The sequence below is a fragment of the Haloplanus ruber genome, assembly GCF_024494725.1.
GTDB lineage: Archaea > Halobacteriota > Halobacteria > Halobacteriales > Haloferacaceae > Haloplanus > Haloplanus ruber.
Genome location: NZ_JANHDK010000005.1, coordinates 168920 through 223660 on the forward strand (window position 1 = coordinate 168920; position 54741 = coordinate 223660).

Annotated in this window: 58 protein-coding genes and 3 tRNA genes (1 of these 61 running past the window's edge); 27 read left to right on the top strand and 34 right to left on the bottom strand. The window is 65.2% G+C overall.

The window, feature by feature from the left end:
• From NO878_RS15575 to NO878_RS15600, 6 genes are all read left to right on the top strand, one after another.
• On the top strand, positions 1–272 hold the final stretch of the coding sequence (locus NO878_RS15575; protein WP_256406886.1) for a TetR/AcrR family transcriptional regulator. The gene continues 319 nt to the left of window position 1, outside the view; only the last 272 of its 591 coding nucleotides appear in the window; its start codon lies off the left edge, out of view; the stop codon is at positions 270–272.
• Positions 269–1735, top strand: coding sequence for an MATE family efflux transporter (locus NO878_RS15580; protein ID WP_256406887.1), 1467 nt, complete (start codon positions 269–271; stop codon positions 1733–1735). Before NO878_RS15575 ends, NO878_RS15580 begins: the two co-directional genes overlap by 4 nt.
• Positions 1736–1959: 224 nt before the next feature.
• On the top strand, positions 1960–2364 hold the full coding sequence (locus tag NO878_RS15585) for a hypothetical protein (protein WP_256406888.1): 405 nt from the start codon (positions 1960–1962) through the stop codon (positions 2362–2364).
• A gap of 5 nt (positions 2365–2369) precedes the next feature.
• Entirely contained in the window at positions 2370–3239 is an 870-nt protein-coding gene (locus tag NO878_RS15590) for an FAD:protein FMN transferase (RefSeq protein WP_379823379.1), read from the top strand.
• On the top strand, positions 3223–3510 hold the full coding sequence (locus NO878_RS15595) for a hypothetical protein (protein WP_256406890.1): 288 nt from the start codon (positions 3223–3225) through the stop codon (positions 3508–3510). The genes NO878_RS15590 and NO878_RS15595 overlap by 17 nt, the downstream gene beginning before the upstream one ends.
• Positions 3510–4052 (top strand): ferric reductase-like transmembrane domain-containing protein, encoded by a 543-nt coding sequence (locus tag NO878_RS15600; RefSeq protein WP_256406891.1) that lies wholly within the window; start codon positions 3510–3512, stop codon positions 4050–4052. Before NO878_RS15595 ends, NO878_RS15600 begins: the two co-directional genes overlap by 1 nt.
• Here NO878_RS15600 and NO878_RS15605 read toward each other — a convergent pair.
• Positions 4049–4570: a winged helix-turn-helix transcriptional regulator gene (locus NO878_RS15605; protein ID WP_256406892.1), complete on the bottom strand. Its 522-nt coding sequence runs from the start codon at positions 4568–4570 to the stop codon at positions 4049–4051. The two genes, NO878_RS15600 and NO878_RS15605, sit on opposite strands and share 4 nt — an antisense overlap.
• A gap of 3 nt (positions 4571–4573) precedes the next feature.
• Positions 4574–4861: a hypothetical protein gene (locus tag NO878_RS15610; protein WP_256406893.1), complete on the bottom strand. Its 288-nt coding sequence runs from the start codon at positions 4859–4861 to the stop codon at positions 4574–4576.
• 755 nt (positions 4862–5616) lie between these two features.
• On the opposite strand from NO878_RS15610, the gene NO878_RS15615 reads away from it, so the two are divergent.
• The 4 genes from NO878_RS15615 (at position 5617) to NO878_RS15630 (ending at position 10317) form a co-directional block, all read left to right on the top strand.
• Complete coding sequence (locus NO878_RS15615; protein ID WP_256406894.1) at positions 5617–7053, top strand: sodium:solute symporter family transporter; 1437 nt, start codon at positions 5617–5619, stop codon at positions 7051–7053.
• A gap of 227 nt (positions 7054–7280) precedes the next feature.
• A complete protein-coding gene (locus NO878_RS15620) occupies positions 7281–8222 on the top strand; it encodes a nitrilase family protein (protein WP_256406895.1) in 942 nt (313 codons plus the stop codon).
• A 102-nt stretch (positions 8223–8324) separates the two neighbouring features.
• A complete protein-coding gene (locus tag NO878_RS15625; protein WP_256406896.1) occupies positions 8325–8999 on the top strand; it encodes a DUF1028 domain-containing protein in 675 nt (224 codons plus the stop codon).
• 70 nt (positions 9000–9069) lie between these two features.
• Positions 9070–10317: a Zn-dependent hydrolase gene (locus tag NO878_RS15630; RefSeq protein ID WP_256406897.1), complete on the top strand. Its 1248-nt coding sequence runs from the start codon at positions 9070–9072 to the stop codon at positions 10315–10317.
• Between the two features lie 362 nt (positions 10318–10679).
• Here the strand turns inward: NO878_RS15630 and NO878_RS15635 are convergent, their stop codons facing one another.
• Both NO878_RS15635 and NO878_RS15640 read right to left on the bottom strand, forming a co-directional pair.
• On the bottom strand, positions 10680–11237 hold the full coding sequence (locus NO878_RS15635; protein WP_256406898.1) for a diadenylate cyclase: 558 nt from the start codon (positions 11235–11237) through the stop codon (positions 10680–10682).
• A gap of 237 nt (positions 11238–11474) precedes the next feature.
• The gene (locus NO878_RS15640; RefSeq protein WP_256406899.1) at positions 11475–11675 is read right to left on the bottom strand and encodes a hypothetical protein; all 201 of its coding nucleotides are present in this window, start codon (positions 11673–11675) and stop codon (positions 11475–11477) included.
• 243 nt (positions 11676–11918) lie between these two features.
• On the opposite strand from NO878_RS15640, the gene NO878_RS15645 reads away from it, so the two are divergent.
• Positions 11919–11993: transfer RNA gene (locus tag NO878_RS15645), tRNA-Met, on the top strand.
• 292 nt (positions 11994–12285) lie between these two features.
• Here NO878_RS15645 and NO878_RS15650 read toward each other — a convergent pair.
• Both NO878_RS15650 and NO878_RS15655 read right to left on the bottom strand, forming a co-directional pair.
• Positions 12286–13032, bottom strand: a complete 747-nt coding sequence (locus NO878_RS15650; RefSeq protein WP_256406900.1) for a hypothetical protein — start codon at positions 13030–13032, stop codon at positions 12286–12288.
• 299 nt (positions 13033–13331) lie between these two features.
• Complete coding sequence (locus tag NO878_RS15655) at positions 13332–14483, bottom strand: cobalamin-independent methionine synthase II family protein (protein WP_256406901.1); 1152 nt, start codon at positions 14481–14483, stop codon at positions 13332–13334.
• A gap of 179 nt (positions 14484–14662) precedes the next feature.
• Here NO878_RS15655 and NO878_RS15660 point away from each other — a divergent pair, with 179 nt between their 5' ends.
• Together NO878_RS15660 and NO878_RS15665 are read left to right on the top strand one after the other, a co-directional pair.
• Positions 14663–15019, top strand: a complete 357-nt coding sequence (locus NO878_RS15660; protein WP_256406902.1) for a hypothetical protein — start codon at positions 14663–14665, stop codon at positions 15017–15019.
• A complete protein-coding gene (locus NO878_RS15665; RefSeq protein ID WP_256406903.1) occupies positions 15012–15707 on the top strand; it encodes a hypothetical protein in 696 nt (231 codons plus the stop codon). The genes NO878_RS15660 and NO878_RS15665 overlap by 8 nt, the downstream gene beginning before the upstream one ends.
• A gap of 155 nt (positions 15708–15862) precedes the next feature.
• Here the strand turns inward: NO878_RS15665 and NO878_RS15670 are convergent.
• Both NO878_RS15670 and NO878_RS15675 read right to left on the bottom strand, forming a co-directional pair.
• Positions 15863–15936: transfer RNA gene (locus NO878_RS15670), tRNA-Ile, on the bottom strand.
• Positions 15937–16004: 68 nt separating this feature from the next.
• Complete coding sequence (locus NO878_RS15675) at positions 16005–16481, bottom strand: FxsA family protein (RefSeq protein ID WP_256406904.1); 477 nt, start codon at positions 16479–16481, stop codon at positions 16005–16007.
• A 96-nt stretch (positions 16482–16577) separates the two neighbouring features.
• Between NO878_RS15675 and NO878_RS15680 the strand changes: the two genes are divergently transcribed.
• Both NO878_RS15680 and NO878_RS15685 read left to right on the top strand, forming a co-directional pair.
• Entirely contained in the window at positions 16578–18176 is a 1599-nt protein-coding gene (locus NO878_RS15680) for a DUF255 domain-containing protein (RefSeq protein WP_256406905.1), read from the top strand.
• Between the two features lie 41 nt (positions 18177–18217).
• On the top strand, positions 18218–19024 hold the full coding sequence (locus NO878_RS15685; protein ID WP_256406906.1) for a TrmB family transcriptional regulator: 807 nt from the start codon (positions 18218–18220) through the stop codon (positions 19022–19024).
• A gap of 6 nt (positions 19025–19030) precedes the next feature.
• Here NO878_RS15685 and mptA read toward each other — a convergent pair whose 3' ends face one another.
• The 7 genes from mptA to NO878_RS15720 form a co-directional block, all read right to left on the bottom strand.
• Positions 19031–19975 carry a GTP cyclohydrolase MptA gene (gene mptA, locus NO878_RS15690; RefSeq protein ID WP_256406908.1) on the bottom strand — a complete coding sequence of 315 codons (945 nt, stop codon included), beginning with the start codon at positions 19973–19975 and terminating at the stop codon, positions 19031–19033.
• A gap of 87 nt (positions 19976–20062) precedes the next feature.
• Positions 20063–20470, bottom strand: a complete 408-nt coding sequence (locus NO878_RS15695) for a DUF7124 domain-containing protein (protein ID WP_256406909.1) — start codon at positions 20468–20470, stop codon at positions 20063–20065.
• 42 nt (positions 20471–20512) lie between these two features.
• Positions 20513–20725, bottom strand: a complete 213-nt coding sequence (locus NO878_RS15700; RefSeq protein WP_256406910.1) for a DUF7979 domain-containing protein — start codon at positions 20723–20725, stop codon at positions 20513–20515.
• Positions 20726–20776: 51 nt separating this feature from the next.
• Positions 20777–22204 carry an NAD(P)(+) transhydrogenase (Re/Si-specific) subunit beta gene (locus NO878_RS15705; RefSeq protein WP_256406911.1) on the bottom strand — a complete coding sequence of 476 codons (1428 nt, stop codon included), beginning with the start codon at positions 22202–22204 and terminating at the stop codon, positions 20777–20779.
• Position 22205: 1 nt separating this feature from the next.
• Positions 22206–22487, bottom strand: coding sequence for an NAD(P) transhydrogenase subunit alpha part 2 (locus tag NO878_RS15710; RefSeq protein ID WP_256406912.1), 282 nt, complete (start codon positions 22485–22487; stop codon positions 22206–22208).
• Between the two features lie 3 nt (positions 22488–22490).
• Positions 22491–23663: a Re/Si-specific NAD(P)(+) transhydrogenase subunit alpha gene (locus NO878_RS15715; RefSeq protein WP_256406913.1), complete on the bottom strand. Its 1173-nt coding sequence runs from the start codon at positions 23661–23663 to the stop codon at positions 22491–22493.
• Between the two features lie 233 nt (positions 23664–23896).
• Positions 23897–25135, bottom strand: a complete 1239-nt coding sequence (locus NO878_RS15720) for an NAD(P)/FAD-dependent oxidoreductase (protein ID WP_256406914.1) — start codon at positions 25133–25135, stop codon at positions 23897–23899.
• Positions 25136–25247: 112 nt separating this feature from the next.
• Here NO878_RS15720 and NO878_RS15725 point away from each other — a divergent pair, with 112 nt between their 5' ends.
• Complete coding sequence (locus tag NO878_RS15725; protein ID WP_256406915.1) at positions 25248–25850, top strand: DUF6149 family protein; 603 nt, start codon at positions 25248–25250, stop codon at positions 25848–25850.
• On the opposite strand, the gene NO878_RS15730 is transcribed toward NO878_RS15725, so the two are convergent.
• A complete protein-coding gene (locus NO878_RS15730; protein ID WP_256406916.1) occupies positions 25847–27160 on the bottom strand; it encodes an NAD(P)/FAD-dependent oxidoreductase in 1314 nt (437 codons plus the stop codon). The two genes, NO878_RS15725 and NO878_RS15730, sit on opposite strands and share 4 nt — an antisense overlap.
• A 136-nt stretch (positions 27161–27296) precedes the next feature.
• Between NO878_RS15730 and NO878_RS15735 the strand changes: the two genes are divergently transcribed.
• Positions 27297–28619: a methyl-accepting chemotaxis protein gene (locus NO878_RS15735; RefSeq protein WP_256406917.1), complete on the top strand. Its 1323-nt coding sequence runs from the start codon at positions 27297–27299 to the stop codon at positions 28617–28619.
• Between the two features lie 81 nt (positions 28620–28700).
• Here NO878_RS15735 and gatD read toward each other — a convergent pair whose 3' ends face one another.
• Positions 28701–29945, bottom strand: coding sequence for a Glu-tRNA(Gln) amidotransferase subunit GatD (gene gatD / locus NO878_RS15740; RefSeq protein ID WP_256406918.1), 1245 nt, complete (start codon positions 29943–29945; stop codon positions 28701–28703).
• 79 nt (positions 29946–30024) lie between these two features.
• On the opposite strand from gatD, the gene NO878_RS15745 reads away from it, so the two are divergent.
• Positions 30025–30471 carry a hypothetical protein gene (locus tag NO878_RS15745; RefSeq protein ID WP_256406919.1) on the top strand — a complete coding sequence of 149 codons (447 nt, stop codon included), beginning with the start codon at positions 30025–30027 and terminating at the stop codon, positions 30469–30471.
• 83 nt (positions 30472–30554) lie between these two features.
• Here the strand turns inward: NO878_RS15745 and NO878_RS15750 are convergent, their stop codons facing one another.
• A complete protein-coding gene (locus NO878_RS15750; RefSeq protein WP_256406920.1) occupies positions 30555–31214 on the bottom strand; it encodes an ArsR/SmtB family transcription factor in 660 nt (219 codons plus the stop codon).
• Between the two features lie 234 nt (positions 31215–31448).
• Between NO878_RS15750 and NO878_RS15755 the strand changes: the two genes are divergently transcribed.
• The 3 genes from NO878_RS15755 to NO878_RS15765 all read left to right on the top strand — a co-directional run bounded on the left by NO878_RS15755 (position 31449) and on the right by NO878_RS15765 (position 34616).
• The gene (locus tag NO878_RS15755) at positions 31449–33386 is read left to right on the top strand and encodes a methyl-accepting chemotaxis protein (protein WP_256406921.1); all 1938 of its coding nucleotides are present in this window, start codon (positions 31449–31451) and stop codon (positions 33384–33386) included.
• A 68-nt stretch (positions 33387–33454) separates the two neighbouring features.
• Complete coding sequence (locus NO878_RS15760; RefSeq protein ID WP_256406922.1) at positions 33455–33868, top strand: universal stress protein; 414 nt, start codon at positions 33455–33457, stop codon at positions 33866–33868.
• A gap of 82 nt (positions 33869–33950) precedes the next feature.
• Positions 33951–34616: a nitroreductase family protein gene (locus tag NO878_RS15765; RefSeq protein WP_256406923.1), complete on the top strand. Its 666-nt coding sequence runs from the start codon at positions 33951–33953 to the stop codon at positions 34614–34616.
• Here the strand turns inward: NO878_RS15765 and NO878_RS15770 are convergent.
• The gene (locus tag NO878_RS15770) at positions 34613–35716 is read right to left on the bottom strand and encodes a KaiC domain-containing protein (protein ID WP_256406924.1); all 1104 of its coding nucleotides are present in this window, start codon (positions 35714–35716) and stop codon (positions 34613–34615) included. The genes NO878_RS15765 and NO878_RS15770 overlap by 4 nt on opposite strands.
• A gap of 177 nt (positions 35717–35893) precedes the next feature.
• Here NO878_RS15770 and NO878_RS15775 point away from each other — a divergent pair, with 177 nt between their 5' ends.
• Positions 35894–36715 (top strand): NAD(+)/NADH kinase, encoded by an 822-nt coding sequence (locus NO878_RS15775; protein ID WP_256406925.1) that lies wholly within the window; start codon positions 35894–35896, stop codon positions 36713–36715.
• A 12-nt stretch (positions 36716–36727) separates the two neighbouring features.
• Here the strand turns inward: NO878_RS15775 and carB are convergent, their stop codons facing one another.
• From carB to NO878_RS15830, 11 genes are all read right to left on the bottom strand, one after another.
• Positions 36728–39961: a carbamoyl-phosphate synthase large subunit gene (carB, locus tag NO878_RS15780; protein ID WP_256406926.1), complete on the bottom strand. Its 3234-nt coding sequence runs from the start codon at positions 39959–39961 to the stop codon at positions 36728–36730.
• Positions 39962–40168: 207 nt separating this feature from the next.
• Entirely contained in the window at positions 40169–40381 is a 213-nt protein-coding gene (locus tag NO878_RS15785) for a hypothetical protein (protein WP_256406927.1), read from the bottom strand.
• Positions 40382–40480: 99 nt separating this feature from the next.
• Complete coding sequence (locus NO878_RS15790; protein WP_256406928.1) at positions 40481–41011, bottom strand: DUF5815 family protein; 531 nt, start codon at positions 41009–41011, stop codon at positions 40481–40483.
• Positions 41012–41049: 38 nt separating this feature from the next.
• Positions 41050–41301 carry a DUF8006 family protein gene (locus NO878_RS15795; RefSeq protein WP_256406929.1) on the bottom strand — a complete coding sequence of 84 codons (252 nt, stop codon included), beginning with the start codon at positions 41299–41301 and terminating at the stop codon, positions 41050–41052.
• A 64-nt stretch (positions 41302–41365) separates the two neighbouring features.
• On the bottom strand, positions 41366–41590 hold the full coding sequence (locus tag NO878_RS15800) for a DUF7996 family protein (protein WP_256406930.1): 225 nt from the start codon (positions 41588–41590) through the stop codon (positions 41366–41368).
• Between the two features lie 74 nt (positions 41591–41664).
• Positions 41665–42111: a type IV pilin domain-containing protein gene (locus tag NO878_RS15805; protein WP_256406931.1), complete on the bottom strand. Its 447-nt coding sequence runs from the start codon at positions 42109–42111 to the stop codon at positions 41665–41667.
• A gap of 179 nt (positions 42112–42290) precedes the next feature.
• Positions 42291–44123, bottom strand: a complete 1833-nt coding sequence (locus NO878_RS15810; RefSeq protein WP_256406932.1) for an FAD-binding protein — start codon at positions 44121–44123, stop codon at positions 42291–42293.
• Positions 44124–44125: 2 nt separating this feature from the next.
• Positions 44126–45019, bottom strand: coding sequence for a succinate dehydrogenase/fumarate reductase iron-sulfur subunit (locus tag NO878_RS15815; RefSeq protein WP_256406933.1), 894 nt, complete (start codon positions 45017–45019; stop codon positions 44126–44128).
• Complete coding sequence (locus NO878_RS15820; protein WP_256406934.1) at positions 45016–45396, bottom strand: succinate dehydrogenase/fumarate reductase transmembrane subunit; 381 nt, start codon at positions 45394–45396, stop codon at positions 45016–45018. The genes NO878_RS15815 and NO878_RS15820 overlap by 4 nt, the downstream gene beginning before the upstream one ends.
• Positions 45396–45824, bottom strand: a complete 429-nt coding sequence (gene sdhC, locus NO878_RS15825) for a succinate dehydrogenase, cytochrome b556 subunit (RefSeq protein ID WP_157690639.1) — start codon at positions 45822–45824, stop codon at positions 45396–45398. Before sdhC ends, NO878_RS15820 begins: the two co-directional genes overlap by 1 nt.
• A gap of 88 nt (positions 45825–45912) precedes the next feature.
• Positions 45913–46920, bottom strand: a complete 1008-nt coding sequence (locus tag NO878_RS15830) for a succinylglutamate desuccinylase/aspartoacylase family protein (RefSeq protein WP_256406935.1) — start codon at positions 46918–46920, stop codon at positions 45913–45915.
• Positions 46921–47019: 99 nt separating this feature from the next.
• Here NO878_RS15830 and NO878_RS15835 point away from each other — a divergent pair, with 99 nt between their 5' ends.
• Positions 47020–47703: a DUF1405 domain-containing protein gene (locus NO878_RS15835; protein ID WP_256406936.1), complete on the top strand. Its 684-nt coding sequence runs from the start codon at positions 47020–47022 to the stop codon at positions 47701–47703.
• Positions 47700–48275, top strand: a complete 576-nt coding sequence (locus NO878_RS15840) for a DNA-3-methyladenine glycosylase family protein (RefSeq protein ID WP_256406937.1) — start codon at positions 47700–47702, stop codon at positions 48273–48275. Before NO878_RS15835 ends, NO878_RS15840 begins: the two co-directional genes overlap by 4 nt.
• Here NO878_RS15840 and NO878_RS15845 read toward each other — a convergent pair.
• Complete coding sequence (locus NO878_RS15845; protein WP_256406938.1) at positions 48263–49330, bottom strand: CNNM domain-containing protein; 1068 nt, start codon at positions 49328–49330, stop codon at positions 48263–48265. The genes NO878_RS15840 and NO878_RS15845 overlap by 13 nt on opposite strands.
• A gap of 33 nt (positions 49331–49363) precedes the next feature.
• Positions 49364–50716, bottom strand: coding sequence for a RimK family alpha-L-glutamate ligase (locus NO878_RS15850; RefSeq protein ID WP_256406939.1), 1353 nt, complete (start codon positions 50714–50716; stop codon positions 49364–49366).
• 142 nt (positions 50717–50858) lie between these two features.
• Here NO878_RS15850 and gpmI point away from each other — a divergent pair, with 142 nt between their 5' ends.
• Positions 50859–52373: a 2,3-bisphosphoglycerate-independent phosphoglycerate mutase gene (gene gpmI / locus NO878_RS15855; protein ID WP_256406940.1), complete on the top strand. Its 1515-nt coding sequence runs from the start codon at positions 50859–50861 to the stop codon at positions 52371–52373.
• Here gpmI and NO878_RS15860 read toward each other — a convergent pair.
• A complete protein-coding gene (locus NO878_RS15860) occupies positions 52359–53000 on the bottom strand; it encodes a VTT domain-containing protein (RefSeq protein WP_256406941.1) in 642 nt (213 codons plus the stop codon). The genes gpmI and NO878_RS15860 overlap by 15 nt on opposite strands.
• A 79-nt stretch (positions 53001–53079) precedes the next feature.
• Between NO878_RS15860 and NO878_RS15865 the strand changes: the two genes are divergently transcribed.
• Positions 53080–53460 carry a DUF5830 family protein gene (locus NO878_RS15865; RefSeq protein ID WP_256406942.1) on the top strand — a complete coding sequence of 127 codons (381 nt, stop codon included), beginning with the start codon at positions 53080–53082 and terminating at the stop codon, positions 53458–53460.
• Here NO878_RS15865 and NO878_RS15870 read toward each other — a convergent pair whose 3' ends face one another.
• Positions 53461–54420 (bottom strand): DUF7115 domain-containing protein, encoded by a 960-nt coding sequence (locus NO878_RS15870; RefSeq protein WP_256406943.1) that lies wholly within the window; start codon positions 54418–54420, stop codon positions 53461–53463.
• Positions 54421–54582: 162 nt separating this feature from the next.
• On the opposite strand from NO878_RS15870, the gene NO878_RS15875 reads away from it, so the two are divergent.
• Positions 54583–54733: transfer RNA gene (locus tag NO878_RS15875), tRNA-Met, on the top strand.
• The last annotated feature ends 8 nt before the right edge of the window (positions 54734–54741 follow it).

Consider the following 54741-nt stretch of genomic DNA (forward strand, 5'->3'; position numbering starts at 1 on the left):
CACCCTTCCAGACGCTCTTCCGAGAACGATTTCTCGACCTCGACGACATGGTACGCGAGATTGTCGTGGACATCGTCGCAGACGGCATCGACGAAGGGCACTTCGAGGAGACCGACCCGAACGAAGTCGCCGGCCTCGTCACAACCACGATCAACGGCGCACACGCACGGAAAGTGGCACTCGGTGAACCACTCGACGAGACGCGTCACGTCCTCGAAACCACACTGGAACTGCATCTCGGATGGAACCCTGGATCGGAGGTGGTCGCGTGAACCTGTTCAAAGGGCAGGAAGAACTCAACCTGACAGAGGGGGGTATCGTCAAGCCGCTCCTGTTTCTCTCGCTACCGATTGTTGTCACGAACCTGCTCCAGACGGCGTACAACCTGGCCGACACGTTCTGGCTTGGCCAGTACTCCACGGAGGCGCTCGCAGCCATCTCCTTCGCGTTCCCGACGGTGTTCCTGCTCATCTCGCTCGGGATGGGGCTCTCGGTTGCCGGGAGCGTCCTCGTCGCCCAGCACACAGGGGCCGAGGAGACCGAGCAGGCCGAGTATGCGGCTTCGCAGACGGTTTCGTTCGCGTTCATCGCCTCGTCGATTCTCGGTGCAATCGGCTATCCGCTCGTCCGAGAGTTTCTCGCGTTCCTCGGGGCGTCGCCCGAGGTCCTTCCCGGCGCGACGGCGTATATGCAGGTGGTTGCGCTGGGCCTGCCGTTCATGTTCGGATTCTTCGTGTTTATCTCGCTGATGCGCGGCGCGGGCGACACCATCACGCCGATGCTCGTGATGTTCGGGACAGTCGTCGTCAACGTGATTCTCGACCCGTTCCTCATCAACGGCTGGACGGTCGGCCCAATCGCGTTTCCCGAACTCGGCATTCAAGGAGCCGCTATCGCCACGGTCTTCTCGCGGGGGCTGGCGATGCTCGTTGGACTCGGCATCATGCTGTCGGGAACGCGGGGTATCCAGATCAATCTCGACGATATGACGCCCGACCTCCAGTACCTCCGGAAGATCCTGCGCATCGGCATTCCGGCGTCGATTGAGGGAACTGGCCGTGCACTCTCGATCAACGCCCTCCTGATCGTGGTTGGGCTGTTCTCGACGTCAGTCGTCGCCGCGTTCGGCATCGGAACTCGCGTCTTCTCCGTCATCTTCCTCCCCGCGATTGCTGTCGCACGCGGTGTCGAGACGATGACCGGTCAAAACGTCGGGGCTGGTAAGTACGACCGCGCCCAAGAGGCGAACTACGTCGCCGCAAAAGGGTTGTTCGGCGTCCTGAGTGTCGCCGGCGTTGCCATCTTCTTCATCCCGACGCCCATCGTTGCGGTGTTCACCAACGACCCTGCCGTTCTCGACATCGGTGCGGAGTTCCTGCGGTATGTCGCGTTGTCGTTCGGATTCATCGGAATCCAGCGGGCGTTCACTGGCGGTTTCCGCGGCGCCGGCAAGACACTAACCGCTGCTGCCATCTCTATCGCCGCACTCGCTTTCATCCGACTTCCCGTCGCATACCTGGCCTCACAAGGCGTGCTCCCAACGGACCTGTGGTTTCTCGGACAACCCGATGTCCGGGGCATCTGGATCGCGTTCTTCGCCTCGAACGTCGCCGGAGCGATCATCGCGTGGCTGTGGTTCCGCCGTGGCACCTGGCGGGCGGGCGACGTCCGGGAAACCGGTGGTCCCACGGCCATCGGCCCCGATGAACCCGATCCGACAACGAGGGGGGATTAGACGGATATATCCGACACAGAGCCACACCACGGCAGTGCCTGTGGTCCGGACACACCCACAGCGGATCAGATCGAGCCACAGCGAGTCGATTCGATAACCGTACGACGATTCGATAGCTGGACGCGAACGGCTTACTAAGGTGATCTCCACCGCCGATCTGCAATGGCAGAACGCAACGACCGACACGTCGAGGATAGCGATTCTACAACGGGGTGTCGCTAACCGTGCGCATTCCGCTTCCCAATAACAAACTCGTCGCCTTCACGCTAGCAGGCGCCCTCCTCACCGCAGTCGTGGCCGGTGGCCTTGCGATGCCCGGCGTTGGCCTCGGGCAGGCTGGTGGGGACTCTGACTCGCCTGGAACGCCCGCGTCGGATGCCTCACAACAGGCTGCTGCCGATGCTCCGACGCCCAATGAGGACTTCACGCCAGCAGTTCAGACCCAATCCGGCTACGAGGACGAAGCTCATGAGGAAGATGAAGCCTACGGGGACGAAGCCCACGAAGAGAGTGAATCCCATGAGGAGGATGAAGCCTACGAGGACGACGAAGCCCACGAGGACGACGACGACCACGAGGACGAATACGAAGCGGGGGACGAGGACGGCGAACACGAAGAGGACGAGTGACCGAGATGATGGGATCGCTCGCATCGCTCACCGAACGGCTCGGCGACGCTCGCCGGGAGTTCGACTGCTGTGATACGATGTTTCGGGTCCACGCGACAGGTGTTCGGGCTGACACGGCGGCGACTGCGGCACGAGACACGGCTGAGTCGCTCGAAGCGCAGTTGAACGCCTTCGACGAGGCGAGTGCTGTCAGCCATCTCAACCGCGACGGTGCGGTCGTGAACGAACACGTCGCCCGTGCCGTTCGCCGTGGACTCGAATACAACGATCGGACCGGAGGGGTGTTCGACATCCATCAGGGGCGCGTCGAACAGGAGTGCAAACGGTTCCTGCGTGGTGACAGTGACACACCACCCACGGACTTCGATACCGGAACGGTTCGTGTCAGCGGCTCTCGGGTCACTACCGACGTCGAACTCGACCTCAATGGTCTCGCCAAGGGGTATATCGTCGACCGAGCCAGCGAGACACTCACCGGTCTCGGTCGACGAGGGTTCGTCAGTGGTGGTGGGGATCTGTCCCCGCCAACTGGCCCGGTGGCCATCGAGAGTCCGTACGGCGACGATACACCGCTGAAGATTCTGGACACGGATTGGTCTGTCGCGACGTCTGGAGGCTATCGACGCTCGCGAAACGGCACGGACCACATCTACGACCCGACGACCGAGTCGCTCGGCTCTCGTCACGACTCCGTCACCGTCGTCGCCCGTCGCGACTGCATGGAAGCCGATGCGCTGGCGACGACGCTTGCCGCGCTCTCCCTTGACGATGCACGTGAAGTAGCCGCCGAGTGGGACGGGCTAGAGGCACTGATCGTTCACGACGGCATCTTCCACACGACAGGAGGATTCGATTCACATGTCATTGACACATAAGCAGCGTATCACTGTCGTCGCAATCGTCGTACTGGTCGTAGCCGTTCCGGCTCTCTGGCAGATCGGTGACGTCCGTGCCACCCAGGCGACTGCGAACGCACAGAGTAACCTCGCCGATCAGACCGTTTCGGAGCGACAGGCGCCGGCAGATTACGACGGAGATGGCATCGACGACTCCGCCGACGAGTGTCCGACACGTGCAGAGACGGACAACGGGTTCCAAGATGCTGACGGCTGTCCCGATGTCGTGGAAACGACGGGAGCATCGTAATGTCACAACTCGTCTGGCTCCTCGACCGCGGTGCCGCGCTCGTCACGTACCCATTGCTTTACTTGGCTGTACTCACGGGCGTCTTCTACAATACAGAGTCGTTCGGCGTGCTCCACGAGGCTGCCCAGCGGATACACGTCGAACTCTCCGTGTTCGCGATGATCGTCACGCTGCTGCACGCGGGGCTCGGTATCCCCGACGCGTGGTTCGTCGTCAGCGGTCAGGTTCCGGCTCCGGCGTACTCGATGCCGTACTTCCTCGGTGGGATCGCCGTCGGCGTGGGGGCGCTGCTCATGTTCGTCGTTGCGGTGCTGGGCTTCACCGACGCGAAGCGCTTCCAGCGGCCATGGGGGCCGCGTGTCGTTCACTCGTTCGCGTACCTCGGATTCGCCTTCGGAGTGATCCACGCCGCAGCGGTCGGGACCGATCTGACGGGACTCGTCCGTCCCCTACTGGGCCCCTCGGTGGCGTTTCTCGTGTACCTGCTTCTGTTGCGCTTGCTGGTGCTTCGGAGGGTCCCGTCGAACGCGACGCCGAGCTAATAGCCGTCCCAGAGGCCCAGAATCCGGTCGACGACTTTGTCGGTGAACGAGCGTTGGTGAACCGTATAGAGGTACTCGACGCGGTCAGGGTCGCTAACCTCGTAGACGACGCTCCGACCGTCGCGCTCTTTCGTGACGAGGTCCGCTTCTGCGAGCTTCGAGAGATGCCACGAGACGGTCGATTGGGCCTTGTCCAGGTGGTCAGTTAATTCGGTCGTCGATAGCGGGCCGTCTGCGAGAAGGTGCGCAAGGATGCGGCGACTGTACTCCCGCCGCAACGCGTTCATCACTGTTCGGTCGGCTTCGTCGAACTCGACGGCGGGGTAGTACCGCGTGTACTTGCCGTCGTCCGAAACGTCGATCAGGCCCTCGTCGGCGAGCCAGCGGAGTTGGTACTGGAGTGTTCCCTGTGCGTACTCGAGTTCGTCGAGGAGTGCGCGAAAGTGAACACCCGGCGTGTCGGCTATCCGCTGGTAGATTGTCCGCCGAGAGTCCAGTTCGAGGTCCGGGTCCGGCATTGATCAATCCCGCGTGAGAGCGATGAAGAAGGTGAGAAGCCCTCCGAGAATCAGGATTGCACTTGCGTGTTCGAGCAATTCGAGCGGCGCGTACGGGAGATAGGGAAGCAAGAGGTACTTGAGAAATACGATGAGCCCATAGACGGCGAACATCGCGTAGCCGAGCGTGACGATTCGCATCCGACTGTCACGTTCCCGTCGCCACGCGAGGAGACTCAGGACGCTAAGGCCCCCAGCGAGGACGAAGATACCGAGACTGACGTACTGTTCGAGGAGTTGCGCAAGTGTCATACTGGATGTATACTGGACTGGTGTGACGTGCTCGGCGGTCGATCCAACTCAACTGAGGGAGCGTGTCGGGGAAAACGGTTGGCGTCCAACCGTCGAATCCAATCAAATATCTTCCTTGGGCCGTTCAGAAATTCTCTCAGGAGACTCCGCCGAAGAGATTCCCGACGGTGTCGACAGACTCCCGACCGGTGTCAAATCTCGAATACGAAGTGACACGTTCTCACCTGGTAGTCCTTTGAGGTAGTCGCGGTTCGTGGGGTTGTACTCGGTTTCGAGTTGTCAGCGGCGGCTGTAGCGCCGACAGGACGACTCTCTGCCCCCGGTCCTACCGGGAGACGTGTCGCGACGGTGGCCGTGATTTCACCTTTGATCGACGGAGCGTACAGGAACCGCCGTGGGTGAGACCCAACCTCGAACTCAACGGGAGCGTTCTCCACCGCAATCTCGTGTCCATCTGCTCTTTACACCCGCCGCGGACGGCGGAAGTCTCGCCTCGACAAAAGCAGATTAATAATTTTCATAGAAAAGCAAAAATTTTAATGCATATTCTACGCATCGGACGAGAAGCAGTACCATGTTCGCACAACCCATACCAATGCAGACGAGTATCGCATCGACGATGTCATGGGTCTACGCTGCAACCGCCCTACTCATCGTTTTACTCTGTCTCCTCGTTGCTCCGTATTTCGGCGTCTACGGGGAGCGAAACGTCGAAATAGAGACGGAACAGTCGGAACCTTCTGAGGGATCGTAAGATGGCCCTGCCACTCATTAACATCGGGATCGTGCTCCTGCTCGGAACCGTATTTATCGGTGTCGGGTGGTACTTCTCCCGGCGCTCCGGCGGCACGGACGACTTCATCCTCGGAGGTGGTCAGCTCGGTATCGCATTGGGGATGACCTCACTGCTTGCGTTCTGGATTACGGGCAATACGATGCTGGCTGCGCCGGAAAGCGCGTACACGTACGGAATCCTCGGAGCCCTCGGATACGGTATGCTGGGCGGGGCAGGGGTTCTCCTGTTCGCACTCCTCTCTAAACGGCTGCACAAAGTCATCCCTCACGGGAAATCCGTCGGGGACTTCTACGGCACCCGCTACGACGAGAAGAACTACTACGTATTCGTCTCCCTTCTCGTTATCTACGTCCTCGGGCTAATCGTCACACAGGGTATCGGCGGCGGCGTACTGCTCGAACAAATCTTCGATATTCCATACTATCTGGCTGTCTTCCTCACGTTCGGCATCGTCATCGTCTACGCGTATCTCGGCGGTTTCCGTAGTGTCACTGGGGTTGCCTACTTCCAAGTGCTTTTGATTCTTGTTGTCGCACTCGTCGTCCCCCCGCTTGTCTACTTCAACGTCGGATTCGGTCCCGTCTACGAACGTATCCTCGCGGATTCCCCTGCGAAACTCAGCCTCACTGCCCCGAGCGGACTGCTGTTCGCAACGGCAGGAGCGCTCCTCGGGATTGGGGAGGTGTTCATGGACAACACGTTTTGGCAGCGCGCATACGCTATTCGGAGCGACGTCGTCGCCAAAACGTTTGGACTCAGTGGAATCGGCTGGATTCTCGTCCCCCTAGCAATCGCCAGCCTGTCGTTCGTCGCGCTCGCGTTCGATCAGACGCCCGAACAGGTCAATCAGGTCGCGCCGATGATTGCCCAAATCTACGGTGGGGCGTTCTCCGGATGGCTGTTCCTCATCGCCGTCTGGAGCGCTCTCTGTTCCACGACTGCGGCGAGTATCAATGCACTTGCCACGCTCCTGATGAACGACGCCGTTCCCCGAGTGAAAGACGATGTCTCCGAAGACGAGCTACTCCGCTACGGCAAGTACTTCACGCTGCTCGTGGGTGTGCTCGGGCTTCTGTTTAGCCTGCCCCGGATTCTCACCATGCTTCAGATGCTGTTCTTCCTCGGCGTGATCAACGTCGCGTTCGTATTCCCGATTGTCGCCGGACTGTGGTGGGAGAAGGCGAACCCACAGGTGGTCTTCGTCGCAACGACGACGGCGACTATCGTCGGGTATGCGGCCTACTTCACTATCGGAGCGAACCAAGGAATCATCCTCAGCGGCTGGATTTCGTGTGTCATCACCTACGGTGGCTCGTACCTCTGGCCAAAGGACTTCGATTGGGGGAAACTCCAACGTGTCGGACAGGATGTGACTGCGGGAGGTGACGGAACGTGATCCTTCCGCTTGTGGTTAGCCAAACCTTCTTCACTGGGATGGTTATCCTCGGAATCGCTGGAACGTTTCTCGTCACGTTGATCATTCTCCGGTATACCGTTCAGGAGATGCGAAGCAACGAAATGTGGTGATGTCCATGAGTACAGACGAATCGCCCACGGTAGAATCGAGGCGCGTCGGTGGCACCCATCCAAGCCACCAGCCGGCTCTCGCGGAACGTCCCCACAATGAGTGAACGCACGCACAGCAGCAACGAGGCGAGTAGTACCGAAGACGAACGTACCGGCTCCGCCAGCTCTCCCGTTACCATCGCCTGCGTACAGTTCGAGCCAGTGGTCGGCGAACCTGAGGCGAACCGGAGCACATCCTGTCGGCTGATCGAAGAAGCGGCGGAGAGCGGGAGCGACTTCATCGTCCTGCCAGAGTTAGCGAACTCGGGGTACGTCTTCGAGGACCGCGCCGAAGCACGGTCGCTCGCGGAACCGATTCCAGGCGGTGAGACAGCGCAGCGATGGAAAGAACTGGCAGCCACTCACGACGTATACATCGTCGGTGGCTACGCCGAGTGCGACGGCGTGGACCTCTACAACTCCGCAGTACTGTTCGGGCCGGATGGGTATATCGGGACTCACCGAAAGCTCCACCTCTGGGACAAGGAAAAACTGTGGTTCGAACCTGGTGACGAGATTCAGGTGTTCAACACGGAGATCGGCCGTATCGGCGTACAGATCTGCTACGATCAGTGGTTCCCAGAACTGTCACGCATCCAAGCCGCGAAAGGCGCGGACCTCATCGCGGAGCCGACGAATTGGGTGCCGATCAACGAACACGAGCGGACGGGGTTGGCTGGCGGCGAATTCGCTCGGGCGAACTATCTCGCCATCTCGAACGCGCACGTGAACACGGTGTGGTTCGCCTGTGCTGACCGGATCGGGACCGAAAGAGGGCAGCCGTTTCTGGGCCGGAGTCTCATCGTTGATCCGACCGGGACGGCGGTTGCTGGACCCGCAAGCCAATCCGACGACGAGATCCTCATCGCACGCGACTGCGACCTCATGAGCGCCCGGACTGAAAAAGTGTGGAACGACATGAACGTCATCCCCCGAGACAGGCGAACCGACCTCTACGACGACTTACTCGGCTACGACGACGACATACACCCCCACTAGTGAGATCGGTACTCCCTGCTGACGATCAGACGGATGACACGGACGCAGTAGCGTGCCGATAGTGGCAGCGTAACACGAGACAGAACGTCACCGAACCCACCCATGACATACTCGATTTGCATGACGGACGGTACTCGACACGGAACCGCCATCGCAACCAAAGCGCCGGCAGTCGGCGGACTGGCACCGTTTCTCTCGCCGAACGGTGTCGTCTGCACGCAGTCTATCGTCAACGTCCCACTGGGACCGAAGGCGGCCCGGTTGCTCGACGGAGAGGCGAGTATCGACGACGCGATACCGACTCTTCTTCGGAAGGACGATAACGCCAGCCTCCGGCAGATCCACGGCGTGGATACGTGGGGGAACACGTCGACGTTCTCCGGCGACGAGTGTGTCGACTGGTTCGGATCACAGACGGGATCCGCCGGCCAGACGACCTACACCGTCGCAGGCAACATGCTCGAAGGTGAGCACGTAATTGAGGCCGTCGCCACGGAATTCGCCAGCGCCGTCGATTCGTCCAAGTCGCTCCCCGAGTGCCTCTTGGACGCCTTGCAAGCGGGCGAAGACGCCGGGGGAGACAAACGCGCTGGAACCGCTCAGAGTGCCGCGCTGAAAATCTACGACCCGGAGGACCCCCGACTCGCCCACGACCTCCGCGTCGACGACCACGAGGACCCCGTCCCCGAGTTACAGCGGGTGTACGAGAGTGCCTGTGAGGACGACGAAGCTTGGGAAGACGAATTCCCGGGGGCGATCCTCCAGCGGACGCTCTAATCGACCCACTCGACGGTGCCCGGCGATATCGCCGAATAACTGTTCTATCCACCACGCTAATTCACCAGTGATGATCATCGACGAATCACGGCTTCAAGACGATATCGAAACCACTGCAGCGTTCGGAACGACCGATGCCCCCGACGGCCACGGACGGACTGTCCTTCCCGGGACGCCCGCCAATCAGGAGGCTCGAGACTACCTCGTATCCCGAATGGAAGCCACCGGGCTTGATGTCCGGATCGACGCCGTTGGAAATATCGCGGGTCGATGGGTTCCCGACGCGGCCGACGCTGACGCCGCGCCTGTGGCCACGGGAAGCCACTTGGATTCCGTTCCCAACGGAGGCATCTTCGACGGTCCACTCGGCGTCTACGCTGCCCTCGAAGCCGTCAGAGCACTCGAATCGAGTAACGAACGGATTCGTCGACCGATCGAGGTTGTGAGCTTCACCGGAGAGGAGGGGTCGCGGTTTCCACCGCTTCTCGGATCGTCGGTCGCTGTCGGGACACGAGACGTGTCGGACGCACTCGCAGCCACGGATGCCGACGGCGTCACACTCCGGGAAGCGCTCGAAGGGATCGGATACGCTGGCGACGGCGTTCTCGATGCCTCCTCCTGGGACAGTTGGTTCGAACTCCATATCGAACAGGGCCGCGTCCTCGAACACGAAGGCGTCTCCGCCGGTGTCGTCTCTGCCATCACCGGAATCATGCACGGTGATGTGCGAATCGATGGCGAGGCGAACCACGCCGGGACGACTGCGATGCTGGAGCGACAGGACGCTCTCGCAGCAGCGGCGGAGTTCATCCTCGACGTGGAACGAGCGGCGGACGACCGACTCGCCGATAGCGAATCGGTCGTCGGCACCGTCGGGAGAGTAGACGTTGCTCCGAACGCCACCAACGTCGTCCCGGGAACCGTCGAGATGGGTGTCGACGTCCGTGATGTCGAACGAGATATGATGGACGCAGTCGAAGCGGATATTCGAGACAGCCTCGACCGGATTGCCACGGATCGCGACGTCGAAACGAGATTCGAGAAGGGGGTCGATATCGATCCCGTTCCGATGGACGAACGCTGCCGGGACGCGCTTCGTGATGGTGCAGCCGCAGCCGGGATCGACGCCCTCGAGCTTTCTTCGGGTGCAGGACACGATACGATGCACGTAGCGTCCGTTACTGACGCCGGTCTGCTCTTCGTCCCGTCCCGAGGGGGGATCTCACACAACCCAGCTGAGTGGACGGACTGGCAGGATTGTGCCAAGGCAACCGAGGTGTTGGCACAGACGATCAGTCGCATCGCCAGCGACGGCTAACGGCCGTTCGAGCGTCTCGTAGCGGTCATCGGTATGCAGTCACGCCGAGGAGCGACTACATCGCACTGTCTCCACGTCTCCGACCCGCGTACTCCGAGACGAAGGATGTCGCGTGAACGGTCGCGACCGACTCGCTGGCCTGTCTACGGACAGGATTCCTACATCTGCGCTGTGTCTCTTGTACAACCGCTCTCTGCCTCAGCGCTGGCAGAAATACCTTGCAAGAGACAGATACACGACAGTGGTACACCGTCCGCGAGCGCTAAGACGCCACAGGCTGCGTTTGCGTCCCGGCACTGGCATCCAACGCTCCCGAAATCCACACCGTCCCTTGATCGGTCTTTGCGAGACTCGGTCGCCGCTTACTCGTCAGGTCGCCACCGGCCACCGATCCCCTCGCGAGGATAGTCCTGATACGTGCCGTTGAGAAACGTCGTGACGCGGCCGTCCTCTTCGCTGAGCGTGATCACCCACAGGACTTCCTCACGGATCGACGTTTCCAGCGCGCTCATGTGTTTGGCCCCCATCCACTCGGCGTATTCGAGATTGCTGGACTCCTTGATATCCTCTCGGTTGGGGCTGCGGACCCGAACCATCTGCTCCTGAATCGTCCCATCCCCGGTCACGACGACAGCACCGTCGCAGCTGAACGCCACGTCCCGGGCAACCTGCGTGAATCCGTCGGGCGACCCGGTGACGACCTGGCATCGCTCAACGGGCCACCTGTTGTCGCCCATCGGGTCGGTGTAGGCATCGAAGTTGACGTCGGCAACGATCAACAGGTACAGACTCGGACCACTCACATGCCGTTCTCCCCACCGGTCGAACCCCATGCTCAACGACTCGGCAGTGTACCTGATCTGGTCCATGAGCTCCTGACTGGTCGCATACCTGTTCAAAACGCGATCGAGTTCCTCCATGCTGATGCATGTCCGCATACGTCAGGTGACTGTTTAAGCACTCTCCCGGCACGAAGTGGTGTGACGTGGCTTGCTCCGTCGCTGCGCGTCTTCTGGTTCGAATCGAGTCCGATCCAGTTCTCCCGACTCCTCTCTCCCCAATACGCGCCGTGTATTCAGCGTAATCGTGGGAATCCGTCCGCTGTTGGGGGTTAGCAGAGTCAACTCGGCGGAACGAGCGACCAGCAGTTGACTAGTTCACACGTCGAATCCGTTCCGCCTGAGTGCCTCTGCCAACTCTCCGTCAGGATCCGCCGAAAACTCGACCAACGACGACTCTGGTCGTGTCGTCGTATACAACTCAGAGTCGATATTGTCCGGGATTTCGTTCGTGTGTGACTCGTCGACAACTGCAACTGAGATTTTTGGCTTCGTGGCCGTGTCTTCTGACTCGCTCATTATCTGACTGTATGGGAGAGCGACGGTTGTCCTTTTGCATTTGAGTATCCGATGCCCTTTGTGGCAAGAGCATCTACGGGGGAAGCCATCACCACGTGGTTTCGTTGTGAGTGCACCACCTGTGCTGACTGTATCAGATGACTTCGCTCACGTTGTTCAGGGGGAGATAGTCACCTCGAATTCGTCCCAATCCCCCGTCCGGATTTCAAAACCCTTAACGCCGACTCGCCGGTAGGGATCAGTAGCGGGATGGGATAGCCAGGAGATTCCGCCGGGCTCATAACCCGGAGATCGGTAGTTCAAATCTACCTCCCGCTACTTTTATTCGATATCTGTGACCGGGGAGAGACGGGAATATTCCTCGTTCGAGGGTACGCGTCGTCGGAGGTGTGCGACACGCACCGCCAGTGTCAGGATTCGAACCCCTGTTCCGTGCGGCCGAGGTACGCATAGCAGTTGGGGCATTGAAATGGTCGCGCCCCGTGTCGGTCCGGTTCGCCGAGAAACCGGGTACGCGAATAGCCCCGCCCACACTCCTCGCAGGTCACGATGATGACCACACACAGGACAGTCGCCGCGCGCCCTTGGAGGTGTCCATTTTCGACGCGGGTCACGCCGTCTCGTCGGGGGCCGTCGGTCGGACGAGGTTCGCGAGTGTCACCAAGAGGCCGAGCGTCCACCCCACGGGCACCGCGAGTGTACCCCACATGCCGACGTACGCGACCCCGACGAGTTCGAATCGACGGCGAAGCAGGGTGTTCAGCCCGCGGTACTCGAGGAGCGTATCGAGCAGCCACACCGCGAGCGTCTCGCTCCGGGGGAAGACGGCCGCGGCGAGGGCTGTCGAGTAGAGTGCCGCCACCACCGGCGGGAGAAAGACCGCGATCACCGCAAATGGGTAGGCCAGGACGACCGTCGTCACCCGTCCGCCGAGACGCCGAAAGAGCACCGCCAGCATCGTCGAGACGACGGCGACGGACCCCGCGGCGGCGACGGCGAGAAATCCCTCAGCCGAGAACCGAACGCGGGCGAGCGCGGTCAATCCTCCCCAGACGAACGCCGCGAGGAGGACGGTCCCGACGGCGCCCAGACGAGCGGTCGTCCGGTCGAGTCCGTCGACCTGAACCCGAACTAGCAGTCCAAGCACCGTGAGCGGGTAGCCCACGAGCAGTCCGATCCCGCCCAGAAGTGCCCAGAGCCGATAGACCGCGCGCTCCCGCGTCGTCCCCGGAGTCCAACGGGTGACGACCGGATGCGAATCGCGAAGTTGTGGAAAGGCAAGCGCCATCCAGAGGCCGTGCAGGCGCCGGAGGTCGTAGGCAACGTCGGCGACGACGCTCGTCAGTACCGTCCGCATGGTCACGTCGGTTCGCCCCGCCCGAGTTAACGGTACGGGGTTCGTCCCGACGTGACGGACGGCGAGCCGCGGTGTTGGACGGTGGTGAAAGTGGAGGCGGGCTACGTGGCTACCGCTCGATGCTCGAGGGGCATGCCGCTGGAGGGTGTAGTGGAATAAACTGTCCCATCACCTCACTACGATCATGGTGTGTGTCGACATGACATGAACGTTGTGGCCGATGTGGTCGCGGGGTGGGCCGGCGTTCGACGGTGCCAGCACACTGGACGCCGCTGATGGTGCCTAATTCCTCCGGCCCCTCAGTCGCGGCGCTCGCTCGCGAGTTCGGCCCCCTCGACGAGCGCTGACAGTTTCGCCCACGCGATTTCCGGATCGACCATGCCGAGGCCCGCCTGTGTGCCGAACCCGCAGTCCGGTGCGGCGACCAGCGGCGTCGAGTCGTCGACTGTCTCGGCGACCCGCTCCAGACGGTCCGCGATAGTCCGCGGGTGATCGACGATGTTCGTCTTCACGTCGACGACGCCCGGGAGGAGCGTCCAGCCGTCCGGCAGAGGGTGTTCCGCGAACGCGCGATACTCGTGTTGGTGGCGCGGGTTGGCCTGTTCGACGCTGAGTCCCGAGATATCCGCCTCGTAGAGTTCCGGCAGCATCTCGACCAGATCCGTATCGTGGTGGTGGGGTCCTTCGTAACTCCCCCAGCAGGTGTGGAGGCGAACCTGCTCGGCCGGGACGTTCGACAGTGCCTCGTTGAGCGCCTCGACGTGGAGACGCGTTGCCGCCTTGATTTCGTCGAGCGGTTCGTCGGCGTAGGCCGCCGTATGGCCGACCGTGAGGAGTTCCGGGGCGTCGATCTGCAGCGTCATCCCGTGCTCGGCGATACGTTCGTACTCCTCGGCCATCGCGTCCGCGACGGCAAAGAGGAACTCGTCGTAGGCGTCGTAATACTCGTTGACGTGCGTGGCCGTGACGACACTCGGCGATGCCGCAGTCATGAATGTCTCCTCGACGTCGGCGCCGACGGCCGATAGCGCGTCGTCGAACGCCGCGAGTTCCGCCTCGGCCTCCTCACGGCCAGTGTATTCGACCGGCCCCGTCACGACGGGGTGCATCGACAGGTCGATGACGTCGGTCTTGAACGTCTCCTCGGCGTAGTCCGGGAACTCTTGGAGGTCCGCCCAGAGTTCCTGTTCGCGCTCCCCCTCGATGCCGCTGAGACGGTTCGCGACGTACCAGTTGAACGAGACACGGGGCTGTTCCCCGTTGTTGACGACGTCGAGACCGACCTCGGCTTGGCGCTCGACGACGCCGCGCGTAGCCGACTCGACGGTGTCGTCCCACTCCTCGGGGTCGACGTCCGTGCCGTCCTGGCGTCGTTCGAGTAGGTCGAGCAGTTCCGGCGGACGAGGCAGGCTTCCGATGTGCGTCGTGCGAATTCGCTCGTCGCTCGCCATTGTACCACATCGTCGTCGCCGATCCAAATATGACTCCCGGTCTCGGCCGTTCGTGGTCGCTGGACCCCCTCACCGGGAGATCTGTCCCCGGCCACGCGCTCAAATATTACAAAAATTATACTTTTGAAGTGTCATATAACAACTTTCATTAATGTATATGATATTATCTGTTATGCAGTATGACAACAAACACCAATTCGACGAGCAATCCCGAGGTCCCCATTCCGGAAGCGGTCGAAGCACAGTTCGATCAGACGAGCGAGCACTGGCGTTCGAAGGTCGAATGGGAGGCAAAGCGGCGGGAACTGGAGACGGTAACGGACGAAGAGCGGGAGCACGGAGAGCAGTTGCTGGCGATGATTGCACAGGGCTTGGCGGGACAGTTGGACGACCCCGATGCGTTCCTGGATGCGCTCGAAGCCGTCGAGGCGCTGGGACAACAACGCGCTGAGACCATCGCCAGTCACCTCGACGATGCTCCCGACGACCCATGTGACCCCATAGCGGGACCAACGGAGCTGTCCCGAGATGGCTAACGAACTGTGGTGGGGACAGAGCAAGTGGAGTTGGCCGGGGCAGTTGAACCCCACCTGGAACTCCGGATGGCTGGAGATACGCGGGAGCATCTCCGGTCCCGGCAAGGGAAACATCGGTGCGTTGGACCAGACGACCTATACGCTCAGCCTGCTCGGCCAATACTGGCTCACGCCCAACCGAATGGACCCGTGCCCGGACCTAGGAGGGCACTCATCCTTACCGACGGTCAAGTTACGGGGGCAGTTACGCGGCGACACGAACGCCGGCCTGCTGTTCGATAAGCCGGACCTCAACGTTGACCTCGTCATCGAACAGACGGCATACTTCGACGGATACCGATACGACCACGCGCGAACCACCCAACGGATATTCGACCTGCCACACAAAGCGAACAAGAACGACAGGAAGTACTTCGGACCGGCGACGGGGTACTCCGCCCCGAGCCTCGGAATCAACCTGCAAAGACACCAGAACAAGACGCTCAACATCAACGTCGAGGCGAAACTAAAGATCTATCTGGAGGGGTGGGCGACCCTCGATCCCCGGCAGTTCGCCATGTCGATCCCTCAGTGGACACTGACGGACAACTGTTACTCCCCTCCCGACCGCAGTTGGGGGACCGGCGTCCATGGGGGAGTCAGCACATCGACCGCCGACGACGGCGACGACGACGACGATGACTGGTAGACCGCCGGCTGCAACGCTTCGCCGCGGCTCGCGCATCGCTCGTGTAGCACGCGCCGCGCGTGGGCGACTCTGTTTGTAGTGAGTGAACCGAAATGAAATGGCTGGGGAGTTGCGGCCCCAGTTCCCGGCCGGTCAGAGACCGACAGGGAAGGAGGTGGGCCAACGCGGATTTGAACCGCGGGCCTCCCGGTTATCAGCCGAGCGCTCAACCTGACTGAGCTATTGGCCCAGGTGAGCGCATCAATTGCTTGCGCGGTCTTTCGTTTAAGCGTTTCCGTTCGGAGTTCCGCGAGGCCGTCACTCGTCGTCGACGCGGTAGGAGCCGCCGTCGACGTCGTAGACGTCCTCGTCGTCGGGGAAGCCCCCGGTGTAGACGCCGCCGGTGACGAACCCGCCGCTCTTGCGCTCCAGATACGGCCGTACCACGACCCGTTCGAGGAGGCCACGAATCGGCGCTCGCGTCAGCGGCACGCCGAGCAGAAAGCCGATGGCGTCGGTGACCAGTCCCGGCGTGAGCAGGAACGCGCCCGCGGCGATCAGCAGGCCGCCGTCCATGAGTTCCTTTGTCGGCACCTCGCCGGTGGCGACCCGTTCTTGGAGGCGGCGGACGGTGTGGCGTCCCTCAGCGCGCACCAGCAACATCCCGACGATACCGGTGAGGACGACCAGCGCGACAGTCGCCGGGGCGCCGACGGCGTCGGCGACGACGACGAGCAACAGGGCGTCGGTGAGGGGGACGAGCAACAGGAGCGCGAACACCCAGCGCAAGCGCATACGCCCACTACCGGGTGCCCGCTCATAGCCCTTTTGACGCCGTCGCGTCGGCGGCCGTGACGAAGCCCTTAGGCTTGCCCGCCCCGGAGGGCTGGTATGACCGACGGGACGCGCGTCGAGTGGCGCGAGTGGGGCGAGGCCGCCTTCGACGAGGCTCGCCGCCGCGGGACGCCCGTGTTGCTCGCGCTGACGGCGACCTGGTGTGGGGAGTGTCACGAGATGGACGCCCGGACGTACGCCGAACCGCGCATCGCGGCCAACCTGAACGACGGGTTCGTGCCCGTCCGGGTCGACGTGGACCGCCACCCCCGGGTCCGCGAGCGCTACAACGTCGGCGGCTTCCCGTCGACGGTGTTCTGTACGCCCGACGGCAAGCGCATCGCGAGCGCCGGATTCCTCGGCCCGGACGGGATGCGCGATGTCCTCGACCGGGTGCGCGAGCGCTGGGACACGAGCGGTGCCGACGCGGGGCGGATGCCTCGGAGCCTTCGCGACGACCAGCCACCCCGTGGCCCGGTCACCGACCGCATCGAGGAACACCTCGCCGGCCAGGTCGATGGTGGCTTCGACGCGGAGTTTGGTGGATGGGGCGACGCGCCGAAGTTTCCCCTGCCTCGGACCATCGAGTTTGCGCTCAAGCGGGATCAGGCGAAGGCCCGTCAGACCCTCGACGCCGTCACCCGCGGACTCTTCGACGAGGAGGCGGGCGGGTTCTTCCGGTACGCTCGAACCCGCGACTGGGGGGACCCCGACCGGGCGAAACTCCTCGCCGACAACGCCGCGCTGGTCCGGGCGTTCGCCCACGCGTACTGCTACACGGGCGAGGACGCGTACCGGCGGCCGGCAGTCAGAACCGTCGAATACCTGACCGACGCCCTGTGGAACGGATCGGCGTTCGGTGGGAGCCAGGGGCCGGGCGACGCCGACGCCGACACCGGCCCTCGGACGGATCTGACCGCTTTTGCCGACTCGAACGCCCTCGCAGTCGACGCCTTGCTCACGCTCGCTGCCTACACCGACGCCGAGCAACCCCGCGAGTACGCGCAGCGGACGCTCGCGACGCTTCGCTCGGAACTGGTCGACGACGAGGGCGCCGTCCAGCACTACGCCGACCCCGACGCGCCGACGCTCGTCCTCGCGGACCAGGCCTGGACCGTCGCCGCCGCCCTCCGTGCCGTTCAGGTGCTCGGCGACGAGGACGCCCTCGCTCTGGCCCGCCGGGTCGCTGACCAAACGGTCGAGTCGCTGTTCGCGGACGGCGTGTTTCGCGACGGCCCGGCCGAGGGGCCGGGACTGCTCGACCAGACCTTCCACCCCCTCGACGGTAACGTCGAGATGGCCGACGCGCTCCTCGATCTGGCCGTCCTGACCGGCGAGGAGCGGTACCGCGAGGTGGCGTCCGACGCCATCGGCGCCTTCGCGGGCGCCTGGGATCGGCTGGGCGTCCGAGTCGCCGGCTACGGTGCCGTCGCCGCCCGCCTCCAACGTCCGGGGCTGTCGATCCGTGTGGCGACCGACCCCGGCAGCGACCTCCATCGGGCCGCCCTCCGGGTCGCCGACCACGAGGCGGTCGTCCGTCCGCGGGCACCCGGTCCCGACGCCGGCACGGCACAGGTGACCGTCGGCGACCGCTCGCGGACCGTGACGGCGCCGGCGGACCTCGCTGAGGCCGTCGCCGAACTCGCCGCCGAGTAAACGAGCGATTCGTTTTTACCGCTCGCCACGCACGCGGACGTATGGCGACGCTTCGAGATCTCGGCCTTTCCGAGTACGAATCCCGGACCTACCGCGAACTCCTCGATCAGGGGCCGACAACGGCAAAGAAGTTGTCGTCGTCGAGCGACGTGCCGATGGGGCGGATCTACGACGTGTTGAACGATCTGGAGAGCAACGGTCTCGTCCGCAGTCAGGCGGCCAGTCGACCCAAGAAGTACGTCGCCGTCGAACCCGACGCCGCGCTGGACCGCCTCGTCGACGCCCGAAAGCGGGAACTCGACCAGCAGGCCGAGCGATACGAGGCGGTGGCCGACGACCTGATCGACGACCTTGACGCGGCCGACTCCGTGCAGGGGCAGTTCTGGACCGCGGCGGTCGGTCCCGAGGAGACGGTCGATCTCTTCCTCGAACGCCTCTCGGCGGCCGACGAGCGCATCCACTACGTCGTCGGTCTTCCTTCTCCACAGATCGACCTCGGAACGGTCGGCCGGCGGGTGTTAGAGGCGTTCGAGACGGCTCTCGACCGCGGCGTCGCCGTACAGGTGCTCATCCACCCCGAACTGATCGACACCGTCCCCACGGAACTCACCGAGCGCTTCGAGGCACGCCTCGGTGGCTACGACCACTACGAGATCCGGGAGTCGCCGACCATCGACGGGACGTTCACGCTGATCGACAGCGAGGAGGTGTGTATCGAGGTGCCGAACCCGCTCGATTCGAGCGAGGTGTTCGCGATGATCGACTTCAAAGACGCCGCCTTCGCCGACGACGTGCGAACTGTCTTCGAGGAGCAGTGGGCGGAGTCGACTCCGACGGGCCGGCTGTAATCGGCGCTAGTCGCTGCCGTGGGTGCCGTCACCGACCTCTGTCCGGAGGGCCTCTAGGGTGAGTTCCCGCTCCGCGTGGGCGTTGTGCTGGTGGATCGACTCGTCGTTCGACTGTTTCATGTGGATCACCGCGTCGTCGTCGAGGTGATCGAACTCCTCGACGACGGACTCGGCCAGCGAGCGCACGCAGTCCTCGACGAACTTGGCGTTCGCGTGGGCGTGATAGGTCATGTGGTCCTCGTCCGGCCGCTTCGCGAGGTTGTAGATCCGCGCGCTCATGGAGTCCCGCGCGACGTCGATCACGTCACGCAGATCGAGGTCGGGCGACCCGTCGCTCGTGATCGTAAGCGTCGCGTGGCCGCGCTGTGAGTGTCCCGGCTGTGGGACTTTATCGAGGAACGCCTCGACGGTCCCGTCGTCGACGCCGAGGTCTTGGAGGGTGTCGCGGGCCCGCGACTCCGACATGCCCTGCGAACAGGGACACACCGTCATCCCGGTGACCCGGGCACCGATCTCCTCGCGGGTCCCTTCGTCGGTCGCGACTGCGCCCGCGATGATCGTCGCGGTGTTCTGTGTCGCGAGGTCGGACGCCGGCGTCGTCTCGCGGGTGACGTAGTCGGCCTCCATGCGGACCTCGGCTGTCGACGTGTAGTCGTGTTTTTCGAGGAGGCGCTCGGCGACGTCGCCACACACCTCTTCGACACGGTAGGAGGGCTCCGAGACGGCCGCCTCGAGGATCTCGTCGATCACCTGCATGTTCCGACTCATGTCGATCCCCTTGCGGCCGCTGGGGAGGTCCACGAACACCTCGAACTCCGCCATCAGGACGATCGGACGCTTGCCGTTTCGGTCGATCTTGACGAGTTTCTCGACCCCGGTGACGCCAACCTGACTGAGCCCGACGGTCACATCGGGCTTGCTTGCCTGTACGTCAGGCAACTGGTGACTCATCGACTATCGGCAAGGCCCCGCCGCGATTATGGCTTTCGGTCCACCCGATATCGCGTGACACTCGTCGACCGCACCCCCGGTCGGCACCTACGGCCAGTCGTCTCGTTTCTCCCCTTCGAAGGGATCTTCCTCCTCGGCCTCGCCGAGGTCCCACCCGGCGAACTCCGCGGCGTCCTCCACCGAGAGGTACTCCCAGTCGTGGTCCTCGGCGGCGGCGCGGTCCTCGTCGGCCGTCCCGACGAAGACGTGGCGGTCGGTGTCGAACTGATCGGCGACGTTGTCGAGGCTCTCGCGGACCCCCCGCGGCCCCGAGAAGAAGTCCTGTCGGATGCGTCGCTTGCGCGTGAAGTTGGTGACGACGTACGTCGGTTCGTCGCTGAGGACGCCCACGTATTCGGTCCACTGTCGAGCGTCGTCGAAGACTGCGTTCGGATCAGCGAGTGCTTCGAGTGCCCCGAGTTCGAATGCGAGCGTCATCGTCCCGCCGCTGTCCATGGATGTGTTACCGCATCGCCGGGCAAAACGGCTTCGATCCGGCTACTGCACGTGGTAGTAGTCGGTGAACACCACGACATCTCCCTCGTTCAACCCCGAGGGGTTGGTCGGATTCCGCGGGGAACCCCCCTCCTCGACGTGGACGAGATACTCCTGTGCCGAGTCGTCGAGTTCGTCGAAGTGACGCACACGCGCGCTCTCGGGCACGGTGTCAGTTCGGTTCACGTCGTAGTCGGCGTCGACGGTGCGTGACATACGATAACAATACTCATTAAGAATAATAAGGGTTTCGCTGGGGTCGCCGCCCTAGCGGTTCTCCTTGTAGACGTTCACGAGTTCCTGCATCGACGCCTTGGCGTCGCCGAAGAGCATGCTCGTGTCGTCCTCGGCAAACAGCGGGTTGGGAATCCCGGAGAACCCGGGGCTGAGGCTGCGCTTGTTGACGACCACCGAGCGGGCCTCTCCCACTTCGAGAACGGGCATGCCCGCGATGGGGCTGGAGTCGTCGGTGTTCGCCATCGGGTTGACGACGTCGTTGGCGCCCGTGACGATCACGACGTCCGTCTGCGAGAACGTGGGATTCACCTCTTCGAGCTCCCGCATCTTTTCGTAGGGAACGTCGGCTTCCGCCAGTAGTGCGTTCATGTGGCCCGGCATCCGTCCCGCGACCGGGTGGATTCCGAACTCGACGTCGACGCCGTCCTCGTCGAGTAGTTCGGCCAGTTCGGCGACGGCGTGTTGGGCCTGTGCGACGGCCATCCCGTACCCCGGGACGATGACGACGCGGTCAGCCACGTCGAGCAACATCTCGACTTCCTCGGGGGAGGTTTCGCTGATGTTGCCCTCGTAGATATCCGGCCTGTCTGCCATCTCGTCGTCGCCACCGAGGCCACCGAACAGCACGTTGGTCAGCGAGCGATTCATCGACTCGCACATGATGACCGTCAGGATCAGCCCCGACGCGCCGACCAGCGTCCCCGCGACGATGAGGACGGTGTTGTTCAACACGAACCCTGTGGTCGCGGCGGCCAGCCCGGAGTAAGAGTTCAACAGCGCGATGACCACGGGCATGTCCGCCCCGCCGATGGGAACCACTAGGAAGATTCCGAGGACCGACGCGGCGACGATCAGGAACCAGTAGGACGGCACCAGGTCGCCGCCGGCAAACCCTGGCTGGACGACGAGTGCGACGCCGCCGGCGAGGGCCGCGACCAGACAGACTGCCTTGATCACGTGGCCAACGTTGCTGCTCACGGGTGAGCCGCCGACCAAGCCGTGAAGCTTGCCGGCGGCGACGAGACTCCCCCAGAACGTCACCGAGCCGATGATGCCGGCGATGGCCGCCGTCGCGGTCACGCCGACCGGCAGACCGCTCCCGGTGGCGGTGAGGTCGACCAGTTCCGCTCCGGCGACGAGCGCGGACGCACCGCCTCCGAAGCCGTTGAACAGGCCCACCAACTGTGGCATCTCCGTCGTCTCGACGGTCACCGCCAGCCACGCGCCGATCCCACCCCCGACGAGCAGGGCCGCCGCCAGCACCAGCGGCGAGAGAATCTCGAACCACAGCACCGTGACCGCGACGGCGATGAACATCCCGAGCGCGGAGATACCGTTGCCACGGGTCGCCGTCCGCGGGTGGGTCATATCGCGCAGCCCTTGGATGAAGAGAACGCTAGCGATCAGGTACGCAAACTGGAGCACCGAGTCTGGAAGCCCGCCGAGCACGCCAGCCATCTCACTTCCCCCGCTGGCTGAACTGATCGAGCATGAAGTGACTCACGAGGTAGCCTCCGACGACGTTGACCGTCGCCATGACGACGGCGACGAAGCCAAGCGCCGTCGCGAGGGTCGTCGACCCGGAGCCGGCGACGACGACCGAGCCGAGCAGCGTGATCCCCGAGATGGCGTTTGCCCCCGACATCAGCGGCGTGTGGAGGTTTGTCGGAATCTTGGTGATGATCTCGTAGCCGACGAAGGCCGCCAGCACGAACAGCGTCAGATTCTGGACGAACGTCATGGCTCACCCCCCATCCGTGCCCTCCTCCTCGTCGGCCGATTCGTCGCTCTCCTCGTGGGGCCGTCGTATCGTGCCATCGTGTGTCAGTAGCGTCGAGTCGATGATCTCGTCCTCGGTGTCGATGACCAGCTCGCCGTCCGCGAGCAGGTGATCCAAGAAGTTGTACAGGTTGTTGGCGAAGAGTTGACTCGCCGTCCCCGGCACCGTCGCCGGGAGGTTCGTCGGCCCGAACACGGTCACGCCCTCGTAGGTAATCGTCTCGTCGGCGACCGTCGGATCGCAGTTGCCGCCGTCGGCCGCCGCGAGGTCGACGATCACCGAGCCGTCGTCCATGTTCGCGATCATCTCCTCGCTCACGAGTTCGGGGGCGGGCGCGCCGGGAATGGCCGCCGTCGTGATGACGACGTCCGATTCCGGGACGACCCGCCCCAGTTGCTTGCGCTGCTGTTCGTAGAACTCCTCGCCCATCTCGACGGCGTAGCCCTCGTCGTCACCCGAGCCTTCGGTCTCTAGGTCGAGTTCGACGAAGTCAGCCCCCAGGCTCTCGACTTCCTGTTTCACCTCCAGTCGGATGTCGTACCCGCGGACGGAGGCGCCGAGACGCTCGGCAGTCGAGATGGCCTTCAGTCCCGCGACGCCCGCGCCGATGACGAGCACCTCCGCCGGCTGGACGGTGCCGGCGGCGGTCATCTCCAGTGGGAACAGCTTGGGAAGTCGTTCGGCCGCCACCAGGGTCGCCTTGTACCCCCCGATGCTCGCCATCGACGACAGGACGTCCATGCTCTGCGCGCGGCTGATACGCGGCATGAACTCCAGGGCGAACGCGCTCAGCCGCCGGTCGCCGAGTTCCTCCCACGTCGCTTCGTCGAGGTCGAACGGGCCAAGCGTCCCGACCACCACCTGACCCTCTCGGTACGGGTCCATCGGGTGGTCGGCGTTTGCCGCCAGCCCTCTGACCTGACAGATTGCGTCGGCGCGGTCGAACACCGCCTCTCGCTCGTCGACGACCGTACAGCCCACCTCGCGGTACGCCGCGTCCGACCACATCGATCCGGTCCCCGCACCGCTCTCGACACAGACCTCGACGCCCTTGTCGACCAGTTCCGCTGCCACCGTGGGGACGAGTGCGACCCGCGTCTCGTCGTCGGCCGTCTCCGATGGGACTCCGACGATCATGACGCGACGCCCCGGTCCGCCCACCCGTCTCGCTGCCGATCCGTCCAACACGTGCTTACACAGTGCATGGGTTTTGTTGCCACACTACGTACGAGTTTCGGACAACTCACATAAATTCCCCGGACGGTTCGGACCGATTGCAAGTCCGGTATGTCAGGATGGGAGCCGTGTGTAGACACAGACGGCGCTGGGAACGACCCGCGAATGGAAAACGAAGCGGGGGAGGAGAGCCGCTACTGTTCTTGTGCCGGCGCGAGTCGCTCTACGTCCACGGACTTCTCGAGGAGCACGTCCTTCTGGTCCGCGACGACACGCTCTTCTTTCATCAGCCGTTTGTAGGCGCTCTGTGGTGAGAGGTCACCGATCAGGACACCGCCGACGATTTTGCCGTCCTTGAACGCCAGGCGGCGCCACTCAGTCTCGGAGTACTTGCGCTCGGCCTCGTCGTCGCCGATGGTCGGGTGGCCAAAGGAGAGGAAGGGGAAATCGAAGTGGGTGATCGAGTACGACGAGACGAAGCGGAACGGTTCGGAGCCAGGGTCGAGCATGTTCGTCGCGGCGATTGTTCCCTGTGCCTTGGCGCTGTCCCACGACCCGTTCTGGGCGCGCTCCCCCAGGATCGTGTCGTGATAGCGCGTGATGTCGCCCGCGGCGTAGATGTCGTCGACGTTCGTCTGCATATACTCGTCGACGAGGATCCCGTCGTCGTAGTCGACGCCTGTCCCCTGCAGGATCTCGGTGTTGAAATCCAGGCCGATGGCGATGGCGACGAACTCGCCATCGTAGCGGTCACCGTTGGGGTCGACCGCGGCCGTGACGTGGCCCTCGTCGTCGGTCTCGAAGTGATCGACGCCGCTCTGGAACACGGGGTCGACTCCACGGTCACGCATCGCCTCGTGAAGGATCTCCGCGCCCTCCGTCGAGAGGGCGTAGCGCCACCAGCAGTCGCCGCGCATGAGGTAGTGTGCGTCGACGTCCCGTTCCCCGCAGATGGCCGCGAGGTCGATCCCCAGGAGTCCCGCGCCGACGACGATGCCGGTCTCGGCCTCCTCGGCGTGTTCACCGATCGCCCGCGCGTCCTCGAACGTCCAGAAGTGGTGGATGCCGTCGGCGTCGCTGTTCTCGACTGGCAGTTGGGCCGGCGTCCCGCCCGTGGCCACCAAGAGTTTGTCGTACTCGATGATCTCTTCTTCGTGTGTCCGCAGTCGGTGGCCCTCCGGGTCGACGTTCGTGACCAGCGTGTTGAGACGGAGATCGATGTCGCGTTCCTCGTACCACGACGGCTCGTGGATCGAGACGGGCATCTCCGGCAACTTCCCCTTCGCAAACTCCTTGATGAGGATGCGATTGTAGAGGGCTTCACCCTCGTCGGTGATGACGGTGATCTCGGCGTCCGGCGCCTCCTCGCGAAGCGTCTCCGCCGCGGAACTCCCCGCGATCCCGTCGCCGATGATCACATACGACTGGGTCATACCCCGACGTTTGGAGGGGCGGGTTAATGTGGATTGCTATCCGCGAAATTCGCTTCGACCGCGGACGGCGGTCACCGTTGGCTTGAAGGGCAAACGACCCCAACCAGTGACGATGAAGATCAGCCAGAACGTCCGGCATTTCGCCTCCCGGAAGGCGCTTACCCTCCCGGTCGTCGGCTCGCTCGTCAACGACAAACTGGTAAACCTGCACACCCGGGTCTTTCTGGAGAAGGCAGACGCGGGCGCCCGCGAGGCGCGCCGTGACCACCTCGACGACTTCTTCGACGCGACCATGGACACCTACCTGGCGGGGCTGCAAGAGGGATTCACGGAGGCCGAGGCCCGCGAAATCACCCACATCCAGGCGAACTTCGACTTCTACAACCACGGCTGGGTGGAGATGATGGAGTTCCCCGCCGACGAACTCGAGGAGCATTACGAACGCTACGTCGACTTCTTCGAACGACACGGTATCACCATCGACGACCCTCTCGGTGACTTCCGCCCGGCCGACGGCGTCGCCGACGCCCCCTCGACGCCCGAAAAACTCGACGACCCGGAACACCCCCACGCCGAAGGCGGGTTCGCCGATGACGTGTACGTCGACACCGGCGAGGACGTCGTCGCCGGCGGGGTCGACGAACCCGACGACGTCGACCCGACCGAGGCCCCCGGCGTTTCTCCGGACGACGTACGGGAGTCCGAAGGCGCCTAGTCGCGCCCGGCGAGGAGGTCCGCACACTCGAAGCCCGCGACCACGCCGCCGTTCAGACTCCGCTCGGGATACTGCGCTCGACTCGCCATTCCTGCGTAGCACACGCCGTCTGCCACCGCCTCGCTCAAGTCGTACGGCACCACCAGGTCGAGATACCCCCGCTCGTACACCGGCGCCGCCCGTGGGTTCCGCGCCACTCTGAACATCTCGACCGCCGACCGGTCGAACTCCGGGAACATCTCCCCGACGTGGTCCAGCCACGCCGCCTCCAGTTCCGCGTCGTCCATCTGCCAGACGGCCTCGTCCTCGTGTTGGACGTAACTGGCGATATAGAGGAGGTGATCGCCGCCGTACCGCGACGGCGGGACGAAGTTCGTGTGTTCGATCAGCGCCCCGAAGGGGGCGTCGTGGGCGATGTTGAGCCAGTACGTCTCCGTCAGCGGTTCGTCCATCGTCACCACGGCACAGACCGCGCCCTGGAAGTCGACCTCACAGGCGTAGCCCGTCAGCGACTCGAGGACGTTCGGCATCGTCGCGACGACGACACCGTCGGTCGGCCGGGTCTCCTGCCCGGACTCGGTCTCGATGGTGATGGACTCGACGGCGCCGTCGGCCGTCGACAGGTCGACCGCGCGCGCCCCGGTCTCGATGTGGTCCCGACCCACCGCGTCGACGAGGGCGTCGATCAGGACGGCGAACCCGCCCTCGAAGTAGCCGAGGATCTCTCCACGGCGCAGGTCGCGTTCGCCGCGGAACTTGATCCGACCGAGCAGCCACGCGGCGCTTACGTCCTCCTTTCGGTCACCGAACTTCGCGTCGAGGAGCGGTTCGAAGAAGTGCTCGTAGACCCCGCGCGTGGTGTGTTCCAGCAGAAACTCCTTTATCGGCACGTCCTCGAAGGCTTCGAGTTCGTCGTACGTGTCGAAGCGCGGGCGTCCGCCGCGCACGTCGATTTCGAGTGTCAGGAGGCCGAGCCGGAACGTATCGTAGAGACTCAGGTGGGGGTAGGCGGCGATCTGTGGGAGCGTATCCAACGGGTGGACCACGCCGTCGACGTAGTAGGCATTTTTGCCGACCAGCCACTCGACCCGGTCGCCGAGACCCAACTCCTCGGCCAACTCGACGATGGTCTCCTCGGACTTCGAGAGGTGGTGGTAGAACCGCTCGATATCGTCGCCGGCGGTCGAGTACGTCGCTGCCAACCCGCCGAGGTCGTCGCTCGCCTCCAGCACCGTCGCCTCCAGTCCGCGTTGCTGAAGGCGGTAGGCGGCGGCCAGTCCGGCGATGCCACCGCCGACGACGTGGATCATACCACGTCTGTGGCGAGCGGGGGTAAGTGAATTGTGGATTCGGCGGCGCCGCGACCACACCGTTCGCCAGCGGACATTTCTCAACTCTGAAAAATCAGGAGGTGTGACTTTATACACGGGCGATCCGGGGAAACGTATGTCGACACAGGAAGACGGGCCCACCAGCGGGACCGACTTTTCTCAGGAAATCTCCGGTGGGAGAGACCTCGATCACGCGGAACTCACCGACGTTCTCTCGAACAACGTTCGAGCGATCATGGACTCGACCGGCGCAGCGATGCGCATTCTGGACACGAACTTCAACGTCGTGCTAGAAAACCGGATGATGGAGGAGATGGGCGGTGTCGCGGCCGAGGGGGTCGCCGACATCAACTGCTACGATCAGCTCTGTCACCCCGACGTCTGTGGCACGGACAACTGCACGCTCAAACAGATCGTCGACGAGGGGCGAGACGAGATCCGCGTCGAGGTCGAGAAGGAGAGCTACGACGGGCGCGTCGTCCCGACCGAACTCATCGTCCGCCCGATCCGCGACGACGACGGCGCGGTCGTCGCCATCAGCGAGACGTTTCACGACATCACCGACCGCAAGGACGCCACCGGCAGCATCAAAACCGCCATCGACGAGGTCGAGACGGCGTCACACGACGTCGCCGACGCCTCACAGGAGATCAGCTCTAGCGCCGCCGAACAGCTCGAATCCATCACCCAGGTGGACAACGAGGTGTCGAATCTGTCGGCGACTGTCGAAGAGATTGCCGCCACGGCAGACGAGGTAAACGACATCAGCGACCGGGCGCGGGACAAGGCCCGAGCGGGAGAGAGCGACGCCGAAACGACTATCGAGTTGATGGAACAGATCGAACGCGAAGCGGGTGACGCGACAGACGACATTCAGGACCTCCACGCGAGCATCCGACGGATCGACGAACTCGTCGACGTGATCGACGACATCGCCGAGCAGACGAATCTGCTGGCGCTGAACGCGAGCATCGAGGCCGCCCGTGCGGGCGAGGCCGGCGAGGGCTTCGCCGTCGTCGCCGACGAGGTGAAGTCGCTAGCCGAGGAGTCGAAGAGCCGTGCCGAGGAGATCGAGGGAATCGTCGGCGAGGTCCGTACCGACGCCGAACACACGGTTTCGAGCCTCGAAGAGACCAACGAGATCGTACAGGACGGCGCAGAGCAGGTCCGGGCGTCGGGCGAGACGTTCAAGGAGATTGCCGAGGTTGTCGAGGACGTGTCCGACGGCATCACCGAAGTGGCCGAAGCGACGGACGACCAGGCCGTCAGTACCGAGGAGATTGCGAGTATGGTCGACGAAACGGCCGATGGCTTCGAGTCGGTCGCCGACCGAGCCGAGACAATCGCCGCCGCCAATCAAGCACAGGCGGACCGTATCGAGCAGATCAGTACCGACGTCGAGCAACTGAACGCACTCGACGTGCAGACCGAACTCTGAGGCGGCACGCCCCGACCGTGATCGACGGCGGCCCGCAGTCAGGGTCTCGTCACCGGGACCGGCCCAATTTCGCTGTGCGGGTCAGGTCCACGGCACCGACCGCGGCTGGAGTTCGCCGGCGATGGACTCACGCATCGCGGCCGCAGGATCGCTCCGGTTCGCCAGCGCCCACATCAGCTTCGCCGTCGCCGTCTCGGGGAGTGTATCGCCCGCCTCGACGACGCCGGCGTCTAGCAGGTCACGGCCGGTGTCGTACACCCGGTCACACACTCGGCCCTCGAGACACTGGCTCGTCATGGTGACGGTCGTCCCCGCCCCGATGAGTTCCTCGATCCGGTCGATCCAGTCGGTCGCGACGTGACCCAATCCCGTCCCCTCGATGACGACACCCGCGGCGTCGTCGAGGTAGTCCAGCGCGGCGGGGTTCATTCCGGGCGTGAACTTGAGGAGTTCGACGCTCGTCTCTAGGTCGGGGGCGATGGCGAGATCGGTCGCCCCTCGTTCGGGGCCGTCACGGCGGAAGGTGACGGTCTCGTCGTCGTAGTCGACGCGGCCGATGGGCTTCGCGCCGACCGTCTCGAAGGCGTCGCGCCGCGAGGTGTGGTTCTTGCGGACCCGGGTGGCACGGTGGAGGGCACAGGCGTCGTCGCTCGACGACGCGTGCATACAGAGCAACACCTCGGCGCGGTCGCTCGTGGCCGCCTCGACGGCACAGACTGCGTTCATCACGTTGTCGCTGGAGGGGCGATCCGCGGAGCGCTGGCTCCCGGTGAAGACCACGGGAACCGGTGTCTCAAGCATGAACGACAGTGCCGACGCGGTGTACTGCATGGTGTCGGTGCCGTGCATGACGACGACGCCGTCGGCGCCGGCTTCGATCTCTTCGTGGACGGCCCGAGCGAGATCCTGCCACACCGCGGGCGTCATGTTCTCCGAGAGGATGTTGGCGACGACGCGGCCGCGGTAGTTGGCCCGCCCCGCCAGATCCGGCACCGCCCGGAGGACGTCCTCGGCGTCGAACTGGGCGGTCACCGCGCCAGTCCGGTAATCGACCGTCGACGCGATGGTGCCGCCGGTCGAGATGAGCGAGACGGTGGGCAGGTCGTCGTCGAACTCGACCGTCGACGCGTCCGCGTCCTCGCCCGCGCTCTCGACGTCGTAGACGTCGCGTTCCAGTACTTCGACCGCTGCCGCCTCGCGGTCGATACCGACGTTGTACCCGCCCGGCAGTTTCACCACGAGGTGGTCGGCGGTCGTCGAGGGCATGAGGACGCCCTCGTTTGCGACGCTTCCGCGTTCGACGCGGACGCGATCCCCTGGGTTCATACGGCGCGGTACCGCCCGGGCGGACTTGAATCCATCCGTTGAGCGCAAGTCACTTGTCGCTTCCACCCCGACTCAGGGTATGCGCCGCCCCGAGTTCCGCCGCACCGACGACGCCGATACCGAGGCGTCGACCGGCCGCCTCGCCGGCCTCCGCCGACGATTCGGCGGGGTCTTCGCGCTCCGTCCGTTTCTTCTCGCGGTCGTCCTCTCGCTTGTCGGCCTCGTCGCCGGCGGGAGCATTCCGGTGCTCGGCGCCGTCGGCCGCTTCGTCGGCATCGCACTCGCCGGGTTCGTCCTCGCTTTCGTCGTCGCGTCCCGCCGGTACGTCGAGGCTGGCCTCGCGGGCGCGCTCACGGCCGGGGTCGGGTTCGTCATGTCCGCGTTCAGCACTGCACTCCTGCCTGTTGTCGCCGACTACGGGATTCAGGTCGCGGGAATCGGGACGACTGCGGGGCTGATCGCGGCGCTTCTGGGACACTACTTCGGCCGTGACCTCCGGGCGGGCCTGACCCGGGAGCTATCGTAGCGTTTGTGCGTCGACGCACGCCTAATCGCACGCGGTCGTGCGTTCGGGCGTCCAAAACCACTCCTCTCTAATCAGTCGCCGCCCTACGAGCGCACGACCTGCCACTCGTCGCCGTTGCGGGTGAGGACGCCCCGGTCGGCGAGCGTGTTGAGCGCTCCGCTGACGGCGTCGGTGGGCGCGTCGACGGCGTCGACGACCGCCTCGGTCGTCCGGGCACCCGTCGCCACCGCCGCCAGCACCTCCGCGTGAAAGCGGTTGTCGGCGTCGACACCCAGGTGGTCGTCGAGTCGCTCTAGGATCTCCGTGATCCGCCCGTACACCCACCGCTGGGCCAAGGAGAGTTCGTCTTCGATGGTCTGTAACCGCTCGAAGGCGGTCGCGAGGTCCTGCACGTCGTCGTCGGTCTTTCCAGGCGCGTCCAGCGAGACGTGCCGACAGTGCCCGTCCATATCGAGGCTCGGGCTGGCGGGGTACGCGCTCTTCGCGCCGAATCCGTGCGGCGAGACGCTCACCTCTAGGCGGAGGTTCCGCGAAATGTGGAAGTACTTCCGCCGCTGGTCGTCGGTGTGGCTCTCGATGAGTCCCGCTTCCTCCAGTTTTCTGAGGTGGTCGATGACGGCCTTCGGACTCACCCCGAGATACTCACTGATCTCGGTGACATAACAGGGTTTTCGCGCGAGGAGCCGCAGGATTCGCCGGCGGTTCTCGTTACCGAGGAGGTCGAGTAGTACCGCCGAGTCCATGACGTGAGGTAAACGTCGGTGGCTGATAAGGGCTGCGTGTCAGACGCCGTCGGGGGCGCCCCGGCGAACGGTTGCTGATCGCGGGGCGGCGGCCACCCGACGGGGGTGTGGCCCCGCCGTGGGGCGGGTCGATACCGAACACGGGGGATGTGACCGTCGCGGGCCAGTCGTGGCGTTCTCTCAGCTGATATCTGAGAGATATACATATAAACGGGTGGGGGGAACCAAGGTCGTATGAACGGTGGGATTTCGTCGGACGGGGGAACGGAGAGGTTCGAAGTCGAACAACAGGTGGACGGTGGGATACTCCAGTTCATTCCGGACGGGAGCACTATCCCCGATGAGGTGTGGACCAGGCGACACAAGTACTTCGTCGTCGCCGTTCTGGCCCACGTTCCGATTCTGCTGGGCATCGGATTCCTCGAAGGCCCCGAACCAATTACGGGGATGAGCTTCCCGTCGATTCCGCTCCAGAGCCTGCTGCTCGAAGCTGGTCTCATCACCGGACTCGCGCTGGCGGCGGCGGTGCCGCGACTGGGTCGCCGGCTGCGAACGGTGTTGGCGGTGACGGGTCTCGCGTTCTGTTCGGGGACGCTGGTCCACGTGACCGGCGGCTACATCGAGGCGCACTTCCACTTCTTCGTCGCGGTCGGTATCGCGGCCATCTACGAGGACTGGCTTCCCTTCGGCATCGGGATCGGATACGTCGTCATCACACACGGGGTCTTCGGCATGGTCGACCCATCGCGGGTCTACAACCACACGGCAGCCCAGATGAATCCGTGGGTGTGGAGCGCCATCCACGGCGGGTTCGTCGCGCTTCTCGCCGTCGCACTGACCGTCCACCTCAGTTCGATAGAGCAGTCCCGCCGACAGGCACAGCGGGAACTCGAACGAGCACGCGAACGGGCGACTCGGATCGACAACCTCGAAGAGCGGCAGGCGGAGATCAAGCGCGAACGCGAGGAGGCGGAGCGACTGAAATCCGAGGCCGAACAACAGCGCGAGGAGGTGGCCGCCCTGAACGACCACCTCCGGGAGAAAGCCGAGGCGTACCGCGACGCCATGGACCGGGCGGCCGACGGCGACCTCACCGTTCGCGTCGACCCCGAAAGCGAGAGCGACGCGATGGCGGAGATTGGGCGGGCGCTCAACGACATGACGGGTGAAATCGAGGCGACGGTCACCGAGATCAAATCGTTCGCCGCGGACGTCGAGGTCCAGACGGGGGAGGCTGACTCCGCGACACAGCAGGTCGCGGCGGCCAATCAGGAAGTGAGCGAGTCGATTCAGGAGATTGCGACCGGGACCGACGACCAGCGACGGATGCTCGACGAGGCCTCCGGCGAAGTGTCGGACTTTTCGGCCGCCATCGAGGAGGTCGCGGCGTCGGCACAGGAGGTCGCCCGACTCTCCGGCGAGACGACGACCATCGCCGCCGACGGGCGGGAACTGGCCGACGAGATGATCGAGGACGCACGAAGCGTCCAGACCTCTATCGACACGACGGTCGAGACTGTCGACGAACTGGAGGCACAGATGGACGCCATCGCCGACATTACCGACGTCATCTCCGACATCGCGGAGCAGACCAACATGCTCGCGCTGAACGCGAACATCGAGGCCGCCCGCGCCGGCAACGGTAGCGGGTCCGCCGAGGGGTTCGACGTCGTCGCCAACGAGGTGAAGCAACTGGCCGAGGAGACACAGGACTCCGCGAGCGACATCCGGGAGCGTATCCAGGCGACACAGACGCGGACGAACGATGTCGTCTCACAGGTCGAACAGGCCAGCGACCTGATGGCGCGAGAGGTCGACGCCGTGGCCGACGTCGTCGACGCCTTCGAGCGGGTCGTCGCGAACGCGGAGCGAACCGACGACGGAGTCCAGGAGATCAGCGAGACGACCGACAGCCAGGCAGCGAGCATCGAAGCGGTCGTGTCGATGATCGACGAGGTGGCGGAGATCAGCGACGGCTCCGCCACCGAAGCCGAGAGCGTCTCCGCTGCCGTCGAGGAACAGACCGCGTCCATGGACGAGGTCAGCGAGAACGTCTCGTCGGTCGCCGGCCGCGCGGGCGAACTCGGTGAACTGCTCTCCACCTTCACCGTCGACGGCGGTGGCCGAAACGCCGATGCTGGGGCCGCCTCGGCGACGCCCGGCGGCCGGTAGTCCCGGCGATCCGGCCCGATCCCGACGGGGCGCCGACACTTTTGTACCCTTCCCGCGTACGCCGAAGTATGCCCGCACACGTCCTCGTCCCCTTCGACGGGACAGCCCAGTCCGAGGCGGCGCTTCGATTCGTGTCGGACGAGTGGCCCGACGCGGATTGCACCCTCCTCCACGTCATCGATCCCGTGACCGTCGGGTTCCAGGGACGCTTCCCCGGGGGATCTGAGACATGGTACGAACAGGCACGCGAGCGTGCACAGGAGCAGTTCGACGCGGCCCGCGAACGCACCGGCGAGTCGTTCGATACCCGTATCGAGGTCGGAAGCCCCGCTCGCGTCGTCGTCGAGGTGGCGGGAGCGGACGCCTTCGACCACATCGCTCTCGGGAGTCACGGCCGGGACGGCGTCTCGCGGGTCCTCCTCGGCAGCGTCGCCGAGGCGGTCGTCCGCCGTGCGCCCGTGCCCGTGACCGTGGTCCGGTAGTTCGGTCCACGAGATCACGACACACCCGGCGAGTACGGCCGCCTTCCGCCGGTTCATGTCTCTCTGGCCCATTATCACTGTAATGGAGTTCGACGACGTCATCCACACCCGACGATCCGTTCACCAGTACGCCGACGCCGACATCGACGACGACACGCTCGGAGACATCTTCGAGGACGTACGGTTCGCGCCGTCCTCGTTCAACCTCCAGCCGTGGGAGTTCCTCGTCGTTCAGGGCGAGGACCTCGAACGTCTGCAGTCGGTAGCCTACGGTCAGGAACACGTCACCGACGCCGCCGCCGCGGTGGTCGTTCTCGGCACCCTCGATCCGAGCGACCACGCAGAACGTGTCACCGCCGACCTGCTGGAGAAGGGGTACCTCCCGAACGAGGACGCCGCGGAGGCCCGTCTCGACACCGTCGACGGCCTCGCCGACGCCGACGCGGAGACACGCCGGGTCTGGACCGTCCAGAGCTGTTCTCTCGCCGCCATGGCCCTCATGCACGCCGCGTGGGACCGCGGCATCGCGTCCTGCCCGATGGGCGGCTACGACGCTGCGGCCCTCCGCGACGAGTTCGACGTGCCCGCCGACTACGAACCCGTCGTCCTCGTCACCCTCGGCCACCCCGCAGAGGAGGCCCCCGACATCGAACGCCCGCGGAAGTTCCGTCGGTCGACCGAGGAGTTCGTCCACTTCGACGACTTCGACCCGGTCGCCCGCGAGGCGTCCGCGTCCGCCGACGACTAGAAGATGTTCGCTTGCCGGTAGACGCTGAGTCCCTCGTTGGTGATTTCGTAGGGTTTGGTCTCCCGGGAGTGGTTGGCATCCCGGATCTTCTGGATCTCGACGGCCAGTCGTGTCTCCTGGAAGTCGGAGGGACGGACGTACTGCAGAACGAACACCGCGTCCGCGAGATATTCGATGATCCCGTACCGGGAACTGTACGGGTTTTCGCCGCTGGCCTCGCTGGTTACGAGCGTCGTCACCCCCGCCTCCTTGAGCGAGCGAGTGAACTGGTACACTTCGCTTCGCCGGTCGGAGGGGTGGTCGTACATCATCTCGAGGAGCGATACCGAGTCGAGGACGAGGCGGTCGGCGCCGAACGCCTTCACCAAGTCTGGAAGGTCACTTCGGATGCTCGCTAGGCTGTTTGCCATCTCGACCGGGTCGAGGTGGACAATGGCGAGTCGCTCCTCCTCGGCGTACTCGGCGAACGACCACCCCTTCTCCTCGGCGGTGTCGTAGATACGGTCCGTGCTCTCCTCTAAGGTCACGTAGACACCGCGCTTCCCGTCGGCCAGCGCCCGGTTGAGAAACTGCAGTCCGAAGGTCGTCTTCCCGGTACCCGCCGACCCGATGACCGAGATCAGGGACCGCTTCGGCACACCCCCGAGGATCATGTCGTCCAGTCCCTCGATGCCGAGGTGGATCCGCTCGATAGCCGACTCGAACTCGCCCTCGTCGAAGGATTCGGTCGGGCCACTATCGGGGGCACCCATCTCCCCCAAGCCGCCGAAGCCCGCTTCCGGGTCGGCTTCGCCCGGGCCGCCCCCGAAGCCACCCTCGGGGTCCGGGGCGTTCTGGAAGGCACTCGCGAAGTCCTCCTCAAAGGGCGAGTCGCCCTCCTCGTCGGACGCAGATTCCGGGTCGCCCCCGGCGTTCCCCGCGTCGCTCCCGAACCCATCGAACGCGTCCGGATCGGGGTCGAACTCGGACTCCGCCGAGTCGTCGGACAGTTCGGCGTCGCTGTCGTCCGTGTCCGTCTCCGACTCGGCCGTCTCCGTCGCCTCGTCGTCCGCATCGTCGGCCCCGACGGCCCGTTCGAACCAGTCGTCGTCCCCGCTCATGGACGCTCACGTCCACTCCGTCGTTCTCGGCGACGGCGGTGACGACCCGTCCGCCGGCCCCGGGTGCCGGTCCCGACGGTCGTCGTCACGTGTTTCCTCATCGGGATGCACTCCGGTCGGAGGTGTCATGAATGTTGTCTCCGGTGGGCTTTTTTTCTCAGGGGGCGAGTCCGTGGTATGTACGTCGGTCTCGTTGCCCAGAAGGACAACGGCCGGGCGGCCTTTCTCGCCGCCGAGTTGCGCCGTCGACTCCGCGAGGCGGACGTGACGGTTGCCGTCGACAGCACCACCGCCGCGGAACTCGACGTCGAGGGCACGCCCATCGAGGCGTTCGACGACTGCGACTTGGTGGTCAGTATCGGCGGCGACGGCACCTTCCTCTTTGCCGCCCGCGGAGCCGACGGCACGCCGATCCTCGGCGTCAACCTCGGCGAGGTCGGGTTCCTCAACGCCGTCGGCCCCGACGAGGCGGTCGACGTCGTCCTCGACGAGGTGGCGGCCTTCCGCGCCGGCGAGTTGACCGTCCGCGAGGCACCACGACTGGCCGCCAGCGGCGACGACTGGACGACCCTCCCGACGACCAACGAGGTGGTCGTCCAGGGACCGATCCGCGGCCCCGGCGGCGGGATCGACATCGAGGTCGACGTCGACGGCAAGCGCTACTCCGAGGGACACGCCGACGGACTCCTCGTCGCCACGCCGACCGGAAGTACCGCCTACAATCTCAGCGAGTCCGGCCCGCTGGTGCATCCCGGCGTCGACGCTATCGTCGTCAACGAGATGTGTGCGGCCGACGGGATGCCGCCGCTGGTGGTCGGCCCGGACAGCACGGTCGACGTGCGCGTCACCGGCGCCGACCGAGCCGTCGTCGTCGGCGACGGCCGGGTGCTCGTCGAACTCGATCCGCCGACGTCGGTCAGCGTCGCGCGCGCGGACTCACCGATGCGGGTCGCCGGACCGACCTCCGATTTCTTCGAGGCGCTCGGAAAACTGGACTGAGCAGCGCGTTCGCTACTCGCCGCCCCACTGCGTCTGTTGCTTGGGACGATCCGAGATTGCCTGCACGTCGATGGGGTCGTCGTGGTGGCGAAGCCCCTCTAGGACGGCCGTCGCGGAGGCGTGTGTCGAGAAGTAGGTCACGTCCTCCTCGACGGCGACCTCGAGGGCCTCGCGGTTCCGCGAGACGATGACGTCGACTTCGCCCGCGCGAATCGCCCCGCGCAGGTCGTCGAACTCCTGTACGTCGAAGAACTCACCGAAGCCATCGAGCAGGGCCTGCCCCGCTTCGGTGTCGGGGGCGGGGAACTCCGCGGCCGAGAGGTCGACCACCGCCGTCCCCGTGGTCGGGATGGCCTTGCCCGTCGCGGACTGTGCCTTCTCGTAGGCCTTGCCGAAGTGCTGGGCCGTGCCCATGACCTCGCCCGTCGACTTCATCTCCGGCCCCAGGCGTGGGTCGCTCCCTTCCAGGCGGTCGAAGGGGAGGACGACCTCCTTGACGCTCACCTGTTCGGGGATCTGTTCCTCGACGTCGAGGTCGGCGAGATCGTCGCCGGCCATCACCTTCGCCGCGAGTTTGGCGATGGGGACGCCCGTCGCCTTCGAGACGAAGGGGACCGTCCGCGAGGACCGCGGATTCGCCTCAAGGACGTACACCGTGCCGTCCTTGACCGCGAGTTGGACGTTCAACAGCCCGACAGTGTCGAGTTCGCGGGCGATTTCGAGGGTCACCTCACGGACCCGGTCCATCACGTCACGGACCGCGTCGGCCTGCGGTGGGATCATACACGCCGAATCACCCGAATGGACGCCGGCCGATTCGACGTGTTCCATCACGCCGCCGATCAACACGTCTTCGCCGTCCGCGACGGCGTCGACGTCGAGTTCCACGGCGTCGTCGAGGAACTCGTCGATGAGGATCGGCTTATCGGGCGACACCCGAACCGCCTCCTCGATGTACTCCTTGAGTTCCTCGTCGTCGTAGACCACGTCCATCGCGCGGCCCCCGAGGACGTAGGAGGGACGGACGAGGACGGGGTAGCCGATGTCGGTGGCGAGTTCGAGCGCCTCCTGCTCGCTGGTGGCGGAGCCACCCTCCGGCTGGGCGATGCCGCGGTCGTCCATCAGGCGGTTGAACCGGTCGCGGTCCTCCGCGAGGTCCATCGCGTCGACGCTCGTGCCCAGAATCTCACAGTCGAGGCCGCGACGCTCCAGTTCCGCCTCCAGCGGGTGACCGATGTTGACGGAGGTCTGGCCGCCGAACTGCACCATCACGCCGTCGGCGTCGGCGGCCTCGATGACGTCTGCGACCTCCTCGGCGGTGATCGGTTCGAAGAAGAGGCCGTCGGAGGTGTCGTAGTCCGTCGACACCGTCTCGGGGTTGTTGTTGACGACGTGGGCGTCGACTCCCTCCTCGCGGAGCGCCTGGATGGCGTGGACCGAACAGTAGTCGAACTCCACACCCTGTCCGATACGGATGGGACCGCCACCGACGACGACGACACTCTCGACGTCGCGGTCGACGCGGAGTTCGCCGGCCGCGGCGTCGCCCTCGAACGGCCCAGTGACGAACTCCGGCTTCCGTGAGGAGTAGTAGTAGGGTGTCTGGGCCGCGAACTCGCCGGCACAGGTGTCGACCTGCTTGTAGGTGCGCCCGGGGACCGACGCCTCGACGCTCCCGACGTCGGTGCCGGCCGTCGACGCAATCTCGGCGTTGGTGACGCCCTTGACCGCGGCCTCGGTGAAGTCGCCCTCGGCGGCGGCGGCAACCGACTCGGAGACGCGCTTGAACCGCTCGACGTACCACTCCTTGATGTCGGTTGTCTCGACCACCGATTCGACGGTGTACCCCCGGTCGAACGCCTCGAAGATGGCGTAGGGGCGATCCGGACTCGGGCGCTCCAGATACTCCTGTTCGAGGGTCTCGTCGTCCACGTCGATCCAGTCGACCGCCGGCTCGTACTCCGAGGAGCGAAGCGCCTTCAACAGCGACTCCTCGAAGGTCCGACCGATGGACATCGCCTCGCCCGTCGACTTCATCGCCGGGCCGAGCGTGAAGTCCACGTCGTCGAACTTGTCGATGGGCCACCGCGGGACCTTCGTCACCACGTAGTCGATGGCGGGTTCGAACGCCGCCGTCGTCTCGCCGGTGATCTCGTTTTCGATCTCGTGGAGGCGCTTGCCGAGCGCGACCTTCGCGGTCACGCGGGCGATGGGGTACCCCGTCGCCTTCGAGGCCAGCGCCGAGGAGCGGGAGACGCGGGGGTTCACCTCGACGACCCGGTACTCGCCGCCGGGCGTGCCGTCGTCGTGCCACGCGAACTGGATGTTACAGCCGCCCTGGATGCCGAGTTCGCGGATGACTTCGAGCGCGGCGTCGCGCATCTCCTGGTGTCCCTCGTCCGGGATCACCTGCGAGGGCGTGACGACGACCGACTCGCCCGTGTGGATACCCATCGGATCGATGTTCTCCATGTTGCAGATGATGATCGTCGAGTCGTCGGCGTCGCGCATCACCTCGTACTCGAGTTCGACCCAGCCCGCGATGGACTCCGTGATGAGCACCTCGTCGTTCCGCGAGAGCCGGAGGCCCTTGCGCACCCGTTCGACGAGTTTGTCCATGTCGTCGACGACGCCCGACCCCGAGCCGCCGAGCGTGTAGGTCGTCCGCGCGATGACGGGGAGGCCGCCAACCTCGTCGACGGCGGCGGCGACTCGGTCGCGCAGGGCGTCCTCGCTCATCGCCTCGGCCGACTCGTCGTCGTCGAGGACAATCGTCGTCGAGGCCGGCACCGGCTGACCGATCTTCTCCATGCGCTGGCGGAAGAGGTCGCGGTCCTCGGTCGCGTAGATGGTGTCGAGCGGGGTCCCCATGATCTCGACGTCGTGTTCCTCGAGGACACCCTCCTCGGCAAGTTCGGCGGTGACGTTCAGTCCGGTCTGGCCGCCGAGTCCGGCGATCACTCCGTCGGGCTGTTCCTGCCGGATGATCTCTGCGATGGCCGTGGTCGTGATTGGTTCGATGTAGACCCGATCTGCCATCTCCGGGTCCGTCATGATGGTCGCAGGGTTCGAGTTGACGAGGACGACCCGGGCCCCCTCCTCCTGCAGGGCTCGGCAGGCCTGCGCACCCGAGTAGTCGAACTCGGCGGCCTGTCCGATCTGGATCGGGCCGCTTCCGATCAAGAGTATCGTCCGGTTCTCGGATTCGGTGGCGGAGGTGTCCGCCACGGTGGCCTCGTCGGTCATCATCCGACCGGAGTCCGCACATCGTAATAAGCCCGACGGAATAGTACGAGATACGCAACTGGATTACGGATTTCGAAACCGAGCGGTCACGCCCCCGCAGTCCTCCGTCGCCGGCGGGAGGGGCGGTGTACCGCCGAAACTCGCCTTGAGAGACGGCGGCTGGACGGAGTAGCCACTCACGGGCGTCGGTCGATCAGTGGGGTCCCGTTACGTGTTCAGCCGGTACCGATACGGACTCCCCTGCAGGACTTCGACCTCACCCGTCTCGGCCCACCGACCCAGAATCGTCGCGACGCGGTGAGCGCTCTCGAACTCCTCGTGCTCCTCCAACAGCGACAGGATCTCGCGGGCGGTCAACGGCTCGTCGGCCTCGGAGAGCACGCCCCGAAGTTGGTCGTACTGCGTCGGCTGGGGGCGCATACGTCCGACAACGGCCGGGAACGACTTAGTGTTCAGTGAGACGACCGTCCGACGCCTGTCAGACGCCGCCACACGGCACACGTCCGCGGACGCCCGGACTCACGCGTACACGTCGTCGGCGTCTAAGTCCCGCTCCGACCGGTACTGCTCGACGAACGCCGACACGTCGAAATCGAGCATCTGCCGTTCGAACTCCTGAATCGTGGCGTCGTTCTCGGCGTGGCTGACCGCGTGTTCCATCAGTTCGATCACGAGTTCGACGATAATCTCGTGGAGGCGGCGCGCGTCGAAGCCGGTCACCCACAGCAAGGCATAGCCCACGTCGCCCTCCTCGCTCAGATCCGCCGTGGCCACCTCGCCGGGGAACTCCTCGAGGACGACCCCGAGCAGGTGGGGTGTATCGAACTCCGGCATCTCCTCGCTGGTCGTCTCGACAGTCTCCTGTAACACCTCGACCAGAAACTCCGGCAGAAACCGCTCCGGCGGGTGGACGTCCATCACGACGGCGTGGGCGTCGCCACAGGCACACTCGAACTCCCGCATCCCGAGGTCGAACTCCGTCACCGGCACAGTCTCCCCACAAGAGAGGTCGACCGTGCGCGTGTCGCCGGGGACACCCGGTTTCGTCATACCTCAGATTGTGCCCTCGTTCGGTTAAACGTCGCGTTTTACCCCTCGGCGGTCACCCACAACACCGGTCCGACGACGAGCATGACGATGCCGAGAAACAGGTAGTGGATCGGAGCCAACGCCTGCGGCGTCAGGATGAACACCAGACCGAAGACGGTCACGTTGATGGCCATGATCCGCCTCGATTTCAGCGGCAGCGCCCCGACCGTGGCGAGGATGAAAAACAGCAACAGTGCCTGCCCGACGTTGTAGTTGAGCAGGAAACTGTCGATGACCTGTAACGGGAGCATTCGTACTCACAACTCGCCCGGAATCGGCCATTAAAGTTCCGTTTACCGACGACCGTCTGCCCCCCTACCCTCCGCGCTCGCTCGGCCCGGTGATATCCAGCGGTCTGATCCATCCCCACCACAGCAGGACGACCATCGTTCCGTAGCCGAGGACGAACACGACCGACCCGAGGGCGTCGAGGCCCCGTTCGACGAGTAGTCCGCGGGCGATCCCCGAGCCGCCGATGCCGACGACGAGAATGGCGATCACCAGCAGCGTGTCCTGCGACAGAAACGTGTCGGTGTCCATACCCCGTGTAGGGTCCCGCCGGTACTGATACTGACGGTTGCGTGCCGCGAAAAAAGGCCGGATCGACGGGCGCCTTACTGCGGTGCGGTCGAGCGCGCGATGGTGTTGGTGCTCCCTCCGCTGGGGTTGGTCCAGACGACACGGATCGTCTCCCCGCTGTCGACGCCCGCGTAGGACACTTGGTTCCCGGCCCGGATCGTTCCGTCTCCCCAGTCGCCTGCGTTGTTGAGCACGATGTTGCTGGTGCCGTCGCCGTCGATGCTGATCGTACTGTTGTCAAGCGTCTCGCCGCCCTCGTGGGTGATGTTCACGTAGTCGTCGCTTGAGCCGTCGAAGCCTCCGTTCGCCGAGAAGTCGAAGCTGAAGCTGGCTTGCGGTGCGCTCTCGTCGACTTGGTCGCCCAGTCCGAGGACGAAGGTGCCGATGACGGCGGCGAGGATGACAGTAATCGCGACCATCAGAATGACGCCGATGACCGGGCTGACCGCCCGATCCTCCGTCAGTAGTTCGTTGAAGTTCATGGTTGTCTCGACACGCCGGGCCGGAGCCGGGGGGATCGATGCTCCCGCGCGGGCACGCCTCGACGTGTGTCAGTTGTGGAGCCGAGGCTGCGGAATATAAATCGCCCGATCAATTATCGTCTCGTATAATTATAGTGCTGACACGTCGTGACCAAACAGCCCGCCGCGGGCTGTTCCGCTCAGTAGCTCCGCTCTTTCGGTTCGTAGGCTCCCGCCTCGCCCTCCAGTACGACCGGCTTGTACCAGAGTTCGGGTGATCCGTCCGACCAGGAGACCATCGTGTGTTTGAGCCACTCGTCGTCGCGGCGCTCCTGATACTGCTTGCGCCAGTGGGCGCCCCGGAACTCCTCGCGGGCGAGCGCGCCCACGGTGATCATCTCGGCGATGTCCAGTAGGTTGCGCGTCTCGATGGTCTGGATCAGATCCGTGTTGTAGGTGCTCGACGGATCCGCGACGTAGACGTCACGGTAGCGCTGGCGCGCGGCGTGGATGTCGACCAGCGCCTCCTTCAGGGCGCCCTCCTCGCGGAAGACGTTGACGTTCTCGGTCATCGTCCGCTGGACGGCCGCGCGGATGTCCGAGTGTTGGGTTCCCTCGTCGCGTTCGAGGAGGCGTTCGACCCGCTCGCGCTCGCGTTCGAGCGTCCGCTCGACGACGGCCTCGGCGGTGTCGGCGGCTGCGCCGCCGTCGGCCACCGCGCCCTCCGCTGCCCACGGCTCGCCGAGTTCGACCGGCGGCTCAACGCTGCCGGGTTCGGAATCGCCCGTCTGCCCGACGGGGACGCGCGGGGCGCCCAGGTCCTCGTCGGCGGCGTGGCGTCCAGCCCGCTTGCCGAAGACGATCAACTCCGGCAGGGCATTCCCGCCGAGTCGATTCGATCCGTGGACGCTCGCACAGGCACACTCGCCGACGGCGTACAGCCCCTCGACGCAGGTCTGCCCGAACTCGTCGGTTTCGATACCGCCCATGGCGTAGTGTTGGCCGGGCTTGACCGGCATCGGCTCCTCGAGGCCGTCGACGCCCTCGAAGTCCTCCGCGAGGTGGAGGATATTCTCCAGGCGGTCGAGGATGCGCTCTTCCCCGAGGTGGCGCATATCGAGGTGGACGTACTCGTCCTCGATACCCCGCCCCTCGTTGACCTCGGTCAACTCGGCGCGGGAGACGACGTCCCGCGAAGCGAGTTCGCCGTCGTTTTTCGCGTACCCGTGTTCGAACATGAACCGCTCGCCCTCGTCGTTGTAGAGGATACCACCCTCACCGCGGACGCCCTCCGAGATCAGGACGCCCGTCGAGGGGAGCGTCGTCGGATGGAACTGGATCATCTCCATGTCCTCGGCCGGGACGCCGGCGCGGTAGGCCATCGCCACGCCGTCGCCGGTGTTGGCCACCGCGTTCGTGGTGTGGTCGTACACCTGACCCAGGCCACCGGTGGCGAGAATCACGCCGTCGCGAGCGGTGAAGGCTTCGACGTTCCCCGTCGCCGTCTCGTAGGCGACGACGCCGTGACAGGTCCGATCATCCGGCTGACTCTCGTCGGAGACGGCGAGGTTCAGTACGTACCACTCGTCGAAGACGTCGATGCCGCGTTTCACCACCTGCTCGTACAGCGTATGCAGGAGGTGATGGCCAGTCTCGGCGCCTGCGTAGGTCGTCCGCGGGAACGACAGGCCGCCGAAGGGGCGCTGGGAGACACGGCCGTCGTCGTCGCGGGAGAAGGCCATCCCCCAGTGTTCGAGTTGAATGACTTCCTCGGGACTCTCTTGGGTGAGCGCCTCCGCTGCCGGCGCGTCGGCGAGATAGTCCGCGCCCTTCATCGTGTCGTAGGCGTGGAGTTCCCAGTCGTCTCCCTCGCGGAGCGCGGCGTTGATCCCGCCCTCTGCGGCGCCCGTGTGACTCCGGACGGGGTGGAGTTTCGTGACCATCGCCACGTCCGCGCCCGCTTCCTGTGCCGCGATGGCCGCGCGCAGGCCTGCTCCGCCCGCGCCGACCACGATGACGTCGTATTCGTACATGGTTACCAGAACTTCAGGTTGCTCTTGACTGCCTCGCGTTTCAGCTCCTGGATGTGTTCGGTCAGGGGGATGTCCTTCGGACACACCTCCGTACAGGAGAACTGTGTCTGACACCGCCAGACGCCGTTTTCCTGCTCGATAATCTCTAGGCGCCGCCGCTTCATCTCGTCGCCCTCCCGTTCGTCCATCGCGAACCGGTAGGCCTTGTTGATGGCCGCTGGGCCGAGATACTCGTTGTCGCCGGCCGCGATGTTACAGGAGGACATGCAGGCCCCACACCAGATACACCGGGTCGAGGTCTTGATCTTCTCGCGGTTCTCCCGGCTCTGGCGTTGCTCCTCCAGTTCGCCGTCCGGCCGGTCGGTCGTCTGGAAGTACGGCTCGACCGACTCCATCTGGTCGTAGAAGTGCTCCATGTCGACGACCAGATCCTTCACCACGTCCTGATGCGGGAGCGGTTCGATCCGCACCGGCTGTTCGAGATCCGATAGCTGGGTCTGACAGCCGAGGCGCTGCCGGCCGTTGACGAACAGGGCGTCTGAGCCACAGATCGCCTGCCGACAGGAGTGTCGGAAGGTGAGGCTGGCGTCGAACTCGTCGCGGGCGTAGATGAGCGCGTCCAGCACCGTCATCCCCGTCTCGTAGGGGACGTGGAAGTCGTCGAAGCGCGGCTCTTGTTTGCCCTTCACCTCCGGATCGTAGCGGAACACCTTCAGGTGGTAGCGCTCTGCGTCGGCCGCGACGCGCTCGGCCTCTTCGACCCGCTTTCGCTCGCGCTCCTCGGCCCGACGGCGCTTCTCGTCGAGGCGTCGCTCCTTCGGCGCCCCCTCGGCTGCTTCGGCGTCGGTTTTCGCGCTCTCCGTCTCGGTCTCGGGTTCGGGTCGTTGCGTGCTCATAGTATCGGGAGGAGGTCGATGCCCGCCCAGGCGTTCGCGGTTCGGAAGCCCTGCACGAGGAGGAGAAGGCTCGCGACGACGAGGACGCCCTTGACGACCTGTCGTTTGGTCCCCGACAGGCCCACGTTGATCAGGGCGTTGTACACGCCGTTGACCCCGTGGAACGTCGCGGTCACCAGAAAGAGGACCATCAGCGAGTAGTAACTCCACGTCTCCATCCGGTTGGCGCTCATCAGGAAGGTGACCTCGTCGGCGTGGTGGACGAAATGCAGGAGGAAAAAGTGGAAGGCGAGCACGACAATGAGGAAGGCGGCGGTGATGCGTTGCCAGAGCCACAGGCGGCCGCCCGCGCGGAACGAGGAGTAGTGCTCGGCCATCAGAGCGACACCCCCGCGAGGAACGTGGGCACGCTCGCGACGACGATGGCCCCGGTCAGGATCAGCGACGCGTAGAAGCTCCGATCCTGGGATTCGAGACCGATCCCGAGGTCGACCAACAGCAGGCGGGTTCCGTTGAGGATGTGGAACACCGCGACTGCCAGCAGTCCGACCTCGAGGACGCGAACCACCAGCAGGCTCTCGAGCGTCCGGATCGTCTGCGTGTAGAGGTCCTGGTTCGCCGCGACCGTCGCGGGATCGGCACTCGCCGAGGTGAGTGCCGTACTCAACACGGCCACGTGGGTGAACAGATATCCGACCAGTACCCACCCCGTGAACTTGTGGAAGATCCAGGCCCACATTCCCGCCGAGAACTCCCGCCACCGGCCGAAGTCCTCGATGAGGCCCCGATCATAGGACTGACTCATACTCATCCGAGACTCGGGACCGGCGTGGTATAGAAGTTACGTACAGAGCGTCGGGACTCGGCCCATCGTGGCGATCCGATCCCGTCGATCATCGATCCGGTGCTCGTCGCCCGACGATCTGTGCCGTCTCCTCGTCGATTTCGGCCAGGTGACAGATCGGGTTGCCAGGGTAGACGACCGGATTCTCGAGCACCCCGAGCAACACGCCGGTAAACGGCGCTTCGACCGGTGTTCCGTCGTCCTTGAACGGGTCGGTGATGGTACAGAGCCGTTCGCCCTCCTGTATCACGTCCCCGCGGTCGTAGTGCATGTCGACGATGCCGCCGGCGTCGGCCCGAATCCACGTCTTCTCGGTCACCACCGTTCGCCACCCCGGCCATCGAACCTGGCTTTGGGTCCGATCCCACAGGCCGTACTCGGCGAAGACGCTCCGGACGCCCGCGAGGGCGTCGTCGATGAGGGGGCGCTCGAACCGGTGGGCCTCGCCCATTTCTATTGTGACTGTTGGCACGCCCGTGCGCGTGGCCTCGCCACGGAGCGTCCCGTCGCTCCCCGCCCCGTCGACAATGACACTCGACCCGAAGGCGTGTGCCAGCCGCGACACCGCCGGCTGGTCCACGTCGGCGCGGACGTGGAGCGTGTTGGTCCGCCCGCGGGTCGAGGTGTGGAAGTCGATGCCCAGATCACACGGTTCCACGAAGTTCCGAAAGATGGCGTGGGCCATCCGCTTGGCGCTCGTCGAGGTCGGATCGCCCGGAAACGACCGATTCAGGTCGCGGTCGTAGATCGGTAGATACCGTTGCTGGGTGAGAAAGCCGGGAACGTTCAACACGGGCAGACAGACGATGGTCCCCGCCAGGGTGGCGAGGTCCCAATCGTAGGCCACCGACCGGACCACCGCGATGCCGTTGAGTTCGTCGCCGTGGGCGGCCGCCGAGAGAAACATCGTCGGGCCTGGCCGCTCTCCGTTGATCACGGTGACCGGGATACGCACCGGGTCGCCGAAATACGTCTCGCTGACTCGATACCGGAGGTTCTGTCGCTCTCCGGGGGCGACCTTCCCGCCGTCGTACGTGAAGGCCCCGTCCGCGGTCATACGGCCCACTCCGCGAGGCGACCACTTAAATGGTCGAACCGACGCTCGTGACGGCCGAACGCGACAGCTTTTACCACCGACCGTCCCTGCAACATATCGATGGTCTCGGTTTCGTTCGACGCCGGGCGTTACGTGGAGTATTATCTCGGTAACGCGCCCAGTCTCTCGACGCTTCTCGTCGCCAACGGCGCCGCCTTCCTCGTCGGCGTTAGCTTCTACGTCAACTCCTCGCCGACGTCGCTGGCGGACCTCCCCACCTTCCTCTACCCGCTTTTCGCCGACTCTCCCACCGCCCTCGCGCTCGTGACGCTCTCGATTTCGACGCTCCTGCCGATTCTTGGCCGGCACCGCGTCGCCGACGCGCCGTCGAACACGCCACTCGTCTACCTCCACACCTTCGCGTTCGTCTGGCTCGTCAAGTACGGCCTCTGGACAGTCGTCGCGCTCAACCTCCATCCCGGCCAGTACTTCGGCTTCGCCGGCGCCGCCCTCTGGGACTACTGGGGCATCATCCTCACTCACCTCCTCTTTGTCGTCGAGGCGCTCGTGATCCCCTACTACGGCCGGACGACCGACCGAGCGCTGCTCGTCGCCCTCGCCGCCCTCCTCGTAAACGACGTCTTCGATTACGCCCTCGGCTACCACCCGCCGCTCCGGTACGACCCCGGCGTTCCGTTGATTCTCGCGACGCTTTCCCTGTCGGTGGGTGCCGTCGCCGTTGCCCACCGCCTGTTCGACCGTCCGGACGACTTCGATCCGCTCGCGCCAGGGGGACACGGATGACCCGCTGGAAGCGTGCCCTCCGTGCCGACCCCGTGATGGCCGAGTTGATCGAGACCCACGGCGACCGACGACTCGACCCCGCGGACGACGAGTTCCGCCGTCTCGTCGTGAGCGTTATCAACCAACAACTCTCGACGGCGAGCGCAGACGCCATCCGTGGACGGGTCTTCGATCTGTTGGACGAGGTGACGCCCACGACGGTCCTCGCCGCCGACCGCGACGCTCTCCGGGCGGCCGGACTCTCGGGGACGAAAGTCGACTACCTCCGAAACGCCGCGGCGGCGTTCCAGGACCGTGACCTCACCCGCGCCGGCCTCGCGGACCACGACGACGAGGCGGTGGTCGACGAACTCACCTCGATCACCGGGATCGGCCGCTGGACCGCCGAGATGTACCTGCTCTTCGCCCTCGGCCGCGAGGACGTGTTGCCCCTCGGCGACCTCGCGATCAGGCGTGGGCTGACGGATCTCTACGGCTGTGAGTCACGCGAGGCGATGCGAGCGGTCGGCGCGGACTGGCGTCCCTTCCGGTCGTACGGGACACTGTACGTCTGGGCCCACTACGAGGCCTGACCGCTCGCGGCGACATCGAGCGGATCTTCGAGTTCCCCCATCACGGCTTCGAGAGTGTCTGTCGCGGTCACGAGACCGACCACCTCGCCGCCACGCAACACCAGCGCGAGTTCCTGGTCTTCGGCCTGGAACCGGTCGAAGGCGTCGCTGAGGCTGGTATCGGCCGAAATCGTCATCGGTGGGGCGGCGATTTCCTCGAACGTCCGGTCCCCCGCTTCGAGGGCGTCCATGTGGGTAACAATCGACGGCGTGTAGACGATTCCCCGGAAGTCGACGTGGTCCTCGCCGAACAGTGGAAACCGGGTGTGTGGCGTCTCGCTGATCGCCGCCAGATTCGCCGCGACCGAGGCAGTCGTCGACAGCGAGACGACGTCGTCGATGTCGGTCATCACCTCTTCGACCGCCGTGTCGCCGACTTCGAGCGCGTTGAGCACCTCCTCCCGCCGTTCCTCGGGGAGGCCGCCCTCGTCGAGCAGGGTGCCGAGACGGTTGCGAAGCTCCGCCCGCGACTCGATTACCTCCGCCTCGGTCTCCAGCCACGCGCCCGTCATCTCGACGCCGAACAGCTTCAGCGTCCCTTTCGCTACACCGTCGCCGATCCGCATCACCGGCGAAATAAGCCACGCGAACCAGTAGAGCGGCCGCGCGCCGTACCGACAGACGAATTTCGAGCGCTCGACGCCGAGATACGTCGGCGTCTGCTCCCCGTGGGTCAGATGGAGGAGGTTGATGATCGCGTACGCGATTAACGCCCCGAGGCCAATCCCGGCGAGGGCGCTCCCGGCGAAAACCGGCTCGAACAGTGCGGCCAGCGCCGGTTCGGCCACGATTCCGACCGCGATGCTGGAGGCGGTGATGCCGACCTGACAGCTGGTGAGATAGATCTCTAGGTCCTGTGTCATTTCCCACGCCCGACGCAACGCCGGCGTGTCGAACTCCGATTCGGGATACTGACGAACCCGCGTGAGCGCGAACTCGACAGCGACGAAAAATCCGTTCGCCAGGATGAGGAGAAGTCCAGCGACGAGACGAAGGGTCAGTTCGAGCGGGGTCATCGCCCGGGCGATTCCGGAACGAGCGGCAAAAGTCTACTCCTCGAGTATCTCGCCGTCGCCCCGGTCCTCGTCGTCCACGCGGCGGCGTACGTCGACCCGGTACCGCTCTAGCACGTCTCGGCCGAGCAACACGGGATAGTCCATGTGGCTCCGATCCTCGACACTCGCCGTGACGGTGTGTTGGGTGCCGCCGATGCCGACGACGAGGTCGACCACCGGCCGGGCTTTCCCCGATTTGACGCTCCCCGACCGAACCCGCGTCATGCTCTTGATCGGTCCGGCGCCGATGTCGGCGGCCACACTCGTGTCGATGCTCGTTCGTGTCGCCCCGGTGTCGGACTTGGCTTTCACCTGCATCGTCCCGCTCGTCCCGCTGACGACGACTTCCTCGATGTACCCGATGATCGGCAGTTCCTCCTGCTCCGGGCGGATGGTTCGCGGCTTGCACGCCGGCGTCGAGTCGTCGAGTGTCGCCGCGAGACGGTCGACACGCTCCTCGTCGACCGTTCCGCCGGCGCGCTCGATGGCTAGCTTCGCGATGTGGGGCGCTGGGCTGACCCCCGTCGCCTCGTACAGCCCTTTGAACCCCGCTGTGGGGTTGACCTCGAGGACGAACCAGCCGTCCTCCCCCTCGATGAGGTCGACGCCGGCGTAATCAAGTCCCATCACCTCGGCCGTGTACAGCGCAGTCTCAGCGGCCGCCTCCGGAAGGTCGTCGCTGGCGTCGGCCACGGCCCCACCCAGGGCGACGTTGGTCCGCCAGTCTCCCTCCGGCGCGTAGCGGTACATCGCGCCGACGATTTCGTCGTCGACGACGTACACCCGCAGGTCGCGGTGTTCGCTCTCGTCGCGCTCGACAAGGTCTTGGAGGAACGCCTGGCGGTTGCCAACCCGCGGGTTGACCGGTTCCGTCAGGTCGACCTTCCACGTCCCCCCGCCGTGCGTTCCGATGGCGGTCTTGTAGACAGCCACGTCGCCGAACCGTTCCCGCCCCTCGTTGAGTCCCTCGTTCGACAGCGCGAGGAACGCGTCGGGCACGGCCACGTTCCAGTCCGCGAGCGTCGCCGCCGTCGCGAACTTGTGAATTGCGGTCAACACCGCACTCGGCTCGTTCAACATCGGCCGGATCCGCTCGAAGGTCGTCGCCAGTCCCAGCAATTCCGCGGGATCGCCCGTCGTCGAGAGGAGGAGGCGGTTCGCGACCACGTCGACGTCCGGTTCGACCGTTACCGTGCTGTCCTCGATGGTCACGGTCGTATTCTCCTGTCGCAGCCACACCGGTTCGTGGCCGAGATCCTCGACCGCGTTCAGAATCGCCTTCGTCTCCTTGCTGTTGTGAAGCGATAGCACGCCGACACTGATACCCCCATCCGAACTGTCCGACATAATCCTCCGTTTCCGGGCGGCGCTCAAAGACGTGCCGGTCACTCGCCACCGATTGGCCGCCCGCCGTCCGGGTCGCCCACCCCCTCGGCCCGTGCCGATTCGATGCAACAGGTAGTTAACCGGTGGCAGCCTCGCCCCGAATATGGACGCCGCGCTGGTCATCCTCGACGGCTGGGGACTCGACGGCCCGGGTCGTAACGCCGTCTCGGCCGCCGACACGCCGACGTTCGACCGATTTCTCGCCACGGGTGCCTCCGGGACCCTCGACGTCTCCGGCCGACGGGTCGGCCTCCCCGAGGGGCAGATGGGAAACAGCGAGGTCGGTCACCTCAACATCGGCGCCGGCCGGGTCGTCACCCAACCGCTAGCGCGCATTCACGACGCTATCGACGACGGCTCTTTCTTCGCGAACGACGCGCTGAGTGGGGCGGCCGAACACGTCCGGACCACAGGGGGGCGGCTCCACCTGATGGGACTAGTCAGCGAGGGTGGTGTCCACTCCCACCAGCGACACCTCCACGCCCTGATCGAGTTCGCCGCCCGGAACGACATCGAGGCGGTCACCCACGCGTTCACCGACGGACGCGACACGCCGCCGACCGCCGGAGTCGACGCCCTCGACGCCCTCGAAACCGCCGTCGACGACCACGGCACCGGCGACGTGGCGACGGTGATCGGCCGCTACTACGCCATGGATCGGGACGAGAACTGGGCGCGGACGCGGCGCGCGTACGATGCCATCGTGGACCGCGAGGCCGACCACGCGGCGCCGACGGCCGTCGACGCCGTCGCCGGCGCCTACGACCGCGACGAGACCGACGAGTTCGTCGAACCGACGCTGATCGACGGTCGGCCACCGCTTCGGGACGGCGATGCCGTCGTCTTCGCCAACTTCCGGGCCGACCGCGCCCGCCAACTCGTCCGGATGCTCGCGGGTATCGACCCGGCGTGGCCCGACCCCGTCGACCCGCCGGCCGTTCACCTCGTCACGATGACCGAGTACGACGAGCGATTCGACGTTCCCGTCGCCTTCCCGCCGCTCGAACTGACGGGGACGCTCGGCGAGACACTCGCCGGTGCCGGGCGAACCCAACTGCGGATCGCCGAATCGGAGAAGTACGCCCACGTCACCTACTTTCTCAACGGCGGCCGCGAGGTGGCTTTCGAGGGCGAGACCCGGCGGATCGTCGAGAGCCCCGACGTGCCGACGTACGACGAGCGCCCCGCGATGAGCGCCACCGGGGTCACCGACGCCGCCGTCGACCACATCGAGCGCGACGACCCCGACGTGCTCGTGGTGAACTACGCCAATCCCGACATGGTCGGGCACACGGGCGACTTCGAGGCGGCGGTGGCGGCCGTCGAGGCGGTCGACGCCCAGCTAGCCCGCCTCGTCGCCGCCGTCCACGACGCCGGCGGTGACGTTCTCCTCACCGCCGACCACGGTAACGCCGACGACATGGGTAGCCCTGCCGACCCACACACCGCCCACACCGCCAACCCGGTCCCGGTCGTCTACCTCGCGTCTGGCGACGACCCTTCAGGCGGTCGGTGCATCCGCTCGGGCGGATCTCTGTGTGATGTGGCGCCGACGCTGCTCGAACTCACCGCAGTCGAGCAGCCGGCGGCGATGACCGGCGCGTCACTGCTCGACTGAGCGCGAGGCGAGCAGCCGGTATGCCGGCCCGGCGAAGGCGAGCACCGCGAGCAGTGACGCGCCGCCGACGACGCGGGGGTCCATCACCGCCGAGAGTGACGCCGTTCGGAGTGTCCCGAGGGAGTCGCCCGCGAGGACACCGACCGCCACCCACGGCACCTCGCCGACGGCGGTCCCGAGTGCGAAGGCTCCCGGGCCGACCCCCGCCACGCCCGCGCCCGCCGACACGACATCGGAGGGGAGCGGCAGAAGTCGGCTCCCGGCGACGCTCCGTAGGGCGCCCGTCTCGGCGACCAGTCGCTCGCCCGCGGCCGCGACTCGTCCCTCCCCGACGCCGCGTCCGGCCAGCCAGTAGGGGGGAAGGCTCGTCAGCACCACGAGACCGAGCGCGAGGGGAAACCCGGCGAGTCCCAGGCCGTAGCCGGCAACGACGGCGAGAAGCGTCGTCGGCCACGCGAACAACGGCCGGACGATGGCGACGACAGCGAGCGTGGCCGTCAGGCGGAGCGGGTCGGCAGCCACCCACGCCAGGCGGCCGATTACCCACGACGGCGAACTTGCCCACGCGAGGACGGCGACCAACGAGAGCAGTCCCGCCCCGGCGACGAGTCGCGTCCGGCGGTCCATACGCTCCGGTCGTCACGCCGCCACAAACGCGTTGTCCTTCGTCGGGACGTTCTTGACGGGGGCCGTCGAACGGTCGGCCGTGACCGACGAGACGGATCGAACCCCCCGAGAGGAGCGAATCGAACTCGCTCTCGACTTGCTTGCAAACCTCGAACACGAGACGCTTCCGCTCCCGGCGGTCGTCGACCGGGTCGAGACGGTGACGACCGATCCGACGCTCGTGCGACGAATCCTCGACGAGGCCGAACTGCGCGGCATTCTCGAACGCGAGGAGGGTCGAATCCGAGTTCGGCGCGGCGGCTACGTCAGCTTCGAGCGACAGGTCGTTACGCGCGACGGGGAGTTCGACTGCCGGCGCTGTGGGGCCGCTCTCTCGACCGGCCACTTCGTCCGCCTCGACGCCGGCGAACTCGGCCCCTTCGGCTCTTCCTGTGTGCGAAAAGTGCTCGGCCGGGAGTAGCTATCGGCCCTGTCTGAGCTCCTCGATCAACTGCTGGATCGTCTGCTCTTGGCGTTCGAGGCGCTCGTTCTGCGCCTCGACTGCCTCGCGGAGTTCGGCGAGTTCTCGGGCCACCGCGGGGTCGTCGACGACGCCGGCGGACCGGAATTCGGACTCGTCGAAGCCGCTTTCCTCGTTCTCGTCGGCGGCGCTGGCTTCCGCCCCCGTCTCGTCCTCTCCACCGTCGTGGTCCTCACTTGCGCCCGCGTCGTCGCTCGATCCCAGCGGCGCCGGTCCCTCGTCGAACGCCACCGTCTCCTCCGCGTCGCCGTCCGCGTCGTCCGTGGCTGTAGCCGCCCGGAGGTCGTCGACGTCGTCGACGTCGTGGTACACACACACGGCGTCGACGAGTCCCTCGCGGAGCGCCCGCGCCTGATCGTTCGGCGCCTTGAACCGCTCCTGGCGCCCGCCGACGGTGATGACAACCGACGTGGCGACGCTCCCCTCTTCGAAGTCGAGGTCGGTCACGTCCCCGAAGTGGTACTCGTCGTACTCCTCGTCCCAGACGGCCTCGCCGATGTGACGCACCACCCGTGCGCTCGTGACGACGATGGTGAGTTCGCTGAACCGGTAGGTCTGTTTCACCGTCTCACCGGTATCGGTCACACCCCGGGCGTTCAACACGCCAGCGAGCACCGGGTGAATCACCTGGTCGAGTTGCTTCGTCGGCACCGAGAACGTCCGCTCGCCGTCGAGGCCGTAATCGAGCGTGATCTCGGCCTTTCGTCGTCCCTCGGACACTCCAACGTGTTCGGCGTCGTGGGGGAACTCCTCGACCGCTTCGTCCGAGAGGAGGCCCTCGGCCCGGTAGACGAGCGTCCGCGTCGGCGTCACGAGAAGCAAGTCCTCGCCGCCGAGTCCGACCCGGGCCGCCACGGACTCTCCGTCGAGGCTGGACTGGACGAGATCCGGCAAACTCATGGGCGGAGTGTCCCTCCCGCGGATGATAATTCTGCCGGCTATCGGTCGATACCGGCGTCTGCCTCCGGTGGCGAACCTCCCGAACGGGTCGCCGGCATCCGCCCCGGTGACGCGGACCGATATGGGAAGCTTCAAGGGGCAGATTTGCCTACCTGTGAGTGCGCCCGGGTGGCTTAGCTGGACATAGCGCCGCACTCATAGGGTATTCGAGCTTCGGTGCGGATACGCCTTGGAAGCCTCCCATCCCGTGAGGCCCGCCGAGCCTCGTACCTGGGATATGCGGAGATCGTGGGTTCGGAGCCCACCCCGGGCACTCATCAC

Excerpts from the sequence above, each read along its gene's own strand:
- NO878_RS15590 (WP_379823379.1), top strand. The coding sequence starts at position 2,370 with ATGATGGGATCGCTCGCATCGCTCACCGAACGGCTCGGCGACGCTCGC.
- NO878_RS15595 (WP_256406890.1), top strand. The coding sequence starts at position 3,223 with ATGTCATTGACACATAAGCAGCGTATCACTGTCGTCGCAATCGTCGTA.
- NO878_RS15600 (WP_256406891.1), top strand. The coding sequence starts at position 3,510 with ATGTCACAACTCGTCTGGCTCCTCGACCGCGGTGCCGCGCTCGTCACG.
- NO878_RS15605 (WP_256406892.1), bottom strand. The coding sequence starts at position 4,570 with ATGCCGGACCCGGACCTCGAACTGGACTCTCGGCGGACAATCTACCAG.
- NO878_RS15610 (WP_256406893.1), bottom strand. The coding sequence starts at position 4,861 with ATGACACTTGCGCAACTCCTCGAACAGTACGTCAGTCTCGGTATCTTC.
- NO878_RS15615 (WP_256406894.1), top strand. The coding sequence starts at position 5,617 with ATGGCCCTGCCACTCATTAACATCGGGATCGTGCTCCTGCTCGGAACC.
- NO878_RS15620 (WP_256406895.1), top strand. The coding sequence starts at position 7,281 with ATGAGTGAACGCACGCACAGCAGCAACGAGGCGAGTAGTACCGAAGAC.
- NO878_RS15625 (WP_256406896.1), top strand. The coding sequence starts at position 8,325 with ATGACATACTCGATTTGCATGACGGACGGTACTCGACACGGAACCGCC.
- NO878_RS15630 (WP_256406897.1), top strand. The coding sequence starts at position 9,070 with ATGATCATCGACGAATCACGGCTTCAAGACGATATCGAAACCACTGCA.
- NO878_RS15635 (WP_256406898.1), bottom strand. The coding sequence starts at position 11,237 with ATGGAGGAACTCGATCGCGTTTTGAACAGGTATGCGACCAGTCAGGAG.
- NO878_RS15640 (WP_256406899.1), bottom strand. The coding sequence starts at position 11,675 with ATGAGCGAGTCAGAAGACACGGCCACGAAGCCAAAAATCTCAGTTGCA.
- NO878_RS15650 (WP_256406900.1), bottom strand. The coding sequence starts at position 13,032 with ATGCGGACGGTACTGACGAGCGTCGTCGCCGACGTTGCCTACGACCTC.
- NO878_RS15655 (WP_256406901.1), bottom strand. The coding sequence starts at position 14,483 with ATGGCGAGCGACGAGCGAATTCGCACGACGCACATCGGAAGCCTGCCT.
- NO878_RS15660 (WP_256406902.1), top strand. The coding sequence starts at position 14,663 with ATGACAACAAACACCAATTCGACGAGCAATCCCGAGGTCCCCATTCCG.
- NO878_RS15665 (WP_256406903.1), top strand. The coding sequence starts at position 15,012 with ATGGCTAACGAACTGTGGTGGGGACAGAGCAAGTGGAGTTGGCCGGGG.
- NO878_RS15675 (WP_256406904.1), bottom strand. The coding sequence starts at position 16,481 with ATGCGCTTGCGCTGGGTGTTCGCGCTCCTGTTGCTCGTCCCCCTCACC.
- NO878_RS15680 (WP_256406905.1), top strand. The coding sequence starts at position 16,578 with ATGACCGACGGGACGCGCGTCGAGTGGCGCGAGTGGGGCGAGGCCGCC.
- NO878_RS15685 (WP_256406906.1), top strand. The coding sequence starts at position 18,218 with ATGGCGACGCTTCGAGATCTCGGCCTTTCCGAGTACGAATCCCGGACC.
- mptA (WP_256406908.1), bottom strand. The coding sequence starts at position 19,975 with ATGAGTCACCAGTTGCCTGACGTACAGGCAAGCAAGCCCGATGTGACC.
- NO878_RS15695 (WP_256406909.1), bottom strand. The coding sequence starts at position 20,470 with ATGGACAGCGGCGGGACGATGACGCTCGCATTCGAACTCGGGGCACTC.
- NO878_RS15700 (WP_256406910.1), bottom strand. The coding sequence starts at position 20,725 with ATGTCACGCACCGTCGACGCCGACTACGACGTGAACCGAACTGACACC.
- NO878_RS15705 (WP_256406911.1), bottom strand. The coding sequence starts at position 22,204 with ATGGCTGGCGTGCTCGGCGGGCTTCCAGACTCGGTGCTCCAGTTTGCG.
- NO878_RS15710 (WP_256406912.1), bottom strand. The coding sequence starts at position 22,487 with ATGACGTTCGTCCAGAATCTGACGCTGTTCGTGCTGGCGGCCTTCGTC.
- NO878_RS15715 (WP_256406913.1), bottom strand. The coding sequence starts at position 23,663 with ATGATCGTCGGAGTCCCATCGGAGACGGCCGACGACGAGACGCGGGTC.
- NO878_RS15720 (WP_256406914.1), bottom strand. The coding sequence starts at position 25,135 with ATGACCCAGTCGTATGTGATCATCGGCGACGGGATCGCGGGGAGTTCC.
- NO878_RS15725 (WP_256406915.1), top strand. The coding sequence starts at position 25,248 with ATGAAGATCAGCCAGAACGTCCGGCATTTCGCCTCCCGGAAGGCGCTT.
- NO878_RS15730 (WP_256406916.1), bottom strand. The coding sequence starts at position 27,160 with ATGATCCACGTCGTCGGCGGTGGCATCGCCGGACTGGCCGCCGCCTAC.
- NO878_RS15735 (WP_256406917.1), top strand. The coding sequence starts at position 27,297 with ATGTCGACACAGGAAGACGGGCCCACCAGCGGGACCGACTTTTCTCAG.
- gatD (WP_256406918.1), bottom strand. The coding sequence starts at position 29,945 with ATGAACCCAGGGGATCGCGTCCGCGTCGAACGCGGAAGCGTCGCAAAC.
- NO878_RS15745 (WP_256406919.1), top strand. The coding sequence starts at position 30,025 with ATGCGCCGCCCCGAGTTCCGCCGCACCGACGACGCCGATACCGAGGCG.
- NO878_RS15750 (WP_256406920.1), bottom strand. The coding sequence starts at position 31,214 with ATGGACTCGGCGGTACTACTCGACCTCCTCGGTAACGAGAACCGCCGG.
- NO878_RS15755 (WP_256406921.1), top strand. The coding sequence starts at position 31,449 with ATGAACGGTGGGATTTCGTCGGACGGGGGAACGGAGAGGTTCGAAGTC.
- NO878_RS15760 (WP_256406922.1), top strand. The coding sequence starts at position 33,455 with ATGCCCGCACACGTCCTCGTCCCCTTCGACGGGACAGCCCAGTCCGAG.
- NO878_RS15765 (WP_256406923.1), top strand. The coding sequence starts at position 33,951 with ATGGAGTTCGACGACGTCATCCACACCCGACGATCCGTTCACCAGTAC.
- NO878_RS15770 (WP_256406924.1), bottom strand. The coding sequence starts at position 35,716 with ATGAGCGGGGACGACGACTGGTTCGAACGGGCCGTCGGGGCCGACGAT.
- NO878_RS15775 (WP_256406925.1), top strand. The coding sequence starts at position 35,894 with ATGTACGTCGGTCTCGTTGCCCAGAAGGACAACGGCCGGGCGGCCTTT.
- carB (WP_256406926.1), bottom strand. The coding sequence starts at position 39,961 with ATGACCGACGAGGCCACCGTGGCGGACACCTCCGCCACCGAATCCGAG.
- NO878_RS15785 (WP_256406927.1), bottom strand. The coding sequence starts at position 40,381 with ATGCGCCCCCAGCCGACGCAGTACGACCAACTTCGGGGCGTGCTCTCC.
- NO878_RS15790 (WP_256406928.1), bottom strand. The coding sequence starts at position 41,011 with ATGACGAAACCGGGTGTCCCCGGCGACACGCGCACGGTCGACCTCTCT.
- NO878_RS15795 (WP_256406929.1), bottom strand. The coding sequence starts at position 41,301 with ATGCTCCCGTTACAGGTCATCGACAGTTTCCTGCTCAACTACAACGTC.
- NO878_RS15800 (WP_256406930.1), bottom strand. The coding sequence starts at position 41,590 with ATGGACACCGACACGTTTCTGTCGCAGGACACGCTGCTGGTGATCGCC.
- NO878_RS15805 (WP_256406931.1), bottom strand. The coding sequence starts at position 42,111 with ATGAACTTCAACGAACTACTGACGGAGGATCGGGCGGTCAGCCCGGTC.
- NO878_RS15810 (WP_256406932.1), bottom strand. The coding sequence starts at position 44,123 with ATGTACGAATACGACGTCATCGTGGTCGGCGCGGGCGGAGCAGGCCTG.
- NO878_RS15815 (WP_256406933.1), bottom strand. The coding sequence starts at position 45,019 with ATGAGCACGCAACGACCCGAACCCGAGACCGAGACGGAGAGCGCGAAA.
- NO878_RS15820 (WP_256406934.1), bottom strand. The coding sequence starts at position 45,396 with ATGGCCGAGCACTACTCCTCGTTCCGCGCGGGCGGCCGCCTGTGGCTC.
- sdhC (WP_157690639.1), bottom strand. The coding sequence starts at position 45,824 with ATGAGTCAGTCCTATGATCGGGGCCTCATCGAGGACTTCGGCCGGTGG.
- NO878_RS15830 (WP_256406935.1), bottom strand. The coding sequence starts at position 46,920 with ATGACCGCGGACGGGGCCTTCACGTACGACGGCGGGAAGGTCGCCCCC.
- NO878_RS15835 (WP_256406936.1), top strand. The coding sequence starts at position 47,020 with ATGGTCTCGGTTTCGTTCGACGCCGGGCGTTACGTGGAGTATTATCTC.
- NO878_RS15840 (WP_256406937.1), top strand. The coding sequence starts at position 47,700 with ATGACCCGCTGGAAGCGTGCCCTCCGTGCCGACCCCGTGATGGCCGAG.
- NO878_RS15845 (WP_256406938.1), bottom strand. The coding sequence starts at position 49,330 with ATGACCCCGCTCGAACTGACCCTTCGTCTCGTCGCTGGACTTCTCCTC.
- NO878_RS15850 (WP_256406939.1), bottom strand. The coding sequence starts at position 50,716 with ATGTCGGACAGTTCGGATGGGGGTATCAGTGTCGGCGTGCTATCGCTT.
- gpmI (WP_256406940.1), top strand. The coding sequence starts at position 50,859 with ATGGACGCCGCGCTGGTCATCCTCGACGGCTGGGGACTCGACGGCCCG.
- NO878_RS15860 (WP_256406941.1), bottom strand. The coding sequence starts at position 53,000 with ATGGACCGCCGGACGCGACTCGTCGCCGGGGCGGGACTGCTCTCGTTG.
- NO878_RS15870 (WP_256406943.1), bottom strand. The coding sequence starts at position 54,420 with ATGAGTTTGCCGGATCTCGTCCAGTCCAGCCTCGACGGAGAGTCCGTG.